This is a genomic window from Pluralibacter gergoviae ATCC 33028 = NBRC 105706 (assembly GCF_001598855.1).
GTDB lineage: Bacteria > Pseudomonadota > Gammaproteobacteria > Enterobacterales > Enterobacteriaceae > Pluralibacter > Pluralibacter gergoviae.
Window position 1 is genome coordinate 1 of sequence record NZ_BCZS01000010.1, and the last position, 57671, is coordinate 57671.

A 57671-nucleotide genomic window follows, 5' to 3' on the forward strand; every position below is an offset into this window, starting at 1 on the left:
TTCTTGACGTGTCTAGTGTCAAGGATCACCCCCGTTTGTTGCCTGTTTAACATCGCAACGTGCGGGGGTTTTCTCTATCTAGCGCAAGAAGCCGCGAGAGAAAGATCCCCCGCGTCGCTGCACCTGCCGGTAAAAAACCGGCGCGGTTATCATGTCGGGGAGCGCGGCGGCGATCAACGCCTGGCAACCAATTATCCGAGTCCGTTTCAGTACATCTTTCCTGCGCGCCCTGTGGGGGTTTTTCCCCCGCTGACTGACTGCACCTGCTTATCCCTCCTCCCTTACAGTGTGGCCTGACATCCATAACGCTAACGATGAAGGTCATGTTTATGTGCAAGATGAAAAGCGAACTCTGTCTCCTCGCCCTCTGCCTGGGCTTCAGTCTGAATGCCGGCGCGGCGCAGCCCGCCGGTAACTGCGGCGTACCGCAGCTGGCCACCTGCCCGCAGCCGGTGGACGATAGTCTGCCCGATGTTAAGGAGATGCTGACCTGGGACGGGCAGCAGCGCATCGTCGGCTTTCGCAACGACTACCGGTCTTATCGCGGTGATGTTTTCAAAGCCGCAGTCCCCCGGCCAATCCCGCGACTTTCCCGCTCCCTGAGCGCGGCGACCTATGACTACCACGGCCAGCGCTACGGTCTGCAGGAGTACATCAGCCGCAATAATGTCACCGGTATGATGGTGATTAAGGACGGTAAGATCGCCTGGCAGTATTACGGCGGCGGCAACACGCCGACCACGCTCTGGACCTCGCGGTCGGTAGGAAAGTCAGTCGTTTCCACACTGGTGGGGGCGGCGGTAAAAGAGGGGAAAATTGCCTCGCTTGATGATGAAATCGTCAAATATAACCCTGCCGTCAGGGGAACGGCCTGGGAACACGTTACCGTCCGCCAGCTGATGCAGCATACCTCCGGCGTGAAGTGGAGCGAAGATTACACTAATCCTCAGTCTGACTTCGCAAAGCTAACCCAGTGCGAGGCGAATGCGGGCACCTACGCCTGCGTAAATGCCCTGGTGAACGATCCGCAGCGGCAGGCTTACGCCAGGCCGGGCGAGGCGTGGTCCTACTCTTCGGGCGGCGCCTGGCTGCTGGGCGATACGCTGGAAAAAGCGACCGGCAAATCGCTGGCGCAGTACCTGCAGGAAAAGATCTGGCAGCCCTATGGCATGACGCATGACGGCGTCTGGCACAGCTATCAGCCCGGCAGGCACGACGTCGGGGCCCACGGTTTTAACGCCACGCTGGAGGACTGGGGCAAGTTCGGCCTGTTTATTATGAACAACGGCGTGCTGCCGGACGGTACGAAAGTGCTGCCGGACGGCTGGGTGAAGGCGGCGCGGAGCTGGAGCACCGCCGACAAATCCGTCACCGCGGGCCATCCCGACGGCAGCTATGGCTACCAGTGGTGGAATAACAGCGTGCCGGTCACTGCCCGGAACGTTGGCCCGGTGAAGGGACTTGAGAGTCAGGATACGATGTGGGCGCTGGGGATCTTCGGGCAGATTATCGCCGTAAATCAGAAAGAGAAGCTGGTCATCGTTCAGTGGTCGGTCTGGCCGAAGGCGGAGCCGTCGTTCAGCGCCCAGCCGCTGGAGGCCTCGCTGATGTTTAACGCTATCGCCAACGCGCTGGCGAAATAAGCGCTGCGCCCTTCGCCAGCCGGCGGAGGGCGCTTATCACTTTTTAGGCAATTTGGTTATCGCTCATTCCTTTTCGTTGTAAACCCCCGGGTGCCAAAGTCGCTATAGTCAATCACTACGGGATCGTACTGTTTTCAATAAGGAATGCTGGCGTGAAACTCTCTTTATCTTATCCTGGCGCCCTCCTGCTGGCGGGGCTGCTGCTGGTGGGCTGCGATCGGCAAAGCGGTGATGCGCACTCGATTAAAGTGGGCGTTATCAACGGCGCCGAGCAGGACGTGGCCGAGGTCGCTAAAAAAGTGGCCAAAGACAAATATGGACTCGATGTCGAGCTGGTGGGCTTCAGCGGATCGCTGCTGCCAAACGACGCGACCAATGCCGGTGAGCTGGATGCCAACGTCTTTCAGCACCGCCCGTTCCTCGAACAAGATAATAAGGCCCACGGCTATCGCCTGGTGGCGGTCGGCAATACCTTCGTATTTCCGATGGCGGGCTATTCGCGCAAAATGAAGTCGATATCGGAGCTGAAAGAGGGCGCAACAGTCGCGATCCCCAATGACCCGACCAACCTTGGCCGCGCCCTGCTGCTATTGCAAAAAGAGAAGCTGATAACGCTCAAGCCGGGAAAAGGGCTGCTACCTACCGCCGTTGACATCAGCGACAATCCGCACCGGCTGAACATCATGGAGCTTGAGGGCGCCCAGCTGCCGCGGGTGCTCGACGATCCGAAAGTGGACATTGCCATTATCAGCACCACCTACATTCAGCAAACCGGCATGTCGCCGGTGCGCGACAGCATCTTTATCGAGGATAAAAACTCGCCTTACGTTAATATTGTCGCGGCGCGCGAGGACAATAAAGATGCGGAAAACGTGAAAGAGTTTATTAAGGCCTATCAGTCGCCGGAGGTGGCGCGGGCCGCAGAGCGTATTTTTAACGGCGGGGCCGTGCCCGGCTGGCAGTGAGAGCGTCACCTGTAGCGATAAGGGCCAGCGGGATGCTGGCCCGTTTTTATTTCCATATCACGCAGCCCGCCAGCCACTCTTTATAAACATCACAGCGACGCGGAGTTGGGAGACTTAAGCCTCTTTGCTTCTCCACGCCTGCGGATAGCCATTTGGCCCAAAGCGCAGCGTCAGCAGCATCAGGCCCGCCACGCAGGCGGCGTGGAAGCCCCAGTCCAGCAGGTAATCACCGCTTGCGCTGCGCAAAATCCCCGACAACCACGGCGACAGCCCGGCAATAATAAACCCGGCTCCCTGCATAAACGCCGCCAGCCGACCGCCAACTGCCGGATGTGCGGCGTGATCGAGCGCGAGTACCAGGCAGAGCGGGAAAGCGCCGCCGAGGCCGAGACCGCATATTATCGCCCACGCCGCGGGCAGCGTCTGCGGGCAGAAGATAAGTCCGCAAAACCCGACCAGCTGCAGCGCCAGCGCAAGCAATAGCAGCCTGCGCCTGTCCTCATGGCGGGCGAGCATCGGCAGCAGCAGCGCGCCGGCGGTTTGTCCGAGAGTCATCAGCGCCAGCAGGCTGCCGCTGTACTGGGGCGTGCTGCCGAGCTGAATATAGTAGGGCGGAAGCCACGCAATGAGGCTGGCGTAGCCGCCGTTAATGGCGCCGAAATAGAGGCCGAGCGTCCAGGTACGCGGATGCCGGGAGATGCGGATCGCCGCCGTGCCGACGCCGCGGGCAGGTTCGGTAAGGTGACGACTTTGATACCACCACCCCAGCAGGGCCACGGCGGCAGGCAGCGCCCACCATGCCAGAGCGCGGTACCAGAACTCGCTGTGTCCGGCGATCCACGGCGTCAGCGCCGCGCCGAGGCCGCCGCCGCCCATCAGCGCCGCCGACCACAGGCCCATCACCGGCGGCATGTGGCGCTGGAAAAGATGTTTGATCAGGGCCGGCATAATGGTCTGAATAACGCCGATACCAATGCCGCCCAGCAGGGCGCTGGTCAGGAGCATCGCGCTATTCGGCGCCATTTCGCGCGCCAGGGCGCCGAGAATGATCATCGCCAGGCTCAGCGCCACACCCGCACGCTGGCTGAGCAGGCCGTTAACCCAGCTTCCCGCCAGCGCCATCACGCCCATGGCAACTACCGGCAGAGCGGTGAGCAGAGAAGCCGTCACAAAGCTCATGCCCGTGGCGCGGCGAAGCTCCGGCAGCAGCGGGCCGACGGAGGTGAGCAGCGGCCGCATATTGATGCCGACCAGCACCAGAACCAGCAGCATCAGTAGTCGATGTCTTGCCGGCGCGTGGGAAACCATAAACTCTCCTTAGAAAGCAAAAAAAGACGATACGCCTTTGCGTATCGTCTCGCCGCATCAGAACGGCTTCGTCGGCAGGTATTTGCCGTCAAGTGTGATCACGGCCCGCTCTCCGCCCTCCGGGTCGGCCACTTTTTTCACATCCAGTTTGAAATTGATGGCGCTGATAATGCCGTCGCCGAACTTCTCATGCACCAGCGCCTTCAGGGTAGTGCCGTAGACCTGCAGGATCTCATAGAAGCGGTAGATGGTCGGGTCGGTGGGCACCCTGTCCTCAATGCTGCCGCGCAGCGGGATGCTCTGGAGCAGCAGAACGGCGTCTTCATCCAGCGCCAGCTTGGCCCCGACCAGGCGAGCCGCATCGGCGGGCAGGGCGTGCTGGCCCAGCAGAGCGGCGGTGACGAACGCTTCTGACAGCCCGGTACCGTCTGCCAGTTCGGCAAAGGAGAGATCTTTTCTGGCTTTGGCCAGCAGGATCTGGTCGGCCAGGGCCAGGCGAATATCGCGATTAATTTGCGACTGAATCATATAAACCTCCGGTAGTAGATTAAACGTGGGCACTCTGCGGCACGGCGCGGGTACCCGGGTTTTCGGCCAGGGAGACAAATTGCCGGCGCAGGCCGTCATAGGCCGTAATATCACCGCTTTCGATGTCATATACCCAGCCGTGCAGCGCAATGCGCCCCTCCTCCAGCGCCAGGCGCACCGAGGGATGGGTCTGGATATTTGCCAGCTGAGCAATGACGTTTTCCCGCACCATCGAATGCACTTTTTCGTGCGCCGAGCGGTGTTGTTTGGCTTCATTCACAATACGGGCCGAATCCGCATAGCGCAGCCAGTGGCCGACGGCGGGCATATTGTCCATGCAGTGGCACCCCGCGATAGCGGTCATGGCGCCGCAGTCGGAGTGGCCGCAGATAACGATATCGCTGACCCGCAGCGCCGAGACGGCATACTCAACCGAGGCGGTGACGCCGCCCGGCTCCGGCCCGTAAGAGGGGACGATGTTGCCGGCATTGCGGATCACGAACAGATCGCCCGGTTCGCGCTGGGTGACCAGTTCCGGCACCAGCCGGCTGTCCGAGCAGGAAATAAAAAGGGCCCGCGGACTCTGCTGGTTGGCCAGCCGCTTAAACAGCCCGGCGCGTTCGGGAAAAACGCTGCGCTGAAATTTCAGAAAACCGTCAATAATGTCTTTCATTGTGACTCCTCCGCACCCTGTGCCATGCGAAGCAGAGTACCCGGCCCTTTCCATAAGGTAAAATATCCATTTATAATCAAGTCTATTGGTTATGCTTATGGGTTGGCGATGCTACTACGACATATCACCTATTTTCTGGCCGTGGCGGAACACCGCGGATTTACCCGGGCGGCCCAGGCGCTGCACGTTTCCCAGCCCGCGCTCTCCCAGCAGATTGGGCAGCTTGAGGCTTCTCTGGGCGCACAGCTGTTCGACCGCAGCGGGCGGCAGATCCGCCTGACCGATGCCGGTGAGATCTATATGGGCTATGCCAGGGAAGCGCTCCGGGCGCTGAAGGCGGGCAGCCGCGCCATTCACGATGTCGAAGATCTCACCTGCGGCACGCTCAGGGTGGGCGTGACGCCAACCTTTACCGCCTATCTCACCGGCCCCCTGCTGGCGGCATTTCACCTCCGCTATCCCGGCGTCACTCTGCAACTGCGTGAAATGTCTCAGGAATCTATCGAGATGTTACTGGAGCGCGATGAGCTGGATATCGGGATTGCTTTTGCGCAGGTGAATACCGCTGAGATAGAGGCCAGTCCGCTGCTGACGGAAACGCTGGCGCTGGTCGTGGCAAACCACCATCCTCTTGCGGGCCGGGAGGCTGTCGATCTCCAGCATCTTAAAGAGGAGAAGTTTGTCCTGCTGAGCGGCGAGTTCGCTACCCGGGAGCAGATCGACCGCTTCAGCCATCAGGCCGGCCTGCATCTTGCGGTGGCGATGGAGGTGAACGCCATCAGCGCCGTGCTGGAGATGGTGCGTCGCACCGGCCTGGCGACGCTTCTCCCGGCGGCGATTGCCGCTCAGCGGGAGGGCATTGCGGCGATTACGCTTTCTCCGCCGCTGCTGGAAAGAACGGCGGTGCTGCTGCGGCGCAAAGGGAGCTGGCAAACCGCCGCCGCGCGGGCGTTTACGGCCCTCGCCCACGAAAGCGCGGCGGGCGGTCTCTAACGTTCACGCAATGAGCAATGGTATGTTGTTATTGTGGCTGTTTAAGTAATAACCTTTTCTCCGGATCCTGCGGCGGCCGCGATGCGGTTTTTTTCATTGCTTACTGCCGCAAACATATTGCTACCTGAAAGATAAGGGCCGCGCGGTTCTGATATGCTATATCTATCTGCCTATGCCCGTATCTGTTAAGGAGCACGACATGCCATTTTTTACCATGAATGAAGATAACGACGATAAAAAGAACGCCGAGGGTGGCGAACCCGCTTTCATCCAGCAAAAACTCCTCTCCTCGCGCTCAATCGTCATTTCCGGCGAAATCAACCAGGAGCTGGCGCAGAAGGTGGTGACCCAGCTTATTCTGCTGCAGAGCATCAGCGACGAGCCGATCCGCATCTATCTCAACAGCCAGGGCGGCCACGTTGAAGCGGGCGATACCATTCACGACTTCATCAAGTTTATTCGCCCGGACGTGCACATCATCGGTACCGGCTGGGTGGCCAGCGCCGGGATCACCATTTTCCTCGCGGCGAAAAAAGAGCACCGCTACTCGCTGCCGAACACCCGCTTTATGATCCACCAGCCGATGGGCGGCGTGCGCGGCCAGGCGACGGATATCGAAATTGAAGCCCGCGAAATCATCCGCATGCACGACCGCATCAACCGCCTGATCGCCGACGCTACCGGCCAGCCGCTGGAGCGCGTGAAGAAAGATACCGACCGCAACTTCTGGATGTCGCCGCAGGAAGCGCTCGACTACGGCATTGTCGGTAAACAGATTACTCACTTTGATGAGCTGAACGCGGGCTAACCGCTGCAGGCACAAAAAACCCACGTCGCACAGGCTTCGTGGGTTTTTTTTTACGCCTCTTTGTTAGTGGGTCGGGAAGTGCTTCTCGCCCGGATGGGTCATCTGGAACTCGGTTTCGCGACCGGCCAGGTAGCCGTAGAAGATATAGCCAAACATAGTGATGATGGAGCCGCCGTAAACCGCGACTTCACCGCAGGCGTACACGCCGTAGATGCTGTAAACCACCGCCACCGTGCCCAGCAGTGAACCGAGAATATACTGCGACTGGGTGACGTGATTTTTACGCAGCATCACCTGCAGGCCGGTCATTGCCAGCACGTATGGCACCATGTTGATAAACACCGCCAGGTTAAGCAGCAGGTTGAACTGTTTGAGCAGGTTTGGCGAAATGGTCATGCTGGCCAGCAGCAGCTCCAGAACCAGCATGATAATCATGCCGGGGATAGGCGCGTTGTCTTTGGTTACTTTGCTGAATACCGCCGGGAACAGCGTAGTATCGGCCGCCGCCTTCGATACCTGGGCGTTAGTGAACTGCCAGCCCAGCAGAGAACCGATGCAGGCGATAACCGCGAGGGCAGTGATAAATTTCCCGACGGCCGGGGAAAACATCATGCTGAACACCAGACCAAACGGCGCGTCAGAGGTGGCAAGCTGCGCATTCGGCACGATACCCTGGATAACCGAGGTCGAGGCGATATAGACGATGGCTGCGAAGCCAGTGCCGAACAGACAGGCCAGCGGTACGTTGCGCTCCGGATTTTCCACCGTATCGGAGTTGGCGCCGGCGGACTCGATACCGAGGAAGGCCCACAGGGTCAGCGAGATCCCGGAGGAGATAGCGCTGCCGGTTGCCGCGCCGTGCGGGTTCCATGCGGCCATATACAGCTCTGGCTTAAACCAGAACCAGCCGATCACCGACAGACCGGCGACCGGAATAATAATTCCCCACACGGTAATGCTGGAGATGCGTCCGGTAACGCGCGGCCCCTTGAAGTTGGCCACCATGGTCAGCACCAGAATCGCTACCACCGTCGCAAAGGTATGCATCGGCGAACTTTTTACCCACGGCAAGAAGGGGGCGAGATAGCCGGCTGCGGAAACGGCGATAGCGACACAGCTGATGACCAGGCAAATATAGTAGGTATAGGATGCGATAAAGAAGGAGGAGGGGCCGTGCGCCTCGGCGGAGTAGGCGGACATGCCGCCGGCCCGTTTGCAATAGGCCCCGAGTTTCGCAAAAGTATAGGCAATACACATGGAACCCAGCGCGGTAACGATCCATGAAAGAATCGAAATTGCGCCGATCTGCGCGAGACTGGCCGGGAGCATAATTATCCCGGAGCCCATCATATTAACTGCGACCAAAATAGTCAGGCCAGTTAGCCCCATTTTTTTTGATTCACTAGCCATGTAGATTTACTCCACTCAAGTAAAAGGAGACGAGTTTCTAATTAATAGATTGAAATTCACTGAGCGTTGATAATTATTCTTTAATATTTACCAATGGCTCAGGGAGTCTTGTCAGAAAAATTAAACCACCAGAATCCTCAGGTATGGCTGATGATATTGGAGCGATTTACTTTCGTCAAACAGCAAATTATTTTTAAATGTTTAAATTGAATGATTATTTCCGTTAGCTGAATAAACATATTAAAGTCATTTGAAAACAATCTATTGTGTTTGTTTTTGAAGCGTGGTTAAGTTTTTTTCGCATAAAAATATAGTTTCTTCTTGGCCTTCTGAATAGTTATTTTGATGGCGGAAAATGATTATCTCTGATTATTCTTTGGTAATATTTTTGGACTATCCAATTCATTTTTGTTGTTCTATCGTCAGTGCCGTCAACTAATTCATTAATCAGCGCCGCCGCCGGCGAAGGAATTAGTTATATTGCCGCTGCAGGCAATATAGTTAAGGTTTTCAGAGCCAGGCAGACCGGTGTGCGCTCGCTACATGAGGAACAGCCCATGTCAGATAAAAAGTATTTAGTGGTGGGTGGCTCAATTGCCAATAATCCAACCCTGGAAGAGGCCGTCGATCAAATTGTTACTTCCCTGACTAATAAAGGGGAGCACGTCCGCTTCGCCGCGACCTATGCGCAGGGTACTGATTATGTTATGTCGACGGCGGCGGTAGACTGCGTCATGGTGGAGTGGGCGCCGGCGAAGGCCGCGGAGATTGTCGACTTCCTGAATAGCCTCTATCGCCATCATGCCAAAGTCCCGGTCTTTATGATGGTCAACTCCCACGCCGAGCACGGCGAGCTGGTGCCGGAAATCATGAACCGGGTGACTGAAACCTTCCTCGTGCTGGATGACACCACCGACTTTATCGTCGGGCGCCTGCGCGCCGCCGTTGCCCGTTACGAAAAAATGATTATGCCGCCGCTGATGGCCGCGATGATGAAGTACACCCGCGAGAAAGAGTACTCCTGGTCCGCGCCGGGCCATCAGGGCGGGATCGGCTTCTGCAAAACGCCGGTCGGCCGCAAGTTCTATGATTTCTACGGCGAGAACATCTTCCGTACCGATATGGGGATCGAGCGCGCCTGCCTCGGATCGATGCTCGATCACACCGGCGCTTTCGGTGAAAGTGAAAAATATATTGCCGACGTGTTCGGCGCCGACCGCTCCTACTCGCTGGTGGTGGGCACCTCCGGCGCTAACCGCACCATCATGCAGGCCTGCTGCACGGAAGACGATATCGCGCTTTGCGATCGCAACAGCCACAAATCGATTGAACAGGGCCTGATGCTCACCGGCATTCGTCCGGTCTACATGACTCCGACCCGCAACGCCTACGGTATTATCGGGCCGATCCCCAAAAAGCAGATGACGGCGGCCGCCATCAAAAATGCCATCAGCCGCAACCCCTTTGCTGCTGAAGCCCCCAATCAGAAGCCCGCCTACAGCGTGGTCACCAACTGCACCTATGACGGCCTGATCTATAACGGCGAGACTATTGAACAGCTGCTGGGCGAAAGCTGCGACCGCATCCACTATGATGAAGCCTGGTTCGGCTACTCGCGCTTTAACCCTATCTATAAAGGCTTCCACGCAATGCGCGGCGACAAAGCGAGCCACGGCAAGAATCAGCCGACTCTGTTCGCGACCCACTCGACCCACAAGCTGCTCAACGCGCTCTCTCAGGCCTCCTATATTCATATCCGCGAAGGCCGCGGTAACGTCGAGCCGGCGCAGTTCAGCCAGGCGTATATGATGCACGCCACTACCTCGCCGCTGTACTCTATTGCCGCCTCTAATGACGTGGCGGCGGCGATGATGGACGGCGAGCAGGGGATCAACCTGACCAGCGAAGTGATTGAAGAAGCGGTCGCTTTCCGCCAGGCCGTCGCCCGCAGCTGGCGCGATGCGCAGCAGAAAGGCGACTGGTTCTTTAAACCCTGGAACCCGGATAGCGTGACCTGCCCGCGCACCGGCGAAAAATATGACTTTGCCGATGCGCCGCTCTCGCTGCTGAGCAGCGAACAGTCCTGCTGGAAGCTCGATCCTGAGGATAGCTGGCACGGCTTTAGCGACCTCGATGAGGACTGGGTGATGCTCGATCCGGTCAAAGTCAGCCTGCTGGCGCCCGGCCTCAACGAAGATGGCTCCCTGTCCGAGAACGGCGTTCCCGCCGCGCTGGTCACCGCCTATCTGTCCAGCATCGGTATCGTGCCGACCCGCACTACCGATTTCCAGATCATGTTCCTGTTCTCAATGGGGATCACCAAAGGTAAGTGGGTCACCCTGATGAACAGCCTGCTCTCCTTCAAGCAGCACTATGACAACGACGATCCGCTGTCAGAAGTGATGCCGGCGCTGGTCGCCAGCGCTCCCGACGTGTACAGCGGCATGACCATGCAGCAGCTTGGGCGAAAAATGTTACGCTTCCTCAACGACTACAACCCGAGCGTGCAGCTGAACAAGGCGTACTCAACGCTGCCGGCGATTGATATGATCCCGCGCCAGGCAAACAGGCAGTTGGTGCGCAACAACGTCGAGTTGGTCTCCATCGTTAACCTCGCCGGCCGCACCGCCGCGAACTCGGTTATTCCTTACCCGCCGGGGATCCCGATGCTGATGTCCGGTGAGAACTTCGGCGATGGCAGCAGCCCGCAGATCGCCTACCTGAAAGCGCTGCAGGCGTGGGATGACGCTTTCCCCGGTTTTGAACATGAAACCGAGGGCACTCACAAAGTAGACGGCGTCTATCACGTAATGTGTATCAAACAGGCGCGTTAAAGCAGACGGCTGTTGGGGTAAAGGGCGATGTCACATCGCCCTTTATTTTTCCACTTGTCTAACTATGCATATTAGATAACAAGTTATTCACTTACGTGGGCGATGGTTATAGCAGCGATTATTATCATTATTAATAGTGATTAAGTAATTCTAATGAGAGTGGCACGATTAGGTAATAATGATTGCGACTTCAAAAGAGTGATAACAGCTGCTTACGTGACGAAAAGAGCTGAGCCATAAATAGGCGGATAATATTGATCTCCATCATTATGTAAAAGGCATAAGTCGATATGTCAATAATATGTTTTAATTTCGCAACAGTCATGCGTTATTGCACATTGACTGGTAAGTACCCGGGAGGATAATGGTGATAATAATTACTGGCAGGAATTACTGTTATGCGTACCACACACGATCTGGAAAATATTTTTAAGACTATGTTACGCGAGGAAAATATCAGCTCGCAAAATGAAATCGTTGAATATTTAAAAGAGAAGGGGTTCCTACATATTAATCAGTCGCGCGTTTCTCGTATGCTGGCCAGCCTCGGTGCGGTCAGGACGCGCAATGCCAGAATGGAGATGGTCTACTGCCTGCCCTCGGAAATGGGGGTTCCCACCACCGATACGCCGCTGTGTAAATCGATCGTCGATATAACCTCCAATGATACGATGGTGGTGACCCATACGGTTCCCGGCGCGGCGCCGCTAATTGCCCGGCTGCTGGATTCCTGCGGTAAGCCGGAGGGCATTTTAGGCACCATTGCCGGTGACGACACCATATTTATCGTACCGGTAGCCGGATTTAACGTGGGTGAACTACAGCAGACCGTTACAAATATATTACAAACCAACCATGCTTAGCCCCACCAAAAAAAGAAAGCGCGCTGCTTATAAGATTATTTGCGCCCAGCAGATCTGAAGGCCAAAAAATAGTGCTGGCGGAATATACCTGAAATTTACCCGGCGGTGATGGATGGTTATCAATTAACAGGCTTAATTATGGATATTGCAAATAAACTCTGTGAGGCATTAGCTAATGTCTTCCTGGAATTAAACATTGAGGCGCAGAGCGACATTACCATTCGTTCTGCGGCAGCCAAAAAATTTGGCGACTATCAGGTTAACTGCATTATGCAGATAGCCAGTCGGCTGAAAACGCCGCCGCTGCTGCTTGCCGATCGCGTGGCGGCGTGCCTGAAAACAGCGCCTGCGCTGGCCGGGGTGGTGGCGAAAGTAGACGTGGTGCCGCCCGGATTTATCAATATTTTCCTCAGCGACGATGCGCTGGCGCTGATGCTGGAGGCGGCGCTGGCGGACGAGCGGCTGGGCGTTGCTAAAGAGGCGCCGCAGACCGTCGTCGTGGACTACTCTTCGCCCAACGTAGCCAAAGAGATGCACGTCGGCCACCTGCGTTCCACTATCATTGGCGATGCGGTGGTGCGCACTCTCCGGTTCCTCGGTCACCGCGTCATTCGCGCCAACCATATCGGCGACTGGGGTACCCAGTTCGGCATGCTGATTGCCCTGCTGGAGGAGCGCCAGCAGGAGAGCGACGGCTCTCTGTCGGGCCTTGAGGCCTTCTACCGCGAAGCAAAAAGGCGGGACGAAACGGATGCCGCTTTTGCTGCGCGGGCCCGGGAGTACGTGGTCAGGCTACAGCAGGGCGACGCCCACTGCCGGGCGCTGTGGAAGCAGCTGGTGCAGATCACGATGGAGCAGAATCAGCACACCTATCAGCGCCTGAACGTTACCCTGACGCCGCAGGACATCATGGGCGAAAGCCTCTACAACCCGATGCTGCCCGGCATCGTCGGCGACCTGCTGGCGCGCGGCATCGCCGAAGAGAGCCGCGGCGCGGTGGTGGTCTACCTGCCGGAATATCAGAACAAAGCGGGCGAGCCGATGGGGGTCATCATCCGTAAAAAGGATGGTGCCTATCTGTACACCACCACCGACATCGCCTGCGCGAAGTACCGCTATGAAACCCTGCACGCCGACCGGATGCTCTACTACATCGACGCCCGCCAGCACCAGCACCTGATGCAGGCGTGGGCCATCGTGCGCCGGGCCGGCTACGTGCCGCCGGAGGTGCCGATGGAGCACCACATGTTTGGCGTAATGCTGGACAAATCCGGCAGGCCGTTCAAAACCCGCGAAGGCGGGACGGTGAAGCTGTCGGACCTGCTGGATGAGGCGGTGTTTCGCGCCGGGCAATTGGTTAGCGTCAGGGCGCCGCACCTCGATCCCGCCGAGCAGCACTATCTGGCGAATGTTATCGGCATTGGTGCGGTTAAGTACGCCGATTTGTCGAAAAACCGCACCACCGACTACGTATTCGACTGGGATAACATGCTCAGTTTTGAAGGCAATACCGCGCCCTACATTCAGTACGCCCATGCGCGTATTGCTTCAATTCTGCGGCGACTGCAGGTAGAACAGGTGAGCGGTCCGCTGGTTATCAGCAATGAGAAGGAGCGCGACCTGGCGCTGCGGCTGGTGCAGTTTGAAGAGACGCTGCGCCGGGTTGCCCGCGACGGCACGCCGCACGTGCTGTGCGCCTGGCTGTACGATCTGGCGGGCGCATTCTCCAGCTTCTACGCCGCCTGCCCGGTGATTAACGCCCAGGCGCCGGCGCAGACTGCCAGCCGTCTGAAACTTGTCGCCCTGACCGCGCGCACCCTTAAGGCGGGGCTGAATTTGCTGGGGATTGAGGCCCCGGAAAGGATGTAGTCGCCAGGGCCTGGCCTCAGGACTTTTTATTACCCCGGTACGCCAGCGCTACCACCAGCGACTGCACCAGGCACAACGTGGCCGACTGGGAGCGAAAGGCGTCCACCTGGGCCTCTTTCACCACGAAGCAGAGATCGCTGAAGGTCGCCAGCGGGCTTATCTGGCTGTCGGTAATGACGATTTGCCGGGCGCCGACGGCGGCGGCGTTTTCGCTGACCATCAGCGTCTCCTCCGCGTAGGGCGAAAAGCTCACCGACACCACGATATCCTGCGCCTTGATGCGCCCGGACTGCTCGCGCAGCATACCGCCCATGCCGTCGAGCAGCACCGGACGACAGTCGAGGTGGCTCAGGGCGTAAGTCAGGTAGGTGGCGATGCTGTACGAGCGGCGCAGGCCTACCACGTAAATAGTCTCGGCGGCGGCCAGCAGTTCGACGGCCCTGCTGAGCATATCGGGATCGGTGCGGGCGGCGAGCTGCTGCAGCGCCTGGCCATTCGAGCGGGCAAACTCCTGCAGAATATCGAGCGGGGTCTCCGGCACCTCTTCGCTCTCCATCTCTTTAAACAGGCGCGCGCGGTCGCTGTAGCTCGCCGTCTCCTCCATCAGATTCATGCGAAACAGCTGTTTCATTTCGTTAAAGCCGGTGAAGTCAAAGGCGTTTGCAAAGCGGATAAGCGTTGACGGCGGCACGTCGGCGCGCTCGGCAATAATGGCGACGGTATCAAAGGCGACGCTGTTGGTGTTATCCAGCACGTAGCGCGAAACCTGCTGCAGGCGCTTGCTCAGACCGTCGTAACGGTCGCGGATTTGCTGTTGAAGTTCACTCAGGCTGGATGCGGTTGCCATTTCTTCCTCTCTGCGCATGTCATTGCGCAATTCTACATCATAAAAACCCATCGCCGATCACAATAATCAATATTTATTTTATTTCAACTTAAAATGGAATGTTTGTTTCATATACAGTGTTCTGGTCACATTAACGTAACAACAGCGAGAGGTTCAGGATGGAGACGGTAGCGAATTTTATTCACGGTGAATGTGTCACCGGTGCAGGCCAGCGCATTCAGGCGATCTTCAACCCGGCGACCGGCGAGCAGATCCGCCAGGTCGCAATGAGCACGGCGCAGGAGACGCAGCAGGCGATTGCCGCCGCGCAGCAGGCGTTTTCCGGCTGGTCGAAACAGTCTCCGCTGAAGCGAGCGCGGGTGATGTTCCGCTTTAAGGCGCTGCTGGAAGAAAACGCCGATCGCCTGGCGCGGCTTATCAGCGAAGAGCACGGCAAAGTGTTCTCCGACGCCATCGGCGAGCTGACCCGCGGCCTGGAAGTGGTGGAGTTCGCCTGCGGTATTCCGCATCTGCAGAAGGGCGAGCACTCGGCCAACGTCGGCACCGGCGTCGATAGCCACTCGCTGATGCAGCCGCTGGGCGTCTGCGCCGGCATTACGCCGTTTAACTTCCCGGCGATGGTGCCGATGTGGATGTTCCCGATTGCGCTGGCCACCGGCAATACCTTCGTACTCAAACCGTCGGAAAAAGATCCCTCTCTGGCCCTCGAGCTGGCGCGTCTGCTGAAACAGGCGGGCCTGCCGGACGGCGTTTTCAACGTAGTACAGGGCGATAAAGAGGCGGTGGACGTGCTGCTGACCGATCCCCGCGTGCAGGCGGTGAGCTTCGTCGGCTCAACGCCGATCGCGCAATACATCTACGAGACCGCTTCGGCCCACGGCAAGCGCTGCCAGGCGCTCGGCGGGGCGAAAAACCACTGCCTGCTGATGCCGGACGCCGATATGGAGATGGCCATCGGGGCGATAATGGGCGCGGCCTTCGGCGCGGCGGGCGAACGCTGCATGGCGCTGTCGGTGGTGGTTGCCGTTGGCGACGAGGCCGCCGACGACCTGTGCCGGCGGCTGGAAGAGCAGATGGCCTCCCTGCGCGTCGGACCGGGTCTTGACCAGGCGCCGGAAAACGAGATGGGGCCGCTGATTTCCGCCGCCCACCGCAGCAAGGTGCTGGGCTACATCGACAGCGGCGAAGAGCAGGGCGCGAGGCTGCGCGTTGACGGGCGCGGCCTGCGGGTTAAGGGGCATGAGCAGGGCTACTTCGTTGGCCCGACGCTGTTCGATAACGTCACGCCAGAGATGCGCATCTACCGGGAGGAGATCTTCGGCCCGGTGCTGAGCGTGGTGCGGGTTGCCGACTACGAAAGCGGCCTTCAGCTGATTAACGACCACGAATACGGCAACGGCGCGGCCATCTTTACCCGCGACGGCGGCACGGCGCGGCGCTTTGGCGAAGAGGTACAGGCGGGCATGGTGGGCATTAATGTCCCGATCCCGGTGCCGATGGCCTTCCACAGCTTCGGCGGCTGGAAGCGCTCCATTTTCGGGCCGCTGAACGTTCACGGCAACGACGGCGTGCGCTTCTACACCCGGATGAAAACCCTCACCGCCCGCTGGCCCGACCTGCAGCAGGACCGGGGAGCGGCATTCTCCATGCCGACGCTCGGCTGACGGGAGGCCTCATGAAGACCGAACGCATGACCATGGCGCAGGCGCTGGTCCGCTTCCTCAATCAGCAGTATCTGTCGGTGGACGGCGAGGAGACGCCCTTCGTGGAGGGCGTGATGACTATCTTCGGGCACGGCAACGTGCTCGGTATCGGCCAGGCGCTGGAACAGGATCCCGGCCACCTCCGGGTGTGGCAGGGCTGCAACGAGCAGGGCATGGCGCACATCGCCACCGGCTTTGCCAAACAGCACCGCCGGCAAAAAATCATCGCCGTTACCTCCTCGGTGGGGCCGGGGGCGGCGAACATGGTGACCGCCGCCGCCACGGCGACGGCGAACCGCATTCCGCTGCTGCTGCTGCCGGGCGATATCTACGCCAGCCGCCAGCCGGACCCGGTGTTGCAGCAGATTGAGCAGTATCACGACCTGAGCATCAGCACTAACGACTGCTTCCGCCCGGTCTCCCGCTACTGGGACCGCATCAACCGCCCGGAGCAGTTGATGAGCGCCATGCTCAGCGCGATGCGCACCCTCACCGATCCGGCGGACTGCGGCGCGGTGACTATCTGCCTGCCCCAGGACGTACAGGGCGAGGTCTGGGACTATCCGCAGAGTTTCTTTGCCCGCCGGGTGCATCACCTGGAGCGGCGGCCGCCGGACGCCTCGCGGCTGGCGCAGGCGCGGGATCTGATCGCCCGCAAGCGCCGCCCGCTGATTATCTGCGGCGGCGGGGTGCGCTATTCCGGGGCCCACGCGGCGCTGCAGCAGTTCGCCGAGCGCCACTTCCTGCCGCTGGCGGAAACCCAGGCGGGCAAGGGCGCGCTGGTCAGCGCGCACCCGCTGAACCTCGGCGGGCTTGGCGTCACCGGCGCCCAGGCGGCGAATACCCTGGCCGCGCAGGCGGACCTGGTGATCGGCGTCGGCACCCGGCTGACAGACTTCACCACCGGCTCGAAGTCGCTGTTTTCTCATCCTGATGTTGATTTTCTGCTGCTCAACGTCGCCGAATTTGATGCCCTCAAGCTGGACGCCACGGCGCTGATCGCCGACGCCCGCTGCGGGCTGGAACAGCTGACCCGGGCGCTCGGCGGCTACCGCAGCGGCTGGCAGGGAGAGATAGCCGATGCCCGGGGCGCGTGGGACGAAGAGCTGCAGCGGCTGTGGGCGCGGGAGTGGCGCCCGGACGAGGCGCCGGAAATCGCCGGCCACCTCGACGCGCAGCTGGCGGAGTATGCCGACACCCTCAACACCCGCCTGACCCAGACCCGGGCGCTGGGGCTTATCAACCAGCAGGTCGGGGATGACGCCATCGTGGTGGGGGCCGCAGGCTCGCTGCCCGGCGATCTGCAGCGCCTCTGGCAGGTGCGCGCACCGGACGGCTATCACCTGGAGTACGGCTACTCCTGCATGGGCTATGAAATCGCCGCCGCCGTCGGCGCGAAGCTGGCGGCGCCGGCACGGCCGGTGTACGCGATGGTCGGCGACGGCTCTTACATGATGCTGCACTCCGAGCTGCAGACGGCGGTGCAGGAGGGAATTAAAATCACCGTCCTGCTGTTCGATAACGCCGGCTTCGGCTGCATCAACAACCTGCAGATGGGCCACGGCATGGGCAGCTTTGGCACCGAAAACCGCCGCCGTAATCCGGACAGCGGCAGGCTGGACGGGCCGCTGGTGACCGTCGATTTTGCCAAAAACGCCGAAAGCTACGGCTGCCGCGCCTGGCGGGTGCATGACGAGGCGAGCCTGCTGCAGGCGCTGGCGGAGTCGAAAGCGCACCCCGGGCCGTCGCTGCTGGACATCAAGGTACTGCCCAAAACCATGACCCACGACTATGGCGCCTGGTGGCGCACCGGCGATGCGCAGCAGGCGGACTCCGCGGCGGTTCGCCGCGCGGCGGCGGAGACCGCAGAGCGGCTCACGCGCGCCCGCCAGTACTGATCTCTCCCAACCTGCCCCTTCTGTCCCGTCCGGCACTGCCGCCGGCCGGGGCGGAAAGGGCATTCCATTTCCCGGCGAAATCTGACTGTTTTTCACCCTGATGTTGTGATGTTGATAACGAATTTTATCTGTGCGTTAACAAAACTGTTAAGCGGTACGCAAAAACATAACTTTCACTTTCTCGAAAAATGAAATAAATGTTTTATTTACGGTGTCGTTAGTTCATTGCGTTCACCAACACCGGGAGCCGTTATGTTTAACATCGCTTTACTGGGCGCCGGCCGCATTGGCCAGGTGCATGCCGCTAACATTGCCAGCCACAAAGAGACGACGCTCTGGTCTGTCGTCGATCCCAACCGCGAGTTTGCCAGCCGCCTTGCCCGACAGTACCAGGCGCGTATTCAGACGCTGGACGAGGCGATGACCGACCCCAGCGTTCACGCCGTGCTTATCGCCTCCGCTACCGATACCCACGCCGATCTGATTGAGCTGGCCGCCCGCCACGGTAAGGCCATCTTCTGCGAAAAGCCGGTCCACCTCGATCTTTCCCGGGTGCGCGACTGCCTGAAGGTGGTTAAGGCCAGCGGCGTGCCGCTGTTTGTTGGCTTCAACCGCCGCTTCGACCCGCAGTTCAGACGCGTCAAAACCGAGGCGCAGCAGGGCCGCATCGGCACGCCGGAATCGCTGCTGATCATCTCCCGCGATCCGTCGCCGCCGCCCGCCGAGTACGTTAAGGTCTCCGGCGGCATGTTTCGCGACATGACCATTCACGACTTCGATATGGCGCGCTTCATCATGGGCGAGGAGCCGGTTTCGGTATTTGCCCAGGGCAGCAACCTGGTCGATCCGGCCATCGGCGCGGCGGGCGATATCGACACCGCGTTTATCGTGCTCAAGTACGCCTCCGGCGCGCTGGCGACCATTGTTAACAGCCGCCGCTCTGCCTACGGCTACGACCAGCGTCTGGAGCTGCACGGTTCCGAAGGGCTGCTGTGCGCGGGCAATATCCTTGAAAACCAGGTCCGCCACTACGGACAGAGCGGCGCGACCGGCGCCCTGCCGGAGCACTTCTTCCTCCAGCGCTACCGCGAAGCCTACGCCGCCGAATGGCAGCACTTTGTTGCGGTGCTGCGCGGCGAGGCCGCACCCGAGTGCAGCGGCGACGACGGCGAGCGGGCGCTGCTGCTGGCCGATAAGGCGCTGGAATCCCTGCGCACTCAGCGCGAAGTCTTCCTCTGATTTACCCATAACAACAGCACCCTACACAGAGAGACAACATAATGAAAAAGCTACTCCTGGCCGCCCTCATCGCCCTCACATCCGGGGCCGCCGTTGCCGAAAATGAGCAGATTGTCTTCAGTACGCCGAACCTGGCGACGCCGTTTGAAGTCAGCATGCAGCGCACGGCGGTGAAAACCGCTAAAGAGATGGGCATCAACCTGCAGGTTCTCGACGGCCAGGGCAGTTCGCCCAAGCAGGTGGCCGACCTGGAAAACTCCATTACCCGCGGCGCGCAGGGTTTTATCGTCTCGCCTAACGACGTTAACGCCGTCTCCGGCGCCGTAGATGAAATTCAGGACGCTAACCTGCCGGTGGTCACCCTCGATCGCTCGGTCAACAGCCAGAAGAAGGTGCCCCATTTCGGCGCCAACAACTACAAGGGCGGCCAGGCGATTGCCGACTTCGTGAAGGCTAAATTCCCCGACGGCGCCGACATCGTGCTGCTGACCGGCCAGCCCGGCTCCTCCTCTAACATCGAGCGTACCAAAGGCATCCGCGACAGCCTGAAGGCTGGCGGGGAAAAATATCATATCGTCGCCGATCAGACGGGTAACTGGCTGCGTTCTGAAGGAATGCGCATTGTTGAAAGCGTGCTGCCCTCGCTGCCGAAGCGCCCGCAGGTGATCCTCTCCGCGAATGATGATATGGCGCTCGGCGCCATCGAAGCCCTGCAGGGCCAGGGCGTGAAGCCCGGCGATGTGATGGTGACCGGCTTTGACGCCGTACCGGAAGCGCTGGCCCGCGTGCGCGACGGCTGGATGGCGGTGACCGCCGACCAGCGTCCGGGCTATGCGGTGAAAACCGCCATGAGCCAGCTGGTGGATAACATCCGCACGAAAAAAGCGATCACCGGCGCGGACTATGCCCCGACGCTTATTACCCAGGCCAACCTGCAGCAGGCCGAGCGCATCGGCGAAGCCGGTAAATGACGGTCGCCGGGCCCGGGCCCGGCAGTAACCCAGGAGCGGAGCGATGTCACAACCTTTACTCAAAGTCACCGATCTGGCGAAAAGCTTCTCCGGCGTCTGGGCGCTCAGCAGCGCCCAGCTCACCGTCGGCGCGGGTGAAATTCACGCCCTGCTGGGCGAGAACGGCGCCGGAAAATCCACGCTGCTGAAGGCGCTGGCGGGCGCCCAGCCGCAGACCCGGGGCGAAATCTGGTTTAACGGCGAGGTGCTGGCGGCAGATGAGTCGCCCGTCGATCGCCAGAACCGGGGCATCATCACCATTTACCAGGAGTTCAACCTGCTGCCCAACATGAGCGTCGCCGAGAATATGTTCCTCGGCCACGAGCCGCGCCGGCGCGGGCTGATTGTCGATGAGAAGGCGGTGAATCAGGAGGCGCAGGCGATCCTCGACTACCTGCAGCTCAACGTCGCCCCGACCACCGCCGTCGCCCGCCTGAGCGTGGCCCAGCAGCAGATGATCGAGATAGCCCGCGCCCTGACGCTCAATGCGAAGCTTATCATCATGGATGAGCCCTCGGCGGCGCTCAGCGACAGCGAGGTTGAGAGCCTGCACCGGGTAGTGCGCGAACTGAAGGGCCGCGGCGTCAGCATTATCTACGTTACCCACCGCCTGCACGAAGTTTTCCAGCTCTGCGACCGCTTCACCGTCTTCCAGGACGGCCGCTACACCGGCAGCGGCGCGGTGGCGGAGACCGATGTCGGGCAGCTTATTCGTCTGATGGTGGGGCGCGACGTCGTCTTCAACCGCCGCCCGGCCAGCGAAACCCATCATAAGGATAAGCCCGTTCGCCTTGCGGTGAAGGGGCTATCGCGGGTCAGGCCGCCGCTCGACCCCCACGGCATCGCCCTGCACGACATCTCCTTTGAGGTTCACGCCGGTGAGGTGCTGGGGATCGCCGGGCTGGTGGGCGCCGGGCGCACGGAGGTGGCGCGCTGCCTGTTCGGCGCCGACGGCTTTACGCGCGGCGAATTTACGCTCGACGGCGAGCCCTACCGGCCGCGCGATCCGCTGTTTGCCCTCGACCAGGGCATTGCCCTGGTCCCGGAAGATCGCAAAAAAGAGGGCGCGGTGCTGGGGCTGTCGATCCGCGACAACCTCTCGCTCTCCTGCCTCTCCTCGCTGCTGCGCTGGGGCTTTTTCGTCAACGCCCGCAAGGAGGACGACCTGATTGAGTCCTACCGCAAGGCGCTGCAGATCAAGATGGTTAACAGCGAGCAGGAGGTTCGCAAGCTCTCCGGCGGCAACCAGCAGAAGGTGATCCTCGCCCGCTGCATGGCCCTCAATCCCCGGGTGCTGATCGTCGATGAGCCTACGCGCGGCATCGATGTCGGCACCAAGTCAGAAGTGCACCAGGTGCTGTTTGAGATGGCTAAAACCGGCGTCGCGGTGATCGTTATCTCCTCCGATCTGCCGGAGGTAATGGCGGTTTCCGACCGCATCATCACCCTCAGCGAAGGACGGGTGACCGGCGAAATTCACGGCGACGATGCCACGGAAGAGACCCTGATGATGATGATGGCCATCAACCACGACAGCCTTAACGCGGCTTAACGGAGTCCCCAATGACGCAGATGATTTCCAAAACCACGGTCGCGGACAAGCGCCGCGGCGGCATCGATCCGATCGCCTTCTTCGAGCGCTTCGGCGTGCTGATCTTTATGATCCTGCTGCTGATCTTCTTTCAGATGCAGAACAGCAACTTCCTCTCTGAGCGCAATATTTTCAACATTCTCACTGAAGTGTCGATCTACGGGATCATGGCGGTGGGCATGACCTTCGTCATTCTGACCGCCGGTATCGACCTCTCCGTCGGCTCTATCCTGGCGGTGTGCGCCATGACGGCCGCCTACGTGATTAAGGGCGATAACTTTACCACCGTCGACCCCGGCGCCTGGGGCGGCATGAGCTGGCTGATTGGCCTCGGCATCTGCCTGGCGATGGGCACCGCCATCGGCTTTCTGCACGGCCTCGGCGTCACCCGTCTGCGCCTGCCGCCCTTTATCGTCACTCTTGGCGGCATGACCATCTGGCGTGGCCTGACCCTGGTTATCAATGACGGCGCGCCCATTGCAGGCTTCGATGAAGGCTACCGCTGGTGGGGGCGAGGCGAGCTGCTCGGCATCTCGATTCCGATCTGGATTTTTGCCCTCGTGGCGCTGGCGGGCTATCTGGCGCTGCACAAAACCCGCTGGGGGCGTTTCGTCTACGCCATTGGCGGTAACCCGGAGGCGGCGCGGCTGGCGGGCGTGAACGTCAGGCGGGTGCTGGTCAGCGTCTATGTGGTGATCGGCTGCCTCGCCGGGCTGGCGGGCTTTATCCTCAGCGCCCGCCTCGGCAGCGCCGAGGCGGTAGCGGGTATCTCCTTCGAGCTGCGGGTCATCGCCTCGGTGGTGATTGGCGGCACCTCGCTGATGGGCGGCTACGGGCGCATCGGCGGCACCATTATCGGCTCGATCATTATGGGCATCCTGATCAACGGCCTGGTGCTGATGAACGTTTCCGCCTACTACCAGCAGATCATCACCGGCCTGATTATCGTACTGGCGGTGGCCTTCGACACTTACGCCAAGAGCCGCCGCGGCGCAATTTAAGGAGCCAGTCATGAAACAGGTACGGATAGGGCTTATCGGCACCGGCTATATCGGCAAGGCTCACGCCATCGCCTACGCCCAGGCGCCGACGGTGTTTAACCTGCGCGGCAGGCTGGTGCGCGAGATGGTGGCGGAGGTGACGCCCGAGCTGGCGGCGCAAAGGGCGCAGGCCTTCGGCTTCAACCGCGCCACCGGCGACTGGCGCGCGCTGGTCGCAGACCCCGACATCGACTTGGTGGATATCTGCTCGCCCAACCATCTGCACAAGGAGATGGCGCTGGCGGCGATTGCCCACGGCAAGCACGTCTACTCGGAAAAGCCGCTGGCGCTCAACGCCCGCGATGCCCGAGAGATGGTCGAGGCGGCGGCGCGGGCCGGCGTCAAAACGCTGGTCGGCTTTAACTACATGAAAAACCCGACGGCGGCGCTGGCGAAGGAGATTATCGCCCGCGGCGAGATTGGCGAGGTGATTCACTTCTACGGCACCCACAACGAAGACTATATGGCCGACCCGCTGTCGCCCATCCACTGGCACTGCTTCCGCGAAACCGCCGGGCTCGGCGCGCTGGGAGACCTGGCGGCGCACATCGTCAATATGGCGCACTACCTGGTGGGCGGTATTGAGCAGGTATGCGGCGATCTGAAAACCGTGGTGCCGCTGCGCCCGGCAAAGGCCGGTTCGGCGGAAAGGGTGGCCGTGGAGAACGAAGATCAGGCCCACGCGATGGTGCGCTTTAGCGGCGGCGCCCAGGGCGTCATTGAGACCTCCCGCGTCGCCTGCGGGCGCAAGATGGGTCTCTCCTACGTCATTACCGGCACCAGGGGCGCCATCAGCTTCACCCAGGAGCGGATGGCCGAACTCAAGCTCTATCTGCACGACGATCCGGCCAATCGCCAGGGCTTCCGCACCCTGCTGGTGGGGCCGGCGCATCCGGAGTACGGCGCCTTCTGCATGGGCGCCGGGCACGGTATCGGCTTTAACGATCAGAAAACCGTCGAAGTACGCGATCTGGTGGATGGCATTGCCGCCGACCTGCCGCTGTGGCCGGACTTTGCCGAGGGCTGGCGCGTGTCCCGCGTGCTGGATGCAATTGCCCGCTCCCACGAAGAAGGGCGCTGGCTGAACGTCAATGACATTGACTGATGAGGTATCAACGTGGAAAAGCAGTTTGATGTAATTTGCATGGGCCGCGTGGCGGTAGACCTCTACAGCCAGCAGATCGGCGCCCGGCTGGAGGATGCGTCGAGCTTTGCCAAATATCTCGGCGGCTCCTCCGGCAACGTCGCCTACGGCACCGCCCGCCAGGGGCTGCGCTCATCGATGCTGGCCAGGGTCGGCGACGAGCACATGGGGCGCTTTCTGCGCGAAGAGCTAAACCAGGTCGGCTGCGACACCGGCCACCTGATCGTTGATAAAACCCGGCTGACGGCGCTGGTGCTGCTCGGCATTAAAGACCGGGACACCTTTCCGCTGATTTTTTACCGCGATAACTGCGCCGACATGGCGATTACCGCCGCCGACGTGGACGAGCAGTACATTGCCTCCGCCCGCTGTCTCGCCATCACCGGGACCCACCTGTCGCATCCGCAGACCCGCGAGGCGGTGCTGACGGCGCTCGGATACGCCCGCCGCCACGGTGTGCGCACGGTGCTGGATATCGACTACCGGCCGGTGCTGTGGGGGCTGACCTCACCCGGCGACGGCGAAACCCGCTTTATCGCCGCCGACCAGGTTACCCGCGAGCTGCAGGCGGTACTGGACTTCTTTGACGTTATCGTCGGCACCGAAGAGGAGTTTCACATTGCCGGCGGCAGCACCGATACCCTGCAGGCCCTGACCCGCGTGCGGGAGGTCAGCGGCGCGACGCTGGTCTGCAAGCGCGGCGCGCTGGGCTGTTCGGTCTACGAGCAGGCCATTCCGGCGAGCCTCGACGACGGCCTGACCGTCACCGGCGTGCGCGTCGAGGTGCTCAACGTGCTGGGGGCGGGCGACGCCTTTATGTCCGGCCTGCTGCGCGGCTACCTCAACGACGAGGGCTGGGCTCAGGCCTGCCGCTACGCCAACGCCTGCGGGGCGCTGGTGGTCTCGCGCCACGGCTGCGCCCCGGCAATGCCGAGCAGGATTGAGCTGGACGACTACCTGTCCCGCGCCGCCGACGTGCCGCGCCCGGACCTCGACGCCCGCCTCAACCATCTGCACCGGGTCACTACCCGCCGCCGCCGCTGGCCCGAATTGTGCGTGATGGCCTTCGACCACCGCAGCCAGCTTGAGGAGATGGCGCTGCAGTGCGGCGCGGACCTCGCGCGCATCGCGCCGCTGAAGTCGCTGATCCTGCAGGCCAGCCGCGACGCCGCCGACCGCGCGGGCCTGGCCGGGAAAGCGGGGCTGCTGTGCGACGGCACCTTCGGCCAGGAAGCGCTGAATGCCATCACCGGCGAAGGCTGGTGGATCGGCCGCCCGGTTGAGCTGCCCGGCTCCCGGCCGCTGGCGATGGAGCGCGGCAATATCGGCACCCAGCTTATCAGCTGGCCCCAGGAGCACGTGGTGAAATGCCTGGTGTTTTTCCACCCGGAAGATGCCCACGCCCTGCGCCTCGAACAGGAGCAGAAGGTCGCCGAGGTGTATCACGCCTGCTGTCACTCCGGGCACGAGCTGCTGCTGGAAGTGATCCTCCCCGCCGGCATGCCGCACAGCGACGAGATGTACCTGCGGGCCGTTTCCCGCTTCTACAACCTCGGTATCTTTCCGGACTGGTGGAAGCTGCCGCCGCTCTCCTCTGAGGGCTGGACGGCGCTGGCGGAGATCGTTGAAAAGCGCGACCCGCACTGCCGTGGCGTAGTGATCCTCGGGCTCGATGCCCCCGCCGAGCAGCTGCGCGCCGGGTTCCGCGCCGCTGCCGGGCACCCGCTGGTTAAAGGTTTTGCGGTTGGCAGAACGCTGTTTGGAGACGCCTCCCGCGCATGGCTCAATCACGACATTGATGACGCGCAGCTGGTGGCGCGCATTCGGGACAACTACCTGCAGCTTATCGCCTGGTGGCGCGAGCGCGGACACGCATAATTCAGGAGAACATTATGACCGTACAACTGGGCATCAATCCGCTGACCTGGACCAACGACGACCTGCCTTCCCTCGGCGCGGATACGCCGCTGGAGACCTGCCTGCGCGAAGGGCGGGAAGCGGGCTTTGCCGGGTTTGAACTGGGCAATAAATTTCCCCGCGAGGCGGGCGTGCTGGGGCCGATCCTGCGCCGCCACGACCTGCAGCTGGTTTCCGGCTGGTACTCTGGCCGCTTGCTGGAGCGCAGCGTGGAGGAGGAGATTGCCGCCGTGCAGCCGCATCTGACCCTGCTGCGCGAGCTGGGGGCAAAGGTGCTGGTGTTCGCCGAGGTGAGCCGCTGCATTCACGGCGAGCAGCAGACGCCGGTCCACCTGCGCCCGCGCTTCCCGCAGGACAAGTGGGCGGAGTACGGCGAAAAGCTGACCGCCTTCGCCCGCTACACCCAGCAGCAGGGCGTGCAGATCGCCTACCATCACCACATGGGGACGGTGATCGAGTCGGCGGACGACGTGGATAACCTGATGCGCCACACCGGTGACGAAGTCGGGCTGCTGCTGGATACCGGCCACCTGACCTTTGCCGGGGCCGATCCGCTGGCGGTAGCCGAACGCTGGATCTCGCGCATCAACCACGTCCACTGCAAGGATGTGCGCGCCGATGTGCTGGCGGACGTTAAAAACCGCAAAACCAGCTTCCTCGATGCGGTGCTGAGCGGCGTGTTTACCGTCCCGGGCGACGGCTGCGTGGACTATCCGCCGATCATGGCGCTGCTAAAATCTCAGGGCTATCAGGGCTGGCTGGTGGTGGAGGCCGAGCAGGACCCTGCCGTGGCGCATCCGCTGACCTATGCCCGGCTGGGTTTCAACAATCTGCACCGCCTGGCGCACGACGCCGGGCTGCTGTAAGGAGGCGCTATGTCGCATTTACACTCCCGCTGGCAGCCGCCCGACGGCAGCGGGCGCACGCAGTCGGTCACCCCGGCGAGCGCCGGCTGGGGCTACGTTGGCTTTGAGGCCTATCAGCTGGAGGCGGGCCAGCGGCTGTCGCTGCCCGCCGGCGACCAGGAGCGCTGCCTGGTGCTGGTGGCCGGACGGGCGACCGTCGCCACGCCCGGCGCCGAATTTACTAATATCGGCGAGCGCATGAGCCCCTTCGAGCGCACTAAACCCTGGGCGGTGTACGTCACCGCCGGGGAGCGCGCTGAGGTCGAGGCGCTTACCCGCCTGGAGCTGGCGGTGTGCGCCGCGCCGGGTAAAGGCACCTACCCGACGCGGCTTATCGCCCCGGACGACATCGGCGCCGAGGCGCGCGGCAAGGGCCACAACCAGCGCTATGTGCACAATATTCTACCGGAGGATAAGGCCGCCGACAGTCTGCTGGTGGTCGAAGTGTGGACCAACGAGGGCTGCACCAGCTCTTATCCGAGCCACAAGCACGATACCGACAATCCGCCTCACGAAACGTACCTCGAAGAGACCTACTACCACCGGCTTAATCCGCCGCAGGGCTTCTGCATGCAGCGGGTCTACACCGACGACCGCCAGCTCGATGAGTGCATGGCGGTCTACGACCGCGACGTGGTGATGGTGCCGAAAGGCTACCATCCGGTGGCCACCATGGCCGGGTACGACAGCTACTATCTGAACGTGATGGCCGGGCCGGTCAGAAAGTGGATCTTCAGCTGGGAGGAGGATCACGCGTGGATCAACCGGGATTATCCGGCTGAAGGGGCCCCCCGGCGCTAGCTGTTAAACGCCGGGTGAAAGGCCACTTCGCCTGCGGGCAGCGGTTTCCCGCCGGGCGTTGGCAGGATCAGAAAATAGTCCGCCGGCACGCCGGGCAGGGTCATCTCCGCGCACGCCTTAAAGCCAAAGCGGCCGTAGTAGCCCGGCTCGCCGAGAAGCACGATCCCGGCGGCGCCCGCCGCCTGCAGCCGGCTGATGCCCTCGCGCACCAGCAGGCTGCCGATGCCCTCGCCCTGACGCTCGGGCAGGACCGACACCGGGGCCAGGCCGTACCAGCCGGCGGCATTGCCGCCGACGCTCACCGGTGAAAAGGCGATATGTCCCACGATGCGGTCCGCCTCGGCGGCTACCAGCGACAGTGATCCGTTCCCCGGTCATTGATTCGAAGCCTGCGCCGTTACCGACAGCATCAGTGGCACTCCGCCGGGTAAAAGGCTGCTACAGCTCACCGTTCCGCCATTAATCAGGAGAGACAACCCTGACCTTACAGCAGGCCTCTGAAGCTAGTCAGAGGAACAAAAAGGCGTGGCTGAACCGTAAAGTCGAACTGGCCGCCGCAGTGTGGGAATATCAGGAATTATTGCTGGATGACAACGCATTAGGCTCCCGCAGATTACAGTCGTTGCGTAACCTGATTGACGTAAAAAAATGGGAGGTTATCAGGCTGCCGGTCGCTACATCTTCTCGCATGAGGAGGGGCAGCGCATCAGCGTCCGTAACCGGCTGCATGATTTATGCAGTAGAACGGCGCAGAGCTGGTCACCGCACTGGCAGCAGAACTGATGGGGATTAAGAACCAGCCCGCGATGATAAAAAAATGCGCGCTTGACCGTTCGATGGCATATCTTCGTGAAGCCCTTTCCGTCTGGCTGGCCGCAGAAAATGACATTAATTATTCTGCACAGGATAACGACATTTTAACGGCTATCGGGTACAGGCCTAACGCGCCTTCGCGGGATAATAATCGTGAAAAATATACTCCTGCAAAGAACATGATTTACGCCCGTCGACACGTCGGGCTGACCTCGCTGTAGACTGTCAAAAAATCCCCCGCAAATCTCGCTATTTTTAACGAAATAAGCTATGCCTTCATGAGGTGCATGGTTTTGTTTGTGTTTTCTCGTTCCTGCACTCCCTGCCTGCGCCAGCCCCGGCGCGGCCTGAGCCCACCATTGTACCTGCATTAAAAGCGACCCTTTAAGCGAGCAGGTGTGGCGGGAAGAGCATTGTGCGCTTACTTAGATGCGTGAATTAATTTATATCACTGAAGTATATCCCTAAGCTCATTTCTCAAAGGGCCTATGGTTGCACAAAGTTGTACCATGGTATTCAAAACTTTTAAAAAAAAGAATAACAATTTCATTATTATGGCGGAATAGTTGCCAATTTTATTATAGGTTGCGATTGTTTAAAGTGTTCTTTATTATGATGCAGATTTGATTATTATCAATGGAGTGTAAAAAAACCTATGAAAAAAATTGTTGGCAACCGCAATAAAAACTCTGACGTACTTATTCTTAAAGGTATGCTGAATAATTTAAAAGATGATTTGAATAATTTTGAGTTATTAATTAAGTTACAGTTTAAAATATTAGTGTGCGTGATGAAATGTGAGCAAGAAATTAAGATTATTAAAAAATATAATGCTCATTTAAAGTCGATGTTAAAAAACTCAAGACTTCCAAAAGAAAAATCTTTGGCAGTAAAAGAAAAAATTAAATACAATTTTGAAGTAATTTCTGATGAAAAATTCAAGATATATACGTATAAAATGTTTGGCGATGCCGTTGCATTTTTATACATCGATAAATATACAATTAAACAGTTATACTATAATGTACATAATTACAACGTTAAAGAAACATCGGGGAATTTGAGCGGTAAGTCTGGATTGCGAGAGGAATGGGAATGTGTAAAACTTGCATGTGATAATAAAGTTCCAGCTCTGTTGCATGATATTACAATGAGTATAAGGTATGGAGATGTATCACTTTTGGGTAAAGGTGAGCCATTTATTATTGAGATGAAATCAAGCTCAAATACAAATAAGAGAGTTGAGCGGCAAAAATCTAACCTTGAAAAATTAAGAAATTTCATAGCAAAAGACGAAGCTGAAAATTTTCGAGGGATTCCATTATTAATTAGGAAAAATTTGCTAACTGAAGAGGTATCATATTCTCAAATTTTAAATGAGTGTCTTAATGATTGTCGCAGCAAAGGAAGGGCTCTGGCTGAAGCTGAAAAAGGATTTTATATCTGCGCGGTTAGAGAATGGAATATGCTTTCTTTTCTGGAGGATATAGATTTTGATGGAAAAAAAGAAATTTTTCCCGTATTTCTCAATCAATATAAAAATAATGGGGAGTGGCTACCATTAACACCATTTACTTTATTAATTAATGATCCCTACGATCTCCATGATTTTATCGAAGGGGAATTAACAATAGCTTGTTTTTTAATGCTCGATGAATACAAAGAATTTGCTATAGAACTAGGCTATGAATTAGTTTTTGTTTCTAATGATGAATATAGTATCATTTTAAAAAAAATTGGTGAAGATATTATATTTGGTGTTTCCTGGCAAATGTTGTTAAGAGTTCCATTAGAGATGATGTCAATGTCATGGTTGATAAAAGAAAGTATTAATGTATATAGTACCTCCCTAGAAAATAGCACCCATAATGATGAATTCAATCAGGAACAGAAAAATACTAAAAATTCATTATTCGAAAAATACAAAGATTTATTCTCTTACTAATTAAGAATTGTAATTATATTTTTTCTATAGGCTTGGACGGAATCATATAGCTCCAAGCCTATTATGTCGGTATCAAAAAGAAAGTAGTCATATTGTTTATCTAACATATTTTTTTACTTCCATATTATCTTCATCGTCAAAAGAGTACTCAGCTATCATATGACTATTTTTATCTGACTTAATATCTTGAAGCTAAGCTGAGGCAACCCTATGATTTAAAGTCTGTTTTCTACTCGGTTCATTATTTTTTAACTTATCAAACTTTATTACTCTTTGAAGATCTTTTGAAATTGATTTGCTACGATTGGTCCTGCCAATAAAATATAGGGATAATGGCCGGTAATAGGCTTGAGCTGTTTGAAGAGGTAAGCTACCTGAGTAGACAAAGGAATAATGTGTGGCCTGCGCATTTTCATTTTTTCTGCTGGTATTTCCTATATACCTTTCTCAAGATCAACCTTATCCCAGTTAGCATAACTATCTTAGTAGCATTTATAGTAATGACACTTCCGGTATACGCTCCTAAATCTAGAATAAAATGGGGCAACTCTTCGGCTGATAAAAAAGTGATGCTTTTGCTTAGGAACGGCCAATGCGATAGCTAAATCAGGGGCAGGGATGTATTCAGCGCAGCCAGTTATGATCGCGTGCTAAAAAACTCTATGCATCGCTGGTGTACCTTGCATGTTTTTTCCAGTGTTCCACGTTTCTTAATTCGTCGCAGCACTTCAAGTAATTCTAACGGTTTGATCTCACCGACCGGACGTTTGCCGATGAACGGGAAAACATCTTGCTCGAAGATCTTATTGATTTTATCTCGGTATGCCACTGTCCAGCGGTCTGCTTTGTTTGCATACCATTCGCGGCCTATGGCTTCGAATGAGTTTTCTGTTGAAAACTGCTGCACCAGTTTTTGCGCCTTCCGTTCCCCAACCAGATCAATGCCATTAGCAACTTGCTCACTTGCGATCTCGCGCTTTTCGCGAGCTTCAGCGAGGCTTATCAAGTCGTAGCTGCCAAATGACATTAACCGCGCTTTTCCAGGAAGGCGAAAACGGAACCGCCAGTTGCCCATCGTTCAAGGTGTATGATTTGTCCTAGGGTTTTGCTCGTTTTATTTGTATGTCTGTTAGTGCCATGTGTATATGTATAAGCCAAAAACGTGCATAAAATCTATACTCATCACTATACATATTTTTCATGGATTCAGGGAGAACCTGTCGGACGGTTACGGATGAGTGATTTACAATCTATATTGAAAATAAAGGATTTTTAGACGTTCTCGGATAGCGGCGGAGCAATGTTGGCGGAAAGTCACAGGAGTCGAACCTGCCCGGGACCGCTGGCGGCCCCAACTGGATTTGAAGTCCAGCCGCCTCACCGGAGACGACGACCTTCCGCGCCTGCATTGCTACATGGAGGCGGAGCGCATTATAGCTACTTTCGCGCCGTTGCCACACTCCTTACGCAACTTTTTTCATCATATTGCGCAATAAGGCATTAATGGTTTCATAAATGCGCATAAAATCAGCCAATTAGACTGTTATTGGCAGAGCTGAACGGGACGCGCCGCTCCTTCTTGCCCGCCAGCAAGCAGCCTGGCGGGATGTCTTTCGGTCTCTGCCGCGCTACCTGACGGGCGCAGGCTGCGCCTTTTCTGCCTCCCCGCCCCGCACCACCTGCGTCGCCTGCTGCCCACCGGCGTTCACCGCGTGCAGTTCGCCGTTCACCGTCGGCTTCAGGGCCGCGCCGGGCTGCAGGCTGGCGCTGGCGCGCAGCTGCAGGTTGCCTTCGCCGCCGATGTTCAGCGCCGGCCAGCCCCAGGCCTGCAGGGTATTGAGCGGCACGCCGCGGCCGTTGAGGCTGATGGTCGCCTGGTGCTGCGGCAGCTGGGAAATGACCGCGGTACTCTGCAGCAGGCCGCGCTGCACGAAGGCGCTGAGATCGGTGACGTTGATGGTCGAGGCGTTGGCCGCCAGCTTCAGCGACGGCCGACGCACGTCTACCCGATTGAAAGTGGCCGCTGCGCCGTTGAGCGACATTGTTCCGCTCCAGATGCCCCACTTGCCGTCCTGCGCCAGCTGCAGGTTATCGCCGTAGCCCTCCAGAGAGGTTATCTGCCACGGGAAATCCGGGGTGATATCAATCAGCAGATTGCGGCTGGCGCTGAAGTGCTTCAGGCTGATGTTCTGCAGCCAGTCGGGGAGCGGGGCCTGGGCCAGCTGCCGCCAGTTGTCCGGCAGAGTGTACTCCAGCCCGGCGAGGGCCAGATCGTCAAGCTGCAGGGCGCCGCCGTCGCGCAGCCAGCGCCCGGAGGTGCGTACGATGCCGCGCTCCCAGCGGGAGGTGAACTGGCGCAGGTTAACGCCCTGGGGCGAAAGCTCAGCATTCACAATCGGGTCGAGCAGGTTCAGCGAACCGTAGATAAATTCGTTGGCGTTCATCGACAGCCGACCGTCCTCGCTCTGCCAGCCGCCGCGGCTCAGGGTAAGGTTGCGCAGGCTGAGATCGAGATCGGTCACCGCCCAGTCCGGCCCCTGCAGGCTGGCGTCGGTCACCTCCAGGCGGTCAATCGCCAGCGACGGCACCGCCGCGAGCGGGGCGAAGAAGTCGGCGAGGGATTTATCGCTCTGCAGCCGCACGTCGCTCAGGCGCAGGCTGCTGACCTGCCAGCTGCCGTCGGCGCCGCGCTTCGCGCTGCCGGTCAGCGAGCCGCGGGCGATATCCGCTCCGACGGTGGTCAGGTTAGCCACGCCATCGCGAATATCGCCCTGCACCAGCACGTTGCTCATCGCCACGCCGTTAAGGGTCATCGAACCGGCGCTCATCTGCACCTGCGCCTGCTTGCCGAGCACATTGCCCGCTTCCGGCTGCCAGGGCGCTACGCCGCCGGTGACCCGCTGGGCGCTGAGGTCCCAGCCGCTTTCCGGGCTGTGAATGGCCATATTATTCAGCCGCAGCGCGTCGGCCTGGAAGGGCAGGGCGGCGCTGGCCGGGGAGAGGTTCAGCGTGCCGTCGCGCAGCGTGATGGTATCGGCGTGCAGAGGATCGGTGATCTGGCGGCTGCTGAGGCCGATCTCGACCCGCTTTGCCACAAGCGTTGCCGGCCTGCCGTCGCGGCCGAAAGTGACGTTAATCAGCTCCACGCGCGAAGCGGAGGAGAAGTGGTGCTCCATCCGCTCGACGCTTAAGCGGTAGCCGCTGTTTTCCGACACCCAGCCGCTGAGCTGGCGCGCCCCCCAGCGGGTCTGCAGCATGAAGTAGACCAGCACGATAGCCAGCAGCGCGGCAATTGCTAACCAGAGCAACAGCTTTCCGATAAATTTCATCGTCTTTCGTCCTGAGAGAGGCACATAGAGGTGTTATGCCTGATTCAGGCGCAATGCTCAAGGGAAGGAATGCCCGGGTAAGGCTGCGCGGCGGCGAAGAAGCGCCGCCGCGCGGGAGATCACTCTTTTTCCGGCGGGAAGATCAGATTCAGAACAATCGCGGTGATGCCGCCGGCGGCAATGCCGGAGGAGAGCAGGTTTTTCAGCCAGTCCGGCGCAAACTGCAGGATCTGCGGCTGCTGGGAGACGCCGAGGCCGACCGCCAGCGACAGGGCGAGGATCATGATAGCCCGGCGGTTGAGCGGCTCGCGGGAGACGATGCGCACCCCGGAGGCGGCGATGGTGCCGAACATCACCAGCGTCGCGCCGCCGAGTACCGGCTCGGGAATGTGTTGCACGAAGCCGCTGACGGCAGGGAACAGGCCGAGGACGATCAGCATCAGCGCCACCACGAAGCCAACGTAGCGGCTGGCGACGCCGGTCAGCTGAATCACGCCGTTGTTCTGGCCGAAGCAGGAGTTCGGGAAGGTATTAAACACCGCCGACACGCAGGAGTTGAGGCCGTTAGCCAGCACGCCGCCCTTCAGGCGCTTCATGTACAGCGGGCCGGAGACCGGCTGCTCGGAGACATCAGAGGTGGCGGTGATGTCGCCGATGGTTTCCAGGGAGGTGATCATGAATACCAGCATCAGCGGCAGCAGCAGGCTCCAGTCGATACCGAGACCGTAATAGAGCGGCGTCGGTACCACGATCAGCGGCTGCTCAGTCGCCGCGGTCGTGGCCGGCAGCATGCCGAGGATCCACGCCTGCAGATAGCCCGCCGCCATGGCAATCACCAGCGAGGCGATGCGCAGGTAGGGGTTACGCTGGCGGTTAAGCAGGATAATCAGCCCCAGCACCACGCCCGCCAGCAGCAGGTTTTTCGGCGCGCCGAAGCTGTGGTCGGCGATGGCGGCGTAGCCGCCGCCGATGGAGGTCAGCCCGACCTGGATCAGCGACAGGCCGATAATCATCACCACCACGCCGGAGACCAGCGGGGTAATAATCCGCCGCGCCAGGTGCAGTATCCGCGAGAGCACCATCTCCGTGCAGCTCGCCAGCATCAGGGTGCCGAACAGCGCCGCCATCATCGTCGGCACGTCCGCGCCGCCGGTTTTGAGGGCGGTACCGCCCATGATCAGCGGCGCGACGAAGTTAAAGCTGGTGCCCTGAATAGAGAGCAGCCCTGAACCCACCGGCCCCCAGGCCTTAATCTGAATGACCGAGGCCACGCCCGAGGCGAACAGCGACATGCTGATGATGTGCTGAGTATCCTGCGCCGGCAGGCCGAGGGCCTGGCAAATCAGCAGCGCCGGGGTGATGACGGCGACGAACATCGCCAGCAGGTGCTGAAAGGCGGCGAACAGCGTCTGCGGCAGCGGCGGGCGGTCTTCAAGGCGGTAGATGAGTTCGCTGGTCTGCTTAGGCGCGGCCGGCTGCGCGGGCCCGGATTCAAGGGGATTGGCTGACATTACAGAGGGATTCCCGTGGTGGAAAAGGGGGAATTTTAACGGACTGCCTGGCAAAAGCAAACGGTTGCTTCTGTTATGCCGAACGTGCATAAGGACTCAGATATTTATACTGTTTCTGTCAGTTTTATCGCAGAAAAACACCTAAATTGAAACTTTTTCTGTTAAATTTAACTGCATTTTGCCTAAAATCTGACCCTCATCTTTTCGCCAACAGGAGCAACGCCCCGAAATTTACGCGACGCAGTACTGGATTATTTGTTACAAGGAGCCTTTATGTTTCATCTTGATACCCTATCAACGCTTGTGGCGGCAACGCTGGTACTGCTGCTCGGACGCAAGCTGGTCCACACGGTTCCCCTCCTGAAAAAATACACCATTCCCGAACCCGTTGCCGGCGGCCTGCTGGCGGCGCTGGCGCTGCTGGTGCTGAAAAAAAGCCTCGGCTGGGAAATTGACTTCGATATGAGCCTGAAAGATCCGCTGATGCTGGCGTTCTTCGCAACAATCGGCCTGAATGCCAACCTCGCTAGCCTGCGCTCGGGCGGTAAGGTGCTGGGTACGTTCCTGATTGTGGTGGTGGGGCTGTTGCTGATGCAGAACGCCATTGGCATCGGCATGGCGAAAGCGCTGGGGCTGGATCCGCTGATGGGGCTGCTGGCGGGCTCCATTACGCTCTCCGGCGGCCACGGCACCGGAGCGGCGTGGAGCAAGCTGTTCAGCGAGCGCTACGGCTTTGAAAATGCCACCGAAGTGGCGATGGCCTGCGCCACCTTCGGCCTTGTACTTGGTGGTCTGATCGGCGGGCCGGTTGCGCGCTTCCTGGTTAAACACTCCTCAACGCCGGACGGTTCGCCTGACGATCAGGCGGTTCCGAGCGCCTTTGAGAAACCCGACGTCGGGCGGATGATCACCTCGCTGGTGCTGATCGAAACCATTGCCCTGATCGCCATCTGCCTGACGGTGGGCAAAGTGGTTTCGCAGCTGCTGGCGGGCTCGGCGTTTGAGCTACCGACGTTTGTCTGCGTGCTGTTCGTCGGCGTGATCCTCAGTAACGGTCTGGCGCTGCTCGGCTTCTATCGCGTGTTTGAGCGCGCGGTGTCGGTGCTCGGCAACGTATCGCTGTCGCTGTTCCTCGCGATGGCGCTGATGAGCCTCAAGCTGTGGGAGCTGGCCTCCCTGGCGCTGCCGATGGTGGCGATTCTGGCGGTACAGACGCTGGCGATGGCGCTGTACGCCATGTTTGTGACCTGGCGAATGATGGGCAAAAACTACGACGCGGCGGTGCTGGCGGCGGGGCACTGCGGCTTTGGTCTCGGCGCGACGCCGACGGCAATTGCCAACATGCAGGCGATCACCGAGCGCTTTGGGCCGTCGCACACCGCGTTTCTGGTGGTGCCGATGGTCGGCGCCTTCTTTATTGATATCGTTAACGCCCTGGTGATCAAGCTCTACCTGATGCTGCCGCTGTTTGGCTGATCTTGCCGATAAAAAAAGCCCGACATTTGCATGTCGGGCTTCGTCATCTCTAAAGCGGCTTAGTCGTCGCTGTCTTCCCACGCCATGGCACGCTTGACGGCTTTCTGCCAGCCTTTGTAGCGGTAGTTGCGCTCGCTGGACTCGATGCCCGGGCGGAACTCGCGCTCAATGACCGCTTTCTCCTGCAGCTCATCAAGATTCTGCCAGAAGCCTACCGCCAGACCGGCCAGATAGGCCGCGCCGAGGGCGGTAACTTCTTTCACTTCCGGACGCTCAACGCGGGTACCGAGAATATCGGACTGGAACTGCATCAGGAAGTTGTTGGCCACCGCGCCGCCGTCCACGCGCAGGGCGTGCAGGCGAATGCCGGAGTCTGCCTGCATCGCTTCCAGCACGTCGCGGGTCTGGTAGGCGATAGACTCAAGCGTCGCGCGGATGATGTGGTTCGAGTTGACGCCGCGGGTCAGGCCGAAAATCGCGCCGCGGGCGTACGGGTCCCAGTAAGGGGCGCCGAGACCGGTAAACGCCGGCACCACGTACACGCCGTTGGTGTCCTTCACCTTGGTGGCGAAGTACTCGGAGTCGAAGGCGTCATTAATCAGCTTCATCTCGTCGCGCAGCCACTGGATTGAGGCACCCGCCATGAACACCGCGCCTTCCAGCGCGTAGTTCACTTCGCCGGTCGGACCGCAGGCGATAGTCGTCAGCAGGCCGTTCTCCGATTTCACCGCCTTCTCGCCGGTGTTCATCAGCATAAAGCAGCCGGTGCCGTAGGTGTTCTTCGCCATCCCCTCTTTGACGCACAGCTGGCCGAACAGCGCCGCCTGCTGGTCACCGGCGATACCGGCGATAGGAATACGGGTGCCGCCCTTACCGCCGATGTTGGTCTTGCCGTACACCTCGGAGGATTTGCGCACTTCCGGCAGCATGGCGCGCGGGATATCCAGCACCTCCAGCATTTTGTCATCCCAGTCCAGCTCGTGGATGTTGAACAGCATGGTACGCGAGGCGTTGGTGTAGTCGGTCACGTGCACGCGGCCCTGGGTCATACGCCAGATGAGCCAGGTATCAACGGTGCCGAACAGCAGCTCGCCGCGCTTTGCCCGCTCGCGGGCGCCCTCAACGTGGTCGAGGATCCACTTCACCTTGGTGCCGGAGAAGTAGGGGTCGATCACGAGGCCGGTGGCGCTGCGGATATAGTCTTCCATACCGTCGCGCTTAAGTTTGCCGCAGATGTCAGCGGTGCGGCGGCACTGCCAGACGATGGCGTTGTAAATCGGCTTGCCGGTCTCTTTGTCCCAGACGATGGTAGTTTCACGCTGGTTGGTGATGCCGATGGCGGCCACCTGATCGGAGTCGATATCCGCTTTCGCCAGCGCTTCAATCAGCGTCGAGCTCTGGGAGGCCCAGATCTCCATCGGATCATGCTCGACCCAGCCGGGCTTAGGATAAATTTGCTCAAATTCACGCTGTGAAACGCTGACGATGTTCGCGTCGTGGTCCATAACGACAGCGCGGGAGCTGGTGGTGCCCTGATCGAGCGCTACGATATATTTTTTGTCAGTCATGATACGAATTTCCCTGGTCAGTTACAGCGAAGCTTTGTTCTGGGCGGCAGCGGCAGAAACCTTTGCCTTTTTCGATTTTGGTACAAACACATAGCCCGGCAGATGGCGGCTGATCAGTCGGGTATAAGCGAAAGCACCCAGCGCTGCGCCTACAACAGGAGCGAACAGCGGTACGATAAAGTAAGGGATGACGTAGCCACCGGTGAAGGCGACTTTACCCCAGCCGGCCACGAAGGCAAACGCTTTAGGGCCGATATCGCGCGCCGGGTTCATCGCAAATCCGGTCAATGGGCCCATGGAGGCACCGATGACGGCAATCAGCAGGCCAATCAGCAGCGGCGCCATCGGGCCACGCGGCACGCCGTTACCGTCGTCGGTCAGGGCCATAATGACGCCCATCAGGATTGCGGTAATTACCATTTCAACGGCAAAGGCCTGGAACAGCGAAATGTAGGGGTTAGGATAGGTGGAGAAAATGCCCGCCAGATCCAGACTTTCTACGCTGCCGCGCACCATGTGGTGCGTGAGTTCGTAGTGTGCGAAAAGATTGTAGTAAAGCCCGTAAACTAACGCCGCTGCGCAAAATGCGCCGGCAAACTGAGAAATGATAAACGGAACGACTTTGCGTCCTTCGAAATTAGCAAAAAGGCAGAGTGCAATTGTCACGGCCGGATTGAGGTGAGCACCAGAAACGCCGGCGGTCAGATAGATAGCCATTGCAACGCCTAAGCCCCAGATGACGCTGATTTCCCACTGTCCGAAGCTTGCACCCGCTACTTTGAGTGCTGCGACGCATCCTACGCCAAAGAAAATCAACAACCCGGTACCAAGGAACTCGGCAATGCACTGGCCTTTTAATGTTGATGTTTGACTCATAATCGGATCCTAAAGACAAATTAATGATTATTGTGTACATGGTGGTCGATGACGGCCATGCTGCCGTGTAGGCACAGTGTTAATTTATCGTTAACGAGCAAAAACGAGAAATATCGAAATTAAAATATGTGTACCTCGTCATAAAATGAGCGTTTTCGCGCGCCAAAGGGAACCTTTTGGAGGGGCATTAAGGACGGAACTATCACTCAAGGTAACAAATCTGTTACCTGCTGAAGTGAGGTGTCGTCAAAAGGCCAGGCATAGACTGAAAAGTGTTGCAAACCGCGATCTGCGCGCCCTGGCGCTGGACAGAGAGTGCGGGGCTTCATACAATCGAAAGCAACACTGTAGTGCGCTAATTCATTAAGGCGTCCGATAGTTCGGGACGAGCGAATATTTGATCAACGCCTTGCATATTCAGGAGAGGTAAGACCATGTCTTTAGAAGTTTTTGAGAAACTGGAAGCGAAAGTCCAGCAGGCGATTGACACCATTACGCTGTTGCAGATGGAAATTGAAGAGCTGAAAGAGAAGAACAACGCCCTGTCACAGGACGTACAGAACGCCCAGCACGGTCGCGAAGAGCTGGAGCGCGAAAATAACCAGCTTAAAGAGCAGCAGCACGGCTGGCAGGAGCGTCTGCAGGCGCTGCTCGGCCGCATGGAAGAAGTTTAAGCACGCCAACACCCTTCTGCGGAAGGGTGTTCTGTTCCCGCCTTTTTATACCCTATCGTTATAGCCAATCTTTTTTTATTCTTTAATCATCGGTTTCGTTTCTGGCAGGCTACGCTCATCCAATACAATCAATAAGAGAGCGGTCAATGAACAAGTGGAGCGTAGGATTAACCCTTCTGCTGGCGTCTGCCAGCGTGCTGGCCAAGGATATCCAGCTGCTTAACGTATCGTACGACCCGACCCGTGAGCTCTACGATCAGTACAACAAGGCATTCAGCGCCCACTGGAAACAGCAGACCGGCGATAACGTCGTGATCCGCCAGTCCCACGGCGGCTCCGGTAAGCAGGCCACGTCCGTTATTAACGGCATTGAGGCAGACGTCGTCACGCTGGCGCTGGCCTATGACGTGGATGCTATCGCCGAGCGCGGCCGCATCGATAAGGACTGGATCAAGCGTCTGCCGGACAACTCCGCCCCCTACACTTCGACCATTGTTTTCCTGGTGCGTAAGGGCAATCCAAAGCAGATCAAGGACTGGAACGACCTGGTCAAGCCAGGCGTGTCGGTGATCACCCCGAACCCGAAAAGCTCCGGCGGCGCGCGCTGGAACTACCTGGCGGCCTGGGGCTATGCCCTGCACCACAACAACGGCGACCAGGCGAAAGCGCAGGATTTTGTGAAGGCGCTGTATAAGAACGTCGAAGTGCTGGACTCCGGCGCCCGCGGCGCGACCAACACTTTCGTCGAGCGCGGCATCGGCGATGTGCTGATCGCCTGGGAGAATGAGGCCCTGCTGGCGACCAAAGAGCTGGGTAAAGATAAGTTTGAAATCGTCACGCCGAGCGAATCCATTCTCGCCGAGCCGACCGTCTCGGTCGTCGATAAAGTGGTGGATAAGAAAGGCACCCGCGATGTGGCCAACGCCTATCTGAAGTATCTCTATTCGCCGGAAGGCCAGGAGATCGTGGCGAAAAACTTCTACCGCCCGCGCGACCCGCAGGTCGCGAAGAAGTATGAAAGCGAATTTCCGAAGCTGAAGCTGTTTACCATCGACGAGGTGTTCGGCGGCTGGACGAAGGCGCAGAAGGAGCACTTCTCTAACGGCGGCACTTTCGATCAGATTAATCAGCGCTGATCGTCTTCATCGGGGCCGGAGGGGCTGGCGCCTCTCCGGCCTTTTAACGTCCGGCCTGTTCGCGGACAAACGCGCGGCGGGTGATCCTGTCCATCTCCTGAAGATAGCGGGTCATTGAGGACGCCGCCGGATCGTCGGAGGAGGCAGCAAGTGCATTAACCGCCAGCGGGTGCTCCGCCCGGCTCTCCTGATGGCGATAGTTGCGGTAAATTTCGCGCCGCCACGCCAGTAAAAAGCCCTTACTCCGCACGTTTGCCCCGCGCGACTTCAGCGCGGCGCTGATGCTCTGTAGCTGACTCATTAAAAAAAGACTCTGTCCCGCATAGTGGATCAGTTCGCGCTTTTTCTCCGGGGCTTCGTGCAGCACGACATCCACCAGCTTATCGATCAGCAGGCCCATTCTGTCATGAAGCTGCGTTTCCGACGCGCGATCGTCATTTTCGCGTAAAAACGCTTTTTCAAGATCGGCATCGTAGAGGGAGGCAGGATTGTTGCCGTCTTTTATCATCTGCCGCCGGGGCAGCAGCGAAAACAGCAGCGATAAAATGAACGTCCCGGCCGCCAGCGACAGGCTGCGCTCAAGGGGAAACACCATATCTATTTCAAGGTGGTTTTCCGGCAGCAGAAAGATCATGAAGGAGATGCAGAATCCGAGACTATAGGCGAACGTCATCATGCTGGTTAAGCCCATGAAGCCGAAAAATAGCACGATGCCGGCGGTGAGTATCAGCAGTTCGACGGCGCTGGAAGCCTGCCCCAGAATACTGCTCACGGTAAAGCCAAATGGAATGGCCAGCAGTGCCCCCTTCAGCACGTTGCGCGCAACTGCCGCCGGATGCGGCGCTTTCGCCAGCGCCAGGCTGAACACAATGGGAATAACGGCAATCAGAAAGCCGTACTGCCAGCCGGTGGCGTACCAGAAGGCGAAGCCGGAGTAAAACAGCAGCATTGAGCGTAGGCCGGTGATCAGGCAGTTGACCGGCTGCGAGTGCCTGCGGATGCGCAGGCCTTTGACCGAAACCTTCTCTGCCCGCAGCAGGCTGATGAAAAGCGTAGCAAAGATAAGCAAATCGCCGATCAGTTGCTGTACCGCTGCGGCGGTGAGGCGCTCAGCGACGCTGACCGTGGCGTCGTCGCGTTCATCGCTGGTGGAAAGGCGGGCGCGCAGCTGCTCTAAGGGCGCGAGGTCCGCCTTCTTTAACAGCCCCGGCGCGGCCTGAATGTCGCTCACGATGCTTTGTAGAGTGCGCAGGGCCGATGCCGGTCCGCTAAAGTCGGCAACGGGCTGCTGCTGCAGCGTATATATTCGGGTGGTTATCTGGATAGCGAGCCGGTTCATCTCGCGGACGATACCCGCCGCGCGGCGCCCCCAGCTCCCCTCGAAGTCAGCGTGATCGGCCAGATCCGCAGTATTTATGATCCCGGCATAGATCTCCGGAATGCGGTCGTTTTGCGCAGTGGATGTCACCAGCTCCAGCGTGGCGCTGAACAGCCGGCTGGCGGCGCCGTTGACGGCGTCGGTGCTGAACGACGGCCACAGGCAGGCGCTGACGAACCCGGCCCAGAATATGCCGCACAGGATCGTGCCCACCCGGTCGATAAAGATATCAATAATGACGTCGCTGGAGGGGCCGGTTACGGCCGGGACCATGATCATAATGCACACCGTGACCGTAAAGATGGAGCAGCAGAAGGTCACGTTGGCATCGCGGGTGTGAAAGGATGCCGCCGAGGCGAGAAAAATAATCACGCCGCCGCAGAGTGCTGCCAGAAACGGGCTTTGCGCCACTGAGCCCATCAATGCCAGGCCGAGAATACCGCCGCACAGGGTGGAGATGCACTGATAGAGGCATTTTTTTAGCACCTGCGCGTGGTCCGGGGCGAAAAAGGAGATCATGCCGGTGATCATTGACCATATCGGATGTTCGAGGCCCAACAGTAACGCAATGAATAGCGCTCCCCACACCGACACGCTAAGTTTAATCGCAGCTTTTACTGCCGTTTTATTGGTGAGTAAATACGTGTCAATCAGTGACATTTTCATTATCGGGTCTCAATCACATGACGTGATGGCAGAGCTTAAAAAAGCGCGTTGAGGTTCTCGGCAAATGCACGCCAGACCGAGCGACGGTTATTCGATGATTCGCCAGTAGGAATGATTTTTATCGTGGCGGACATCCCGGAGCTTAATATCAGTCCGTCGGGAATGGCGTCGATTTTGATATTCACCGGAATGCGCTGGGCGAGGCGTACCCACGCAAATGTTGGCTCAACTGCGGGCAGCATCTGGTTACCGGGCGTGGTATTGGTATTCGAAATGCCGCTATCGATGGACGCTACGTGGCCCGCCAATTTTTGCGTACCGGCCATCAGCCAGATCTCTACGCTGTCGCCGGGCTTAATGGACGGAATTTTCGTTTCCTCAAAATAGCCGGTGACGTAATAGCTGTCGTCTTTGATAAGCGCCAGCAGTTCGCTGCCCTGGTTAACGTAATCACCCTTCTCCAGACTGAGGTTGATGATTTTCCCGCTGGCCGGAGAGCGGTATACGGTACGGTCAAGGTCGATTTTCGCGCTCGCAACGGCGGCAAGCGACTCTTTATAGTCGGCCTGGGTTTCGAGCATATCGGAGCGTGCGCTATCGACTTCTTCATGGCTGACGATGCCGTTTTTCAGCGTCGCTCTGCGACCATAGACGTGGGCCGCATTATTGGCCGCCGCCTTTGCCTTTTCCATTTTCGCCTGCGCCAGATCCAGCGCCACGCGATAGCGTTCGCGGTCGACGATAAATAAAATATCGCCGGCTTTCACATTCTGCGCATTATGCGCGTTCATCGTATCAATCCAGCCGGAAACATCGGGAGCGATATTCACAACCTCGGCGCGGATGCGCCCGTCGCGGGTCCACGGCGAATACATATAGCGGTCCCATATAAAAGCGACGGCAATAATGATTCCGGCAATACACAGCACGGTGATGGCAAGACTGGTTATTCTGTTCATAGTGGAGTTCTTAAAAAGTAGTACTGACCATTAGTGCAAGAATGACGGTAAACAGCAGCATGCTGACCAGGCTCTCACTGCGCTTGAGGGGCCAGGGAATAACCTTATCAATTACCCGGGTTACCGCGCTGGTAATTACCAGCGAAAGCATAATCATCAGCACAATTGGGCTCAGCAACAGGCCCATGACGCTTTCTTCGTATATTGGCATCTGTTTCTCTATTCGGACATTACGCCTGTTGCCGACGCCTGCGCTCGCCGCTGCCGCAGAGGCTTCGGGCACATAGCTATCTTTGTTTTAAGCGACGTAGGCGTGTGTGATTTTAATGTTAACGCCATAATACGGTATACTATACCGCAATGTGGTACATTGGCTTTTTGAGCGATTAAGGCCCTGCCGCAGAGCGGCAGCGGCGGCAATGGTGGGCATACTGCGCGGGGGGATGACTATAATTATATGAAGTTACTGTATTTTTTTATTGATTAATGCACTGCCTATTTTTTGCTCTATCACTTTTTTGCAGGCGAACAGGGCGTCCTGAAAGCGCTGCTGGCTGTATTCGGCGCGCACGCTCGGCGCAATAATGCTGATTGCGTAGGCGCCAAGATAGGTATTAATCAGCACGGCAAAGGTACAGACCCCTTCCAGATGCTCCTGCATATCGCAGGCAATCTCTGAGGACCTGATTTCCGTCAACTGGCAAAGGAGCTGCTCTCTGTTCAGCGTTTTCGGCGTCAGCATCGGCAGCCGGGCGGGGATCCGCTTTTCCAGCGCATCGGCATCAAGCTGGGAGAGGATGATTTTGCCCGCGGCCGTTGAATACGCCGGAGCCTCAACGCCGACGGGAAAGGCGACGCGCAGCTCTCGCTCGTAGATGGTGCAGTCCACGACATACACTTTATCGCCGGCGAGGGTCGACAGGCAGACGGACTCCTGTACCGAGGCGGCAAGATCGTTCAGGTGCTCTCTGACGCTGGTAATAATATCTGCCTGAGTCTGGTGTAGCAGCTGCCCGAGCGCGGGGCCGAGACGAAACCCTCCCTGGCTGCCCATAGACTCAACCATGTTCTCTGCTTCAAGCGCGGCAACAATCCGCTGGACGGTCGAGCGCGCCAGTTGGACATCCTGGGCGATAGCCGACAGGCTCAGCCCCGACGGATGGCGACTGAGCGAGCGCATGACGGCAACCGCCCTGGCGATAACCTGGATCCCTCCAGGGCGGCTTTCCGGTGAGTTTTTCAGACTGTGCATTGCATCATTCCGTCGTAGACATTTCGTGTTGCGTGCGCCGGGAGCGCGTTGAATTATTCCGGCATGATAACGTATCAACCCCTTCAGGGCGCGTGTCCTGAGGATCATTTTTATTTCATCGCCTTTGCGTTACCCTTGCCTGTCCGGAATACTGGGGAGGCGGCAATGAAGCGATGGCGATACGGGATACTGGCGATGGTGTTTGCCGGTGCGGCGGCGGGAGGTGGGTACTGGCTGCAGTCTGGCAACCCGAATGTGCTGCGCCATTTTGTTATCGACCAGTGCGTCCCTCATCAACAGCAGAACAATAATCCCGCTCCCTGCCAGTCGGTGAATCTGCGGGGCGGCTACGTGCTGTTCAAAGATAAAAACGGCCCGCTGCAGTACCTGCTGATGCCCACCTACCGCATCAACGGCATCGAAAGCCCGCTGCTGCTCGATCCTCATACCCAGAATTTTTTCTGGCAGGCCTGGCAAAATCGCCAGTTGATGGCCGAGCGCCGGGGGCAGCCGGTGCCGGACAGCGCCGTGTCGCTGACCATCAACTCCCGCAGCGGCCGCACCCAGAACCATTTCCACATCCACATCTCCTGCCTGCGGCCCGACGTGCGCCAGCAGCTTAATGTCTCGGCCTCCGCTATCAGCAGCCGCTGGCTTCCGCTCCCCGGCGGCCTGCAGGGCCACGAATATCTTGCCCGCCGGGTGAATGAAAGCGAACTGGCGCAGAAAAGCCCGTTCCTGATGCTGGCCGATGAAGTGCCGGAGGCCCGGGAGCACATGGGGCGGTTTTCGCTGGCGGTGGTGCGCCAGAGCGACGGCAGCTTCGTGCTGCTGGCAACGTCGCGCAACCTGCTGAAGCTAAACCGGGCGTCGGCGGAGGAGATTCAGGACCATCGTTGCCGGATTCTGGAGGGGCAGTGATTAATCGCATCATCATCGAAAATTACCGCTCTGCCAGAAAGGTAGCGTTTGACCTCGGCCGCCTCAACCTGGTGTTTGGCGCCAACGGGGCGGGGAAATCGAATATCTACAACGCGCTGCGGCTGATTCAGGGAGCGGCCGACGGGCGCATCTCTGCCCAGCTGGCGGGCGAGGGCGGTATTCAGAGGGCGATGTGGGCGGGTGATACTAAAACCAGTGAGCTACGGCGCATGACGCTATCCGTGGATACCGACGCCTTCAGCTACGAGATGCAGATTGGCTATCCGGATAAAATTCCCTATCCAACCTTTTTTAAACTCGACCCGGTTATCAAAGAGGAGAGACTCTGGCTGGCGGGCTTTGGCCGCCGCCCCTCTTCGCTTGTAATGAAGCGCCGGAACCAGACGGTCTTTCTGACCAACGTCGAAGGCGAAAAGGTCTCCTATGCGGCATCGCTGTATGAGAACGAATCGGTGTTCGGCCAGATAGGCGAGCCGCACCGCTATCCGGAGGTCTCCAGCGCCCGGGAGTTCATCCGCAACTGGCGCTTCTATCACGAATTCAACGTCTCCGGCGGATCGCCGCTGCGCGCGCCGCAGGTGGGCTACCGTTCACCGGTGCTCGCCGGCGACGGCCTTAACCTGGCGGCGGCGTTTCGCACCATTGAAGAGGTCGGCGATGGTGATCTGCTGCATGAGGTGCTGGACTCTGCGTTTCCGCAGTGCGCTTTTCAGGTGGCGCTGGTGGACGGACGCTTTCAGATGCAGATGATCCGCCAGGGCCTGAGAAGGCCGCTGGACGCGGCGGAGATGTCGGACGGAACCCTGCGCTTCCTCTGCCTGGCGGTGGCCCTGCTGAGCCCGCGCCCGCCGGCGTTTATCGCCCTCAACGAACCGGAGAACAGCCTGCATCAGGATATGCTGCCGGCGCTGGCAAAGCTGATTGCCGAAGCCAGCCGCTACACTCAGATCTGGCTAACCAGCCACTCGATGGCGCTGGCGACGCTGATTAAGGCGCACGCGGCGTTCAGCCTTTTCGAGCTGAGCATCGAAGACGGCGCGTCGTCGCTCGCGCAAATTGGCTGATCGGTCGTTTACCTGTCCCGCAGGGCGTCGTAGACTTGCGGAAAAAAACGACAGGAGACAGGTATGTCGCTCTGGTTCACCCACCCTCTGTTCCTCCCCTCGCTGATCGTCGGCATCACGATCCTGCTGTGGGCCACCTCCCTGCTGCCGGAATTTATCACCGCGCTGCTGTTCTTCACCGCGGCGATGGCGGCAAAAATCGCGCCGCCGGAGGTGGTTTTCGGCGGCTTTGCCTCCTCGGCCTTCTGGCTGGTGTTCAGCGGTTTTGTACTCGGTATCGCCATCCGCAAAACCGGGCTGGCGGACCGCGCCGCCGGGGCGCTCTCCGCAAGGCTTACCGATTCGTGGCTGCGGATGGTGGCGAGCGTGGTGCTGCTCAGCTACGCGCTGGCATTCGTGATGCCGTCGAACATGGGCCGCATCGCGCTGCTGATGCCGATCGTGGCGGCGATGGCGGCGCGGGCCGGGATCGGCGAAGGTACCCGCGGCTGGTACGGCCTGGCGCTGGCGGTGGGCTTCGGCACCTTCGAGCTGTCGGCCACCATCCTGCCCGCCAACGTTCCTAATCTGGTAATGAGCGGCGCGGCGGAAGGAGCCTGGGGCATTCATCTTAACTATCTGCCCTACCTGTTTCTCCATACGCCGGTGCTCGGCTGGCTGAAGGGTCTCCTGCTGGTGGGGCTTATTTGCTGGCTGTTTCCGGGCAGGCCGCAGCCGCCGGAGAATTTGCCGCCGCCCGCGCCGATGAGCGCTGATGAGAAGCGGCTGGCGTGGCTGCTGGCGGTGGTACTGGCGCTGTGGGTCACCGGGAGCTGGCACGGCATCGGCCCGGCCTGGGTGGGGCTGGCGGCCGCCTGCGTGACCCTGCTGCCTCGCGTGGGCTTCATCAGCGGCGAGGAGTTCTCTACCGGGGTGAACGTGCGTACCTGCTTTTACGTTGCCGGTATCCTCGGCCTGGCGCTGACCGTGACCCACACCGGCATCGGCGAGGCGGTAGGGCAGGCGCTGATGCGGGTGATGCCGCTGGATGCGGACAGGCCGTTTACCAGCTTCCTGGCGCTGACCGGCATCACCTCGGCGCTGAACTTTATTATGACCGCCAACGGTGTTCCGGCGCTGTATACCACCTTTGCGCAGAGCTTCTCCGACGCGACGGGCTTCCCGCTGCTGAGCGTGATTATGATTCAGGTGATGGGCTACTCGACGCCGCTGCTGCCGTATCAGGCGTCGCCGATTGTGGTGGCGATGGCGCTAGGAAAAGTGCCGGTCAGGGCGGGAATGGTGCTGTGTTTTGCGCTGGCGCTGGGGAGTTATCTGCTGCTGCTGCCGCTGGATTATCTGTGGTATCGCCTGCTGGGGGCGCTGTAGGAATTGCCCTCTCCCCGGGCGGGGAGAGGGCGAAAGCAGTCGCGATTACGCCTGCTTAGCTTCCGCTGCCGCTTTCACGATCGTCGCAAATGCGTCTGCCTTCAGCGATGCGCCGCCAACCAGCGCGCCGTCGATATCCGGCTGACCGAACAGCTCTGCAGCGTTGCCCGCGTTAACGGAGCCGCCGTACTGGATAATAACCTGCTCGGCGATTTTGGCGTCGGTTTTGGCAATGTGATCGCGGATAAACTTGTGTACCGCCTGCGCCTGCGCCGGGGTCGCAGATTTGCCGGTGCCGATAGCCCATACCGGTTCGTAAGCAATGACCACGCCTTCGAACGCCGCTGCGCCCTGCGTTTTCAGCACGGCGTCAATCTGGCGCGCGCACACTTCTTCGGTTTTGCCCGCTTCGTTTTCGGCTTCGGTTTCACCGATGCACAGTACCGGGGTCAGGCCCTGCTCTTTCAGCACGGCGAATTTTTTGGCGATCAGCTCGTCAGACTCTTTGTGGTAGGTGCGACGCTCGGAGTGGCCGATGATGATGTACTGCGCGCCGATGTCTTTCAGCATCTGGGCAGAAGTTTCACCGGTGAATGCGCCGGACAGGTTCAGATCAACGTTCTGTGCACCGAGGTTGATGTGGCTGCCGCCGGCGGCGTGTTTTGCCATGTCGATGTACATTTCCGGCGGCGCGATAGCCACGTCGCAGCCCGCAACGCCGGCGAGCTCTTTACGCAGATTCGCAATCAGATCGTTAACCATCTGGCGGCTGCCGTTCAGCTTCCAGTTACCCATCACTAATGGATGTCGCATTTTAATTCTCCACGCTAGATAAGCGAATTAAGTAAGATGGCCGCCCGCTGGGCGGCATGGTCTGTGAAACAGTATAGAGATTGGACGGCGGAAAGGCTTTGCTTTTTATCATTTATTGCTCCCTTCCAGCGCGTCAGATAGCGCCAGCTTAATCGGTTCAACGGCGAAGGTCAGCCCCTTATCACCGTTATCCGCCACCACATAGCGCAGCGCGCCTTCCGGCGACGCGTAGTAGCGCTTGTTTTTACCGGCAGCCAGCAGCTTCTGCAGCTTCTGGCTGCTCTGGGCGCGGCTCATGCCGGGCGTGAACGCCCGCAGCACCGCGCTCATATACTCCAGCGCCCTGGCTTTCGCCGCCTTCTGCTCCGGGCCCTGAATCGGCAGCCAGGTTATTTGCATCGACTTTATTTTCAGCGTGCCGCGCTCCAGCGCGGTGGAGGCATAGAGGTTTTCGTTAATCTTGCTGGCGGCGCGGGTCAGATTCAGCCGGTCGCTGCTGCCGGAAATAGAGCGAAATTCACTGAGCGCCAGGGTGGGGTTGTCGTGGTTAAACCTTTCGCGAAACTGGCTGATGGATAGATCGAAGCTCGGTGCGCCGGAAAGCAGATAAGGGGCAGCCGGGGGCTCTGCCGACAGGGCACTCTGGCCCGCCGCCATTATCGCGATCCCCATCAGACACAACGCTATCCATCTCTTCATTAGCAGCACCCGTATTTTTTTAGCCCTGATTAAAGCGGGAAAGGGTCCCGCTTGTCAAAAAGTGGCGCAGCCAGGGTAAACTAGCCCGACCATGATAATAAGAGATTTCTCAATGACCCTACAGCAGTGGCTATTTTCGATTAAGGGGCGCATCGGGCGCCGCGACTTCTGGGCGTGGATTGCGGTCTGGCTGCTGGCGATGATGATGCTGTTTATCGCCGCGGGCCGGGCGTGGCTTGAGCTGCAAACCGCCGCTTTTGCGCTGGTGTGCCTGCTGTGGCCCACCGCCGCGGTGACGATAAAGCGCCTGCACGATCGCGGGCGCTCCGGGCTGTGGGCCCTGCTGCTGGTACTGGCGTGGATGCTGCTGGTCGGCAACTGGACGCAGCTCGGCGGCATCTGGTCATGGGCGGTGGGCCGCCTGCTGCCGACGGTTATTCTGGTAATGCTGGTGATTGAGCTGGGCGCGTTTGTCGGCACCCAGGGCGAGAACAAGTACGGTAAAGAGACGCGGGCGGTGAAGTACCGCTGACTACCAGTAGTTTTCCGCCGTCATATGGCCCGGCCGGCGGCGCAGGTGCTTGGTCATCTGCCGGGTCTCTTTGAGCATCTGTTGGGTATCGCGCACCATCTGCGGGTTACCGCACAGCATCACGTGGCTGTTTTCGGTGGTCATCGTCAGACCCACGGCGGCCTCGAGCGCGCCGCTCTCGATCAGCGCCGGCACGCGGCCGGTCAGCGATCCCTCCGCCGTCTCCCGGCTGACCACCGTCTGAATGCGCAGTTTGCCCTCATAGCGCCGCTCAAGCTCGCGCATCAGCGGCAGATAGCTGAGGTCTGATTCATAGCGCACGGCGTGTACCAGCACCAGATTGTTGAAGCGCTCGAGATCTTTTCCCTCCTGCAAAATAGAGAGATACGGCCCGAGTCCGGTGCCGGTGGCGAGCATCCACAGCGTGTCGCTGTCCGGCAGCTCTTCCAGTACGAAAAAACCGGCGGGCTCGCTGACCAGCTGCAGCTCATCGCCCGGCTTCAGCGCCGCCAGATGCGGGCTGAGTTTACCTTCTGGCACCGTTACCAGGTAAAATTCGAGGTCGGGATTGCCGGGGGCATTGAGGTAGGAGTAGGCGCGCTGCACGCGCTCGCCGTTGATTTCGAGACCCAGCTTGCCGTACTGCCCGGCGGTAAAGGGCTGCACGGGGGCGTGAACAATCAGGCTGAACAGTGCGTCAGTCCAGTACTCCACTCTGATAACTTTGCCGGTAACCCAGGTCGCCATAATCCTCTCCTCGCTGCGTTGTGGGTTCTATCTTCGCCAGATGAGGAGGAGATTTCCAGCCCGGGAGGGCCGGAAAGCTCGATTGATCAAATCATTCAGAGTATATGGCGCTGAATTTCCGGATCTTTGCGATCGAGATAGTGAATGGACTGAATGCGGCGAATGGTGCGCGATTTGCCGCGGATCATCAGGGTTTCGGTGGTGGCGATATTGCCCTTGCGGGTAATGCCGTCCAGCAGGTCTCCCTTGGTGATGCCGGTGGCGGAGAAGATAACGTTATCGCTGCGGGCCATCTCGTCGAGGCGCAGCACCTTCTCTGCTTCAATGCCCATCGCCGCGCAGCGGGCCAGCTCCTCTTCGCCAATGCGTCGGTTCTCTTCGCTGTCGCCCTTAACGTGATGGCGGGCGAGCAGGCGGCCCTGCATATCGCCGTCCAGCGCGCGGATCGCTGCCGCCGACACCACGCCTTCCGGCGCGCCGCCGATGCCGTACAGCACATCCACTTCGCTGTCCGGCATGCAGGTCAGGATCGAGGCCGCCACGTCGCCGTCGGGAATGGCAAACACCCGCACGCCCAGCTGCTGCATCTGCGCAATCACCGCGTCGTGGCGCGGCTTGGCGAGAATGGTCACCGTCAGCTCGCCAAGCGGCTTATCCAGCGCTGCGGCCACGTTACGCAGGTTCTCCTCCAGCGGCAGGCTGAGGTCGATGCTGCCTTTCGCCTGCGGGCCAACGATCAGCTTTTCCATGTACATGTCCGGCGCGTTGAGGAAGCAGCCCTTATCGCCGACCGCCAGCACTGCCAGGGCGTTGGCCTGGCCCATGGCGGTCATGCGCGTGCCTTCAATCGGATCGACGGCAATATCCACCGCATCGCCGCTGCCGGTACCGACCCGCTCGCCGATAAACAGCATCGGCGCCTCGTCAATTTCGCCTTCGCCAATCACGATGGTACCGTCGATATTGACCTTATTCAGCATGATGCGCATGGCGTTGACCGCCGCGCCGTCGGCGGTATTTTTATCGCCGCGCCCCAGCCACTTGTAGCCGGCCAGCGCGGCGGCCTCGGTCACGCGCGAAAATTCGATGGCAAGTTCTCGTTTCATAACACACTCGTTGTAGAAGCTAAAAATGAGCGCGCAGCCGCAGGGGCTACGCGTTGGAATAACGCTCGGTTTCCGGCATCCAGCGCGCGATCAGTGCCTCGGCCTGTTGGGGATACTTTTCGTGAATGTGACGCGCAATGCGCTGAACGTCGGGGATCAGGCGCTGATCGCGCAGCAGATCCGCGACTTTAAATTCGGCGTTGCCGGTCTGCCGGGTGCCCAGCAGTTCGCCCGGCCCGCGGATTTCGAGGTCTTTCTGGGCAATGACAAAGCCATCATTGCTGTCGCGCAGCACCTGCAGGCGCTTCTGGGCGGTTTTCGACAGCGGCGATTTATAGAGCAGTACGCAGTGGGAGGCGACGGCGCCGCGGCCGACGCGGCCCCGCAGCTGGTGCAGCTGGGCAAGCCCCAGCCGCTCCGGGTTCTCGATAATCATCAGGCTGGCATTGGGCACATCAACGCCCACTTCGATAACCGTGGTGGCGATCAGCAGGTGCAGCTCGCCCTGCTTGAAGGCCTGCATCACCGCCTGCTTCTCAGCGGGCTTCATCCGCCCGTGGACCAGGCCGATATTGAGCTCAGGCAGGGCGATTTTCAACTCCTCCCAGGTTGCTTCCGCCGCCTGGGCCTCCAGCAGATCCGACTCCTCAATCAGGGTGCAGACCCAGTAGGCCTGGCGGCCTTCGCCGATGCAGGCGTGGCGCACGCGGTCGATGATCTCGCTGCGGCGGGTGTCGGCAATGGCGACGGTGGTCACCGGCGTGCGGCCCGGCGGCAGCTCATCGATGGTGGAGGTATCAAGATCGGCGTAGGCGGTCATCGCCAGGGTGCGCGGAATAGGCGTGGCGGTCATGATCAGCTGGTGGGGATGAAAGCCCTGCTGCTGGCCCTTCTCCCACAGCGCCAGCCGCTGGTGGACGCCGAAGCGGTGCTGTTCGTCGATAATCACCAGCGCCAGGCCGTTAAACTGCACCTGCTCCTGGAAAATCGCGTGGGTGCCGACGATCATCTGCACCTGGCCGGTGGCGATGGCCTCCTGCTGGGCCTGCCGCGCTTTGCCCTTCTGCTTACCCGCCAGCCAGCCCACTTCAACGCCCAGCGGCGCAAACCAGCTGCGGAAGTTGTTGGCGTGCTGTTCGGCCAGCAGCTCGGTCGGCGCCATCAGCGCCGCCTGTTTACCGTGGGCAATGGCCCGCAGGGCCGCGAGAGCGGCGACCAGCGTCTTACCGGAACCGACGTCGCCCTGCACCAGGCGCATCATCGGCACGTCGCGGGCCAGATCGCCTTCGATTTCCGCCGTCACTCGGTTCTGGGCGGCGGTGGGCGTAAACGGCAGCGAGGCCAGCAGGGCGTTTTTCAGCGTATCCTGCGCATCGAGCGGCTGGGCGTGATAGCGCTGGGCGCCGGCCCGCAGGGCCAGCATGCTCAGGTTGTGCGCCAGCAGCTCCTCCATAATCAGGCGCCGCTGGGCGGGGTGCTCTCCGCTTTCCAGATCGCTCAGCAGCAGCGTCGGCGGCGGGCGGTGCAGGGTGCGCAGCGCCTCCGGCAGACTCATCATGCCCTGGGCCAGTTCGGGCGGCAGCAGTTCGGCAATGGCGCAGGTATCCAGCAGATCCAGCGCCTGGTCGGTCAGTTTGCGCAGCGTCGCCTGGCGCACGCCTTCGGTGGTCGGATAGACCGGCGTCAGGGTTTCCTGCAGCTCCGGCGTACTCAGATCGCCCTGCACGCGGTATTCAGGATGGATCATCTCCGCGCCGAACTTGCCGCGCTTCGCTTCGCCGTAGGCCAGCACCCGGCGGCCGGCGGCGAGGCTGTTTTTCATCGCCGCGTTGAAGTTAAAAAAGCGCATCGTCAGAATGCCGCTGCCGTCGCTTATCTGGCAGGTGAGCATCCGGCGGCCGCCGAAGGTAATGGTGCTGTTAAGCACCTCGCCCTCCACCGTGGCGTAGACGCCCGGCAGCAGATCGCCGATGGCGTAGAGGTGAGTACGGTCTTCATAGCGCAGGGGAAGGTGCAGCAGCAGGTCCTGCACGGTATGCAGGCCAATTTTCGCCAGTTTCGCGGTTTGCGCCGCCCCGACGCCGGTGAGCGAACTCAGCGGCACGGCATCCAGAAGGCGCCCCTGCATGGCTTACTTTGCCGCCTGCATGGTGGCCCACCAGGCGGGATCGGCTTCGATTTCGCCGAGGCCGTTGACGTGCGGGTAGGGCAGCTTTTTGCGCTTCGCCAGCCGCGCCAGTACCGGATAGCCGCCTTCAAACAGCAGGCGCTGCTGCTCGTCGTCCGGCAGCATGCTGCTGCTGCGCTCGTACAGGCCGGCGTTCTGCCGCTGGCGCTGGGCTTCGTAGAGGATCAGCGCCGAGGCCACCGAGACGTTCAGGGACTGCACCATGCCGGTCATCGGGATGATAATGTCCCGGTCCGCCAGCGCCAGCGCTTCCTCGGTGATGCCGGTCTTCTCCTGGCCCATCAGAATGCAGGTCGGGCGGGTGTAGTCTATGTCGCGGAAGTCGACGGCCTTCGCCGAGAGGTGGGTCGCCAGGATCTGCATGCCGCGTCCCTTGAGGACGGACACCGCATCGGCGATGGTCGGATGGGTTTTCACCTGCACCCAGCTGTTGCTGCCCGCGGCGGTTGAGGCCATGGTGCGCATCCGGCTGCCGGGCCAGACGGCGTGGACTTCGTGTACGCCGACGGCGTCGGCGGTGCGGACAATCGCCGAGACGTTATGAGGCTTGTGGACCTGCTCCATGCAGACGGTCAGGTCGGGCTGACGCCGGGCGAGCATCTCGCGAATTCTGGCGTAACGCTGTGGGTTCATAACGCTAGTTTCTGTTGCGGTTAACTTTAATCACATCCGGCATAACGCGAATTTTGCGCATGATGTTGGCCAGATGCACGCGGTCGCGGGCGGTCAGGCGGATAAAGGCGCTGTACACGCGGCCGTCTTTCTCTTCGGTATTCAGGCTCTGGATGTTCGATGTAGCGGTATTGATGGCCGCCGTCAGGTTGGCCAGCGCCCCCTGATGGTTGAACATATCGACCTTAATCTCGGTGATAAATTCCTGGGCCGTCTCTTTATCCCACTCCACGGCCATGAACTTCTCGGCTTCTTTCTGATAGCCGCGAATGTTGCGGCAGGACTCGTGGTGGATAACCAGTCCTTTGCCGGGGCTGACGTGGGCAATAATCGGATCGCCGGGGATCGGGCGACAGCACTTGGCGAAGGTGATCAGCACGCCGTCCGCGCCCTTTATCGGCAGATGGCTCTGGCCAGCCGGGGCGGGCATTTGCGCGACGGTCGCATCGCCCTGCTGCAGGTTTTTCGCCACCACCACGCTCATGGCGTTGCCGAGGCCGATTTCTGCCAGCAGATCGTCAAGCGTCGCAATCTTCATGCGCTCCAGCTCGCGCTGGATATTCTCTGCCGGGATCTCGGCAAGCTTGCGGCTGCCGCCCAGCGCGTGGTTGAGCAGGCGCCGGCCGAGGCTGACGGAGTCATCGCGCTTAAGGTTTTTCAGCAGTTGGCGAATTTTGGCCCGCGCCTTGGAGCTGACCACAAAGTTGAGCCACGCGGCGTTCGGGCGCGCGCCCGGCGCGGTGATGATTTCTACCGTCTGGCCGCTGGTCAGCGGCTGCGACAGCGGATAAGGCTGCCTGTCGACGCGGGCGCCGACGCAGGCGTGGCCGATATCGGTGTGTACCGCGTAGGCGAAGTCCACCGGCGTCGCGCCTGCCGGCAGCTCGACGATGCGGCCTTCCGGGGTGAAAACGTAAATCTCATCCGGGAACAGATCGGATTTCACGCTCTCGATAAATTCAAACGAGCTGCCCGCGCTCTGCTGCAGCTCAAGCAGGCTCTGCATCCAGCGCTGGGCGCGGATCTGGGCGGTGGTGCTGGTCTCGCCGTGCTCTTTATACGCCCAGTGGGCGGCAACCCCCATCTCTGCCATCTGATCCATATCTTCGGTACGGATCTGCACCTCAACCGGCACGCCGTGCGGGCCAATCATTGAGGTGTGCAGGGACTGATAGCCGTTCGCCTTGGGGATGGCGATATAGTCTTTCACCCGGCCCGGACGCGGCTTGTAGAGGCTGTGCATCTGGCCCAGCACCCGGTAGCAGGTGTCGGAGTCCTGGACGATCACGCGGAAGGCGTAGATATCCATGATCGAGTGAAAACGCTGCTCTTTCAGCACCATTTTGCAGTAGATCGAGTAAAGATGCTTCTCCCGCCCGCTGACGCGACACGGAATGCCGGCTTCCTGCAGGCGGCCTTCAATTTCCGAGAGGATCTTCTGGATCATCTCTTTGCGGTTGCCGCGCGCGGCTTTAACCACCTCTTTAATGACGCGGTAGCGGTTCGGGTACAGCGCTTCAAAGCCCAGCTCTTCAAGCTCGGTCTTGATGTGGTGGATACCTAAACGGTGGGCCAGCGGGCTGTAGATTTCCAGCGTTTCGCGGGCGATGCGGCGGCGCTTGTCCGGGCGAAGGGAGCCCAGAGTACGCATGTTATGGGTGCGGTCGGCGAGCTTGATGAGGATGACGCGGATATCCTGCACCATCGCCATGATCATCTTGCGAAAGTTTTCGGCCTGGGCCTCTTTCTTGTCGCGAAAATTGAGCTTGTCGAGCTTGGAGACCCCTTCCACCAGTTCGGCCACGGTTTTGCCAAACAGCTGCTCCATGTCCTGGTAGGTGGCGGGGGTATCTTCAATCACGTCGTGCAGCAGGGCGGCCATCAGCGTTTCGTGGTCGAGTTTCATCTCGGCCAGGATACAGGCCACCGCGACCGGGTGCGTGATATAGGGCTCACCGCTTGAACGTG

The 57671-nt window shown here is 59.4% G+C and carries 46 protein-coding genes, 1 tRNA gene and 2 pseudogenes (1 of these 49 running past the window's edge); 26 read left to right on the plus strand and 23 right to left on the minus strand.

From position 1 onward, the window contains the following. Positions 1–329: 329 nt before the first annotated feature. On the plus strand, positions 330–1643 hold the full coding sequence (locus ENGE1_RS11780) for a serine hydrolase domain-containing protein (protein ID WP_048253643.1): 1314 nt from the start codon (positions 330–332) through the stop codon (positions 1641–1643). Positions 1644–1795: 152 nt separating this feature from the next. After that, complete coding sequence (nlpA, locus tag ENGE1_RS11785; RefSeq protein ID WP_048253581.1) at positions 1796–2608, plus strand: lipoprotein NlpA; 813 nt, start codon at positions 1796–1798, stop codon at positions 2606–2608. 114 nt (positions 2609–2722) lie between these two features. Here the strand turns inward: nlpA and ENGE1_RS11790 are convergent, their stop codons facing one another. From ENGE1_RS11790 to ENGE1_RS11800, 3 genes are read right to left on the minus strand one after another with little or no spacing between them, the layout of a single operon-like run. Beyond that, positions 2723–3916 (minus strand): cyanate transporter, encoded by a 1194-nt coding sequence (locus tag ENGE1_RS11790; protein ID WP_048253582.1) that lies wholly within the window; start codon positions 3914–3916, stop codon positions 2723–2725. Between the two features lie 57 nt (positions 3917–3973). After that, positions 3974–4444, minus strand: coding sequence for a cyanase (gene cynS, locus ENGE1_RS11795; RefSeq protein ID WP_043081354.1), 471 nt, complete (start codon positions 4442–4444; stop codon positions 3974–3976). A gap of 19 nt (positions 4445–4463) precedes the next feature. After that, complete coding sequence (locus ENGE1_RS11800) at positions 4464–5117, minus strand: carbonic anhydrase (protein WP_048253583.1); 654 nt, start codon at positions 5115–5117, stop codon at positions 4464–4466. Between the two features lie 108 nt (positions 5118–5225). Between ENGE1_RS11800 and cynR the strand changes: the two genes are divergently transcribed. After that, positions 5226–6110, plus strand: coding sequence for a transcriptional regulator CynR (cynR, locus tag ENGE1_RS11805; RefSeq protein WP_048253584.1), 885 nt, complete (start codon positions 5226–5228; stop codon positions 6108–6110). A 214-nt stretch (positions 6111–6324) separates the two neighbouring features. After that, positions 6325–6918: an ATP-dependent Clp protease proteolytic subunit gene (locus ENGE1_RS11810; protein ID WP_225823540.1), complete on the plus strand. Its 594-nt coding sequence runs from the start codon at positions 6325–6327 to the stop codon at positions 6916–6918. A gap of 63 nt (positions 6919–6981) precedes the next feature. On the opposite strand, the gene potE is transcribed toward ENGE1_RS11810, so the two are convergent. Then, on the minus strand, positions 6982–8328 hold the full coding sequence (gene potE / locus ENGE1_RS11815; RefSeq protein WP_043081350.1) for a putrescine-ornithine antiporter: 1347 nt from the start codon (positions 8326–8328) through the stop codon (positions 6982–6984). A 557-nt stretch (positions 8329–8885) separates the two neighbouring features. On the opposite strand from potE, the gene adiA reads away from it, so the two are divergent. The 3 genes from adiA to argS all read left to right on the plus strand — a co-directional run bounded on the left by adiA (position 8886) and on the right by argS (position 13894). Then, positions 8886–11162: an arginine decarboxylase gene (gene adiA, locus ENGE1_RS11820; protein WP_048253585.1), complete on the plus strand. Its 2277-nt coding sequence runs from the start codon at positions 8886–8888 to the stop codon at positions 11160–11162. Positions 11163–11560: 398 nt separating this feature from the next. Then, positions 11561–12025, plus strand: a complete 465-nt coding sequence (argR, locus tag ENGE1_RS11825; protein WP_043081349.1) for a transcriptional regulator ArgR — start codon at positions 11561–11563, stop codon at positions 12023–12025. A 138-nt stretch (positions 12026–12163) separates the two neighbouring features. Then, positions 12164–13894: an arginine--tRNA ligase gene (gene argS, locus ENGE1_RS11830; protein WP_048253586.1), complete on the plus strand. Its 1731-nt coding sequence runs from the start codon at positions 12164–12166 to the stop codon at positions 13892–13894. Between the two features lie 16 nt (positions 13895–13910). On the opposite strand, the gene ENGE1_RS11835 is transcribed toward argS, so the two are convergent. Continuing rightward, complete coding sequence (locus ENGE1_RS11835) at positions 13911–14741, minus strand: MurR/RpiR family transcriptional regulator (RefSeq protein WP_043081347.1); 831 nt, start codon at positions 14739–14741, stop codon at positions 13911–13913. 158 nt (positions 14742–14899) lie between these two features. Between ENGE1_RS11835 and ENGE1_RS11840 the strand changes: the two genes are divergently transcribed. From ENGE1_RS11840 to iolB, 10 genes are all read left to right on the plus strand, one after another. Then, the gene (locus tag ENGE1_RS11840) at positions 14900–16405 is read left to right on the plus strand and encodes a CoA-acylating methylmalonate-semialdehyde dehydrogenase (protein ID WP_048253587.1); all 1506 of its coding nucleotides are present in this window, start codon (positions 14900–14902) and stop codon (positions 16403–16405) included. Positions 16406–16416: 11 nt separating this feature from the next. Continuing rightward, the gene (gene iolD, locus ENGE1_RS11845; RefSeq protein ID WP_048253588.1) at positions 16417–18342 is read left to right on the plus strand and encodes a 3D-(3,5/4)-trihydroxycyclohexane-1,2-dione acylhydrolase (decyclizing); all 1926 of its coding nucleotides are present in this window, start codon (positions 16417–16419) and stop codon (positions 18340–18342) included. 252 nt (positions 18343–18594) lie between these two features. Continuing rightward, the gene (gene iolG / locus ENGE1_RS11850) at positions 18595–19581 is read left to right on the plus strand and encodes an inositol 2-dehydrogenase (protein WP_043081344.1); all 987 of its coding nucleotides are present in this window, start codon (positions 18595–18597) and stop codon (positions 19579–19581) included. A gap of 41 nt (positions 19582–19622) precedes the next feature. Next, the gene (locus ENGE1_RS11855; RefSeq protein WP_043081343.1) at positions 19623–20552 is read left to right on the plus strand and encodes a substrate-binding domain-containing protein; all 930 of its coding nucleotides are present in this window, start codon (positions 19623–19625) and stop codon (positions 20550–20552) included. A gap of 43 nt (positions 20553–20595) precedes the next feature. Next, a complete protein-coding gene (locus ENGE1_RS11860) occupies positions 20596–22143 on the plus strand; it encodes a sugar ABC transporter ATP-binding protein (RefSeq protein ID WP_048253589.1) in 1548 nt (515 codons plus the stop codon). An 11-nt stretch (positions 22144–22154) separates the two neighbouring features. Further along, entirely contained in the window at positions 22155–23183 is a 1029-nt protein-coding gene (locus tag ENGE1_RS11865; RefSeq protein ID WP_043081341.1) for an ABC transporter permease, read from the plus strand. A gap of 10 nt (positions 23184–23193) precedes the next feature. Further along, positions 23194–24327 (plus strand): Gfo/Idh/MocA family protein, encoded by a 1134-nt coding sequence (locus ENGE1_RS11870; RefSeq protein WP_048253590.1) that lies wholly within the window; start codon positions 23194–23196, stop codon positions 24325–24327. A gap of 12 nt (positions 24328–24339) precedes the next feature. Continuing rightward, positions 24340–26244, plus strand: a complete 1905-nt coding sequence (locus ENGE1_RS11875) for a bifunctional 5-dehydro-2-deoxygluconokinase/5-dehydro-2-deoxyphosphogluconate aldolase (RefSeq protein ID WP_043081339.1) — start codon at positions 24340–24342, stop codon at positions 26242–26244. A 14-nt stretch (positions 26245–26258) separates the two neighbouring features. Beyond that, entirely contained in the window at positions 26259–27149 is an 891-nt protein-coding gene (gene iolE, locus ENGE1_RS11880) for a myo-inosose-2 dehydratase (protein WP_048253591.1), read from the plus strand. Positions 27150–27158: 9 nt separating this feature from the next. Next, positions 27159–27989: a 5-deoxy-glucuronate isomerase gene (gene iolB / locus ENGE1_RS11885; protein ID WP_048253592.1), complete on the plus strand. Its 831-nt coding sequence runs from the start codon at positions 27159–27161 to the stop codon at positions 27987–27989. On the opposite strand, the gene ENGE1_RS11890 is transcribed toward iolB, so the two are convergent. Further along, entirely contained in the window at positions 27986–28348 is a 363-nt protein-coding gene (locus ENGE1_RS11890) for a GNAT family N-acetyltransferase (protein WP_073971314.1), read from the minus strand. The genes iolB and ENGE1_RS11890 overlap by 4 nt on opposite strands. A gap of 119 nt (positions 28349–28467) precedes the next feature. Here ENGE1_RS11890 and ENGE1_RS11895 point away from each other — a divergent pair. Both ENGE1_RS11895 and ENGE1_RS11900 read left to right on the plus strand, forming a co-directional pair. Next, positions 28468–29023 (plus strand): annotated as a pseudogene (locus tag ENGE1_RS11895) (phage polarity suppression protein). A 434-nt stretch (positions 29024–29457) separates the two neighbouring features. After that, complete coding sequence (locus ENGE1_RS11900) at positions 29458–30747, plus strand: hypothetical protein (RefSeq protein WP_048253593.1); 1290 nt, start codon at positions 29458–29460, stop codon at positions 30745–30747. Positions 30748–31026: 279 nt separating this feature from the next. On the opposite strand, the pseudogene ENGE1_RS11905 reads toward ENGE1_RS11900, so the two are convergent. The 4 genes and pseudogenes from ENGE1_RS11905 to ENGE1_RS11915 form a co-directional block, all read right to left on the minus strand. Continuing rightward, positions 31027–31829: pseudogene (locus tag ENGE1_RS11905) on the minus strand (tyrosine-type recombinase/integrase); the annotation flags it as partial. A 222-nt stretch (positions 31830–32051) separates the two neighbouring features. After that, a tRNA-Sec gene (locus tag ENGE1_RS28435) sits at positions 32052–32146 on the minus strand. 229 nt (positions 32147–32375) lie between these two features. Continuing rightward, complete coding sequence (locus ENGE1_RS11910; RefSeq protein ID WP_048253594.1) at positions 32376–34076, minus strand: AsmA family protein; 1701 nt, start codon at positions 34074–34076, stop codon at positions 32376–32378. A 119-nt stretch (positions 34077–34195) separates the two neighbouring features. Continuing rightward, positions 34196–35587, minus strand: a complete 1392-nt coding sequence (locus ENGE1_RS11915) for a nucleobase:cation symporter-2 family protein (protein ID WP_064360621.1) — start codon at positions 35585–35587, stop codon at positions 34196–34198. 273 nt (positions 35588–35860) lie between these two features. On the opposite strand from ENGE1_RS11915, the gene gltS reads away from it, so the two are divergent. Next, the gene (gltS, locus tag ENGE1_RS11920) at positions 35861–37063 is read left to right on the plus strand and encodes a sodium/glutamate symporter (RefSeq protein WP_043081329.1); all 1203 of its coding nucleotides are present in this window, start codon (positions 35861–35863) and stop codon (positions 37061–37063) included. Positions 37064–37122: 59 nt separating this feature from the next. Here gltS and glpK read toward each other — a convergent pair whose 3' ends face one another. Continuing rightward, complete coding sequence (glpK, locus tag ENGE1_RS11925; protein ID WP_045290342.1) at positions 37123–38631, minus strand: glycerol kinase GlpK; 1509 nt, start codon at positions 38629–38631, stop codon at positions 37123–37125. A 21-nt stretch (positions 38632–38652) separates the two neighbouring features. Next, on the minus strand, positions 38653–39507 hold the full coding sequence (locus tag ENGE1_RS11930; protein ID WP_043081327.1) for an MIP/aquaporin family protein: 855 nt from the start codon (positions 39505–39507) through the stop codon (positions 38653–38655). A gap of 434 nt (positions 39508–39941) precedes the next feature. Between ENGE1_RS11930 and zapB the strand changes: the two genes are divergently transcribed. Both zapB and ENGE1_RS11940 read left to right on the plus strand, forming a co-directional pair. After that, on the plus strand, positions 39942–40181 hold the full coding sequence (zapB, locus tag ENGE1_RS11935; protein WP_043081326.1) for a septal ring assembly protein ZapB: 240 nt from the start codon (positions 39942–39944) through the stop codon (positions 40179–40181). A 146-nt stretch (positions 40182–40327) separates the two neighbouring features. Next, positions 40328–41317, plus strand: coding sequence for a sulfate ABC transporter substrate-binding protein (locus tag ENGE1_RS11940; protein WP_043081325.1), 990 nt, complete (start codon positions 40328–40330; stop codon positions 41315–41317). Between the two features lie 43 nt (positions 41318–41360). Here the strand turns inward: ENGE1_RS11940 and ENGE1_RS11945 are convergent, their stop codons facing one another. The 4 genes from ENGE1_RS11945 to ENGE1_RS11955 all read right to left on the minus strand — a co-directional run bounded on the left by ENGE1_RS11945 (position 41361) and on the right by ENGE1_RS11955 (position 45572). Then, positions 41361–43361 carry an FUSC family protein gene (locus ENGE1_RS11945; RefSeq protein WP_072065280.1) on the minus strand — a complete coding sequence of 667 codons (2001 nt, stop codon included), beginning with the start codon at positions 43359–43361 and terminating at the stop codon, positions 41361–41363. 35 nt (positions 43362–43396) lie between these two features. Further along, positions 43397–44320 (minus strand): efflux RND transporter periplasmic adaptor subunit, encoded by a 924-nt coding sequence (locus tag ENGE1_RS11950; RefSeq protein WP_048253598.1) that lies wholly within the window; start codon positions 44318–44320, stop codon positions 43397–43399. A gap of 10 nt (positions 44321–44330) precedes the next feature. Next, on the minus strand, positions 44331–44531 hold the full coding sequence (locus ENGE1_RS28440; protein ID WP_048253599.1) for a hypothetical protein: 201 nt from the start codon (positions 44529–44531) through the stop codon (positions 44331–44333). Between the two features lie 252 nt (positions 44532–44783). Beyond that, positions 44784–45572, minus strand: a complete 789-nt coding sequence (locus ENGE1_RS11955; protein WP_048253600.1) for an IclR family transcriptional regulator — start codon at positions 45570–45572, stop codon at positions 44784–44786. 165 nt (positions 45573–45737) lie between these two features. Between ENGE1_RS11955 and ENGE1_RS11960 the strand changes: the two genes are divergently transcribed. The 3 genes from ENGE1_RS11960 (at position 45738) to ENGE1_RS11970 (ending at position 48946) form a co-directional block, all read left to right on the plus strand. Continuing rightward, entirely contained in the window at positions 45738–46493 is a 756-nt protein-coding gene (locus tag ENGE1_RS11960) for a CDP-diacylglycerol diphosphatase (RefSeq protein ID WP_048253601.1), read from the plus strand. Further along, entirely contained in the window at positions 46490–47578 is a 1089-nt protein-coding gene (locus tag ENGE1_RS11965; protein WP_048253602.1) for an AAA family ATPase, read from the plus strand. Before ENGE1_RS11960 ends, ENGE1_RS11965 begins: the two co-directional genes overlap by 4 nt. A 63-nt stretch (positions 47579–47641) precedes the next feature. Next, positions 47642–48946 carry an SLC13 family permease gene (locus ENGE1_RS11970; RefSeq protein WP_048253603.1) on the plus strand — a complete coding sequence of 435 codons (1305 nt, stop codon included), beginning with the start codon at positions 47642–47644 and terminating at the stop codon, positions 48944–48946. A gap of 45 nt (positions 48947–48991) precedes the next feature. On the opposite strand, the gene tpiA is transcribed toward ENGE1_RS11970, so the two are convergent. Both tpiA and ENGE1_RS11980 read right to left on the minus strand, forming a co-directional pair. Continuing rightward, a complete protein-coding gene (tpiA, locus tag ENGE1_RS11975) occupies positions 48992–49759 on the minus strand; it encodes a triose-phosphate isomerase (protein ID WP_043081319.1) in 768 nt (255 codons plus the stop codon). 108 nt (positions 49760–49867) lie between these two features. Then, positions 49868–50458, minus strand: coding sequence for a DUF1454 family protein (locus tag ENGE1_RS11980; RefSeq protein WP_043081318.1), 591 nt, complete (start codon positions 50456–50458; stop codon positions 49868–49870). A gap of 112 nt (positions 50459–50570) precedes the next feature. Between ENGE1_RS11980 and ENGE1_RS11985 the strand changes: the two genes are divergently transcribed. Further along, entirely contained in the window at positions 50571–50990 is a 420-nt protein-coding gene (locus ENGE1_RS11985) for a DUF805 domain-containing protein (RefSeq protein WP_045290360.1), read from the plus strand. Here ENGE1_RS11985 and fpr read toward each other — a convergent pair whose 3' ends face one another. From fpr to spoT, 5 genes are all read right to left on the minus strand, one after another. Then, positions 50991–51737, minus strand: coding sequence for a ferredoxin--NADP(+) reductase (gene fpr, locus ENGE1_RS11990; protein ID WP_048253604.1), 747 nt, complete (start codon positions 51735–51737; stop codon positions 50991–50993). It lies immediately after the preceding gene. A gap of 95 nt (positions 51738–51832) precedes the next feature. Beyond that, on the minus strand, positions 51833–52843 hold the full coding sequence (glpX, locus tag ENGE1_RS11995) for a class II fructose-bisphosphatase (RefSeq protein ID WP_048253605.1): 1011 nt from the start codon (positions 52841–52843) through the stop codon (positions 51833–51835). Between the two features lie 46 nt (positions 52844–52889). Continuing rightward, complete coding sequence (recG, locus tag ENGE1_RS12000) at positions 52890–54971, minus strand: ATP-dependent DNA helicase RecG (RefSeq protein WP_048253606.1); 2082 nt, start codon at positions 54969–54971, stop codon at positions 52890–52892. A 3-nt stretch (positions 54972–54974) separates the two neighbouring features. Next, complete coding sequence (gene trmH, locus ENGE1_RS12005) at positions 54975–55664, minus strand: tRNA (guanosine(18)-2'-O)-methyltransferase TrmH (RefSeq protein WP_045290366.1); 690 nt, start codon at positions 55662–55664, stop codon at positions 54975–54977. A gap of 4 nt (positions 55665–55668) precedes the next feature. After that, positions 55669–57671 carry the 3' portion of a bifunctional GTP diphosphokinase/guanosine-3',5'-bis pyrophosphate 3'-pyrophosphohydrolase gene (gene spoT, locus ENGE1_RS12010; protein ID WP_043081312.1) on the minus strand. The gene runs 112 nt beyond the window's last position, so only the last 2003 of its 2115 coding nucleotides appear in the window; its start codon lies beyond the right edge, outside the window; it ends in the stop codon at positions 55669–55671.

What these genes read in the sequence shown, in the direction of transcription:
- ENGE1_RS11780 (WP_048253643.1), top strand. Translation starts at nt 330, where the DNA reads ATGTGCAAGATGAAAAGCGAACTCTGTCTCCTCGCCCTCTGCCTGGGC.
- ENGE1_RS11790 (WP_048253582.1), bottom strand. Translation starts at nt 3,916, where the DNA reads ATGGTTTCCCACGCGCCGGCAAGACATCGACTACTGATGCTGCTGGTT.
- cynS (WP_043081354.1), bottom strand. Translation starts at nt 4,444, where the DNA reads ATGATTCAGTCGCAAATTAATCGCGATATTCGCCTGGCCCTGGCCGAC.
- ENGE1_RS11800 (WP_048253583.1), bottom strand. Translation starts at nt 5,117, where the DNA reads ATGAAAGACATTATTGACGGTTTTCTGAAATTTCAGCGCAGCGTTTTT.
- cynR (WP_048253584.1), top strand. Translation starts at nt 5,226, where the DNA reads ATGCTACTACGACATATCACCTATTTTCTGGCCGTGGCGGAACACCGC.
- ENGE1_RS11810 (WP_225823540.1), top strand. Translation starts at nt 6,325, where the DNA reads ATGAATGAAGATAACGACGATAAAAAGAACGCCGAGGGTGGCGAACCC.
- potE (WP_043081350.1), bottom strand. Translation starts at nt 8,328, where the DNA reads ATGGCTAGTGAATCAAAAAAAATGGGGCTAACTGGCCTGACTATTTTG.
- adiA (WP_048253585.1), top strand. Translation starts at nt 8,886, where the DNA reads ATGTCAGATAAAAAGTATTTAGTGGTGGGTGGCTCAATTGCCAATAAT.
- argR (WP_043081349.1), top strand. Translation starts at nt 11,561, where the DNA reads ATGCGTACCACACACGATCTGGAAAATATTTTTAAGACTATGTTACGC.
- argS (WP_048253586.1), top strand. Translation starts at nt 12,164, where the DNA reads ATGGATATTGCAAATAAACTCTGTGAGGCATTAGCTAATGTCTTCCTG.
- ENGE1_RS11835 (WP_043081347.1), bottom strand. Translation starts at nt 14,741, where the DNA reads ATGGCAACCGCATCCAGCCTGAGTGAACTTCAACAGCAAATCCGCGAC.
- ENGE1_RS11840 (WP_048253587.1), top strand. Translation starts at nt 14,900, where the DNA reads ATGGAGACGGTAGCGAATTTTATTCACGGTGAATGTGTCACCGGTGCA.
- iolD (WP_048253588.1), top strand. Translation starts at nt 16,417, where the DNA reads ATGAAGACCGAACGCATGACCATGGCGCAGGCGCTGGTCCGCTTCCTC.
- iolG (WP_043081344.1), top strand. Translation starts at nt 18,595, where the DNA reads ATGTTTAACATCGCTTTACTGGGCGCCGGCCGCATTGGCCAGGTGCAT.
- ENGE1_RS11855 (WP_043081343.1), top strand. Translation starts at nt 19,623, where the DNA reads ATGAAAAAGCTACTCCTGGCCGCCCTCATCGCCCTCACATCCGGGGCC.
- ENGE1_RS11860 (WP_048253589.1), top strand. Translation starts at nt 20,596, where the DNA reads ATGTCACAACCTTTACTCAAAGTCACCGATCTGGCGAAAAGCTTCTCC.
- ENGE1_RS11865 (WP_043081341.1), top strand. Translation starts at nt 22,155, where the DNA reads ATGACGCAGATGATTTCCAAAACCACGGTCGCGGACAAGCGCCGCGGC.
- ENGE1_RS11870 (WP_048253590.1), top strand. Translation starts at nt 23,194, where the DNA reads ATGAAACAGGTACGGATAGGGCTTATCGGCACCGGCTATATCGGCAAG.
- iolE (WP_048253591.1), top strand. Translation starts at nt 26,259, where the DNA reads ATGACCGTACAACTGGGCATCAATCCGCTGACCTGGACCAACGACGAC.
- iolB (WP_048253592.1), top strand. Translation starts at nt 27,159, where the DNA reads ATGTCGCATTTACACTCCCGCTGGCAGCCGCCCGACGGCAGCGGGCGC.
- ENGE1_RS11900 (WP_048253593.1), top strand. Translation starts at nt 29,458, where the DNA reads ATGAAAAAAATTGTTGGCAACCGCAATAAAAACTCTGACGTACTTATT.
- ENGE1_RS11910 (WP_048253594.1), bottom strand. Translation starts at nt 34,076, where the DNA reads ATGAAATTTATCGGAAAGCTGTTGCTCTGGTTAGCAATTGCCGCGCTG.
- ENGE1_RS11915 (WP_064360621.1), bottom strand. Translation starts at nt 35,587, where the DNA reads ATGTCAGCCAATCCCCTTGAATCCGGGCCCGCGCAGCCGGCCGCGCCT.
- gltS (WP_043081329.1), top strand. Translation starts at nt 35,861, where the DNA reads ATGTTTCATCTTGATACCCTATCAACGCTTGTGGCGGCAACGCTGGTA.
- glpK (WP_045290342.1), bottom strand. Translation starts at nt 38,631, where the DNA reads ATGACTGACAAAAAATATATCGTAGCGCTCGATCAGGGCACCACCAGC.
- ENGE1_RS11930 (WP_043081327.1), bottom strand. Translation starts at nt 39,507, where the DNA reads ATGAGTCAAACATCAACATTAAAAGGCCAGTGCATTGCCGAGTTCCTT.
- zapB (WP_043081326.1), top strand. Translation starts at nt 39,942, where the DNA reads ATGTCTTTAGAAGTTTTTGAGAAACTGGAAGCGAAAGTCCAGCAGGCG.
- ENGE1_RS11940 (WP_043081325.1), top strand. Translation starts at nt 40,328, where the DNA reads ATGAACAAGTGGAGCGTAGGATTAACCCTTCTGCTGGCGTCTGCCAGC.
- ENGE1_RS11945 (WP_072065280.1), bottom strand. Translation starts at nt 43,361, where the DNA reads ATGAAAATGTCACTGATTGACACGTATTTACTCACCAATAAAACGGCA.
- ENGE1_RS11950 (WP_048253598.1), bottom strand. Translation starts at nt 44,320, where the DNA reads ATGAACAGAATAACCAGTCTTGCCATCACCGTGCTGTGTATTGCCGGA.
- ENGE1_RS28440 (WP_048253599.1), bottom strand. Translation starts at nt 44,531, where the DNA reads ATGCCAATATACGAAGAAAGCGTCATGGGCCTGTTGCTGAGCCCAATT.
- ENGE1_RS11955 (WP_048253600.1), bottom strand. Translation starts at nt 45,572, where the DNA reads ATGCACAGTCTGAAAAACTCACCGGAAAGCCGCCCTGGAGGGATCCAG.
- ENGE1_RS11960 (WP_048253601.1), top strand. Translation starts at nt 45,738, where the DNA reads ATGAAGCGATGGCGATACGGGATACTGGCGATGGTGTTTGCCGGTGCG.
- ENGE1_RS11970 (WP_048253603.1), top strand. Translation starts at nt 47,642, where the DNA reads ATGTCGCTCTGGTTCACCCACCCTCTGTTCCTCCCCTCGCTGATCGTC.
- tpiA (WP_043081319.1), bottom strand. Translation starts at nt 49,759, where the DNA reads ATGCGACATCCATTAGTGATGGGTAACTGGAAGCTGAACGGCAGCCGC.
- ENGE1_RS11980 (WP_043081318.1), bottom strand. Translation starts at nt 50,458, where the DNA reads ATGAAGAGATGGATAGCGTTGTGTCTGATGGGGATCGCGATAATGGCG.
- ENGE1_RS11985 (WP_045290360.1), top strand. Translation starts at nt 50,571, where the DNA reads ATGACCCTACAGCAGTGGCTATTTTCGATTAAGGGGCGCATCGGGCGC.
- fpr (WP_048253604.1), bottom strand. Translation starts at nt 51,737, where the DNA reads ATGGCGACCTGGGTTACCGGCAAAGTTATCAGAGTGGAGTACTGGACT.
- glpX (WP_048253605.1), bottom strand. Translation starts at nt 52,843, where the DNA reads ATGAAACGAGAACTTGCCATCGAATTTTCGCGCGTGACCGAGGCCGCC.
- recG (WP_048253606.1), bottom strand. Translation starts at nt 54,971, where the DNA reads ATGCAGGGGCGCCTTCTGGATGCCGTGCCGCTGAGTTCGCTCACCGGC.
- trmH (WP_045290366.1), bottom strand. Translation starts at nt 55,664, where the DNA reads ATGAACCCACAGCGTTACGCCAGAATTCGCGAGATGCTCGCCCGGCGT.